47 protein-coding genes, 7 tRNA genes and 1 pseudogene (2 of these 55 running past the window's edge) are annotated in these 57135 nt (G+C 72.2%); 16 read left to right on the top strand and 39 right to left on the bottom strand.

From position 1 onward, the window contains the following. Together ACSJJR_RS04015 and ACSJJR_RS04010 are read right to left on the bottom strand one after the other, a co-directional pair. Positions 1-431, bottom strand: partial view of an NAD(P)/FAD-dependent oxidoreductase gene (locus ACSJJR_RS04015; RefSeq protein WP_435942194.1) — the 5' end (the start) only. It extends 1093 nt beyond the left edge of the window; only the first 431 of its 1524 coding nucleotides appear in the window; the start codon lies at positions 429-431; the stop codon falls past the left edge of the window. A 95-nt stretch (positions 432-526) separates the two neighbouring features. Then, on the bottom strand, positions 527-1672 hold the full coding sequence (locus ACSJJR_RS04010) for an ROK family protein (protein WP_435942193.1): 1146 nt from the start codon (positions 1670-1672) through the stop codon (positions 527-529). Between the two features lie 186 nt (positions 1673-1858). Between ACSJJR_RS04010 and ACSJJR_RS04005 the strand changes: the two genes are divergently transcribed. From ACSJJR_RS04005 to ACSJJR_RS03990, 4 genes and pseudogenes are all read left to right on the top strand, one after another. Further along, on the top strand, positions 1859-4039 hold the full coding sequence (locus ACSJJR_RS04005; RefSeq protein ID WP_435942192.1) for an alpha-galactosidase: 2181 nt from the start codon (positions 1859-1861) through the stop codon (positions 4037-4039). Positions 4040-4159: 120 nt separating this feature from the next. After that, a pseudogene (locus tag ACSJJR_RS04000) lies at positions 4160-5071 on the top strand (carbohydrate ABC transporter permease). Positions 5072-5083: 12 nt separating this feature from the next. Continuing rightward, positions 5084-6034: a carbohydrate ABC transporter permease gene (locus ACSJJR_RS03995; RefSeq protein ID WP_435942191.1), complete on the top strand. Its 951-nt coding sequence runs from the start codon at positions 5084-5086 to the stop codon at positions 6032-6034. Positions 6035-6042: 8 nt separating this feature from the next. Further along, positions 6043-7437: an ABC transporter substrate-binding protein gene (locus ACSJJR_RS03990; RefSeq protein ID WP_435942190.1), complete on the top strand. Its 1395-nt coding sequence runs from the start codon at positions 6043-6045 to the stop codon at positions 7435-7437. 68 nt (positions 7438-7505) lie between these two features. On the opposite strand, the gene ACSJJR_RS03985 is transcribed toward ACSJJR_RS03990, so the two are convergent. After that, positions 7506-9287, bottom strand: a complete 1782-nt coding sequence (locus tag ACSJJR_RS03985) for a formate--tetrahydrofolate ligase (RefSeq protein WP_435942189.1) — start codon at positions 9285-9287, stop codon at positions 7506-7508. A 227-nt stretch (positions 9288-9514) separates the two neighbouring features. Between ACSJJR_RS03985 and ACSJJR_RS03980 the strand changes: the two genes are divergently transcribed. Beyond that, positions 9515-11395: a phosphoenolpyruvate carboxykinase (GTP) gene (locus tag ACSJJR_RS03980; protein WP_435942188.1), complete on the top strand. Its 1881-nt coding sequence runs from the start codon at positions 9515-9517 to the stop codon at positions 11393-11395. A gap of 24 nt (positions 11396-11419) precedes the next feature. On the opposite strand, the gene ACSJJR_RS03975 is transcribed toward ACSJJR_RS03980, so the two are convergent. The 6 genes from ACSJJR_RS03975 to pgsA form a co-directional block, all read right to left on the bottom strand. After that, the gene (locus tag ACSJJR_RS03975) at positions 11420-11929 is read right to left on the bottom strand and encodes a regulatory protein RecX (protein WP_435942187.1); all 510 of its coding nucleotides are present in this window, start codon (positions 11927-11929) and stop codon (positions 11420-11422) included. Continuing rightward, positions 11929-13095 (bottom strand): recombinase RecA, encoded by a 1167-nt coding sequence (gene recA, locus ACSJJR_RS03970; protein ID WP_435942186.1) that lies wholly within the window; start codon positions 13093-13095, stop codon positions 11929-11931. Before recA ends, ACSJJR_RS03975 begins: the two co-directional genes overlap by 1 nt. Before the next feature lie 251 nt (positions 13096-13346). Beyond that, positions 13347-13571: a DUF3046 domain-containing protein gene (locus tag ACSJJR_RS03965; RefSeq protein WP_435942185.1), complete on the bottom strand. Its 225-nt coding sequence runs from the start codon at positions 13569-13571 to the stop codon at positions 13347-13349. Positions 13572-13633: 62 nt separating this feature from the next. Further along, positions 13634-14050, bottom strand: a complete 417-nt coding sequence (locus ACSJJR_RS03960; RefSeq protein ID WP_435942184.1) for a helix-turn-helix domain-containing protein — start codon at positions 14048-14050, stop codon at positions 13634-13636. Positions 14051-14163: 113 nt separating this feature from the next. Further along, entirely contained in the window at positions 14164-14673 is a 510-nt protein-coding gene (locus tag ACSJJR_RS03955) for a CinA family protein (RefSeq protein ID WP_435942260.1), read from the bottom strand. A 5-nt stretch (positions 14674-14678) separates the two neighbouring features. Continuing rightward, positions 14679-15287: a CDP-diacylglycerol--glycerol-3-phosphate 3-phosphatidyltransferase gene (gene pgsA / locus ACSJJR_RS03950; RefSeq protein ID WP_435942183.1), complete on the bottom strand. Its 609-nt coding sequence runs from the start codon at positions 15285-15287 to the stop codon at positions 14679-14681. 148 nt (positions 15288-15435) lie between these two features. On the opposite strand from pgsA, the gene ACSJJR_RS03945 reads away from it, so the two are divergent. Continuing rightward, positions 15436-16677: a CapA family protein gene (locus ACSJJR_RS03945; protein WP_435942182.1), complete on the top strand. Its 1242-nt coding sequence runs from the start codon at positions 15436-15438 to the stop codon at positions 16675-16677. A 38-nt stretch (positions 16678-16715) separates the two neighbouring features. Here ACSJJR_RS03945 and ACSJJR_RS03940 read toward each other — a convergent pair whose 3' ends face one another. From ACSJJR_RS03940 to gltX, 8 genes are all read right to left on the bottom strand, one after another. Continuing rightward, a complete protein-coding gene (locus ACSJJR_RS03940) occupies positions 16716-19523 on the bottom strand; it encodes a DNA translocase FtsK (RefSeq protein ID WP_435942181.1) in 2808 nt (935 codons plus the stop codon). Between the two features lie 87 nt (positions 19524-19610). After that, positions 19611-20528 (bottom strand): PfkB family carbohydrate kinase, encoded by a 918-nt coding sequence (locus ACSJJR_RS03935; protein ID WP_435942180.1) that lies wholly within the window; start codon positions 20526-20528, stop codon positions 19611-19613. Positions 20529-20535: 7 nt separating this feature from the next. Continuing rightward, entirely contained in the window at positions 20536-22170 is a 1635-nt protein-coding gene (locus ACSJJR_RS03930; RefSeq protein ID WP_435942259.1) for a ribonuclease J, read from the bottom strand. A 161-nt stretch (positions 22171-22331) separates the two neighbouring features. Beyond that, a tRNA-Glu gene (locus ACSJJR_RS03925) sits at positions 22332-22407 on the bottom strand. 55 nt (positions 22408-22462) lie between these two features. Beyond that, positions 22463-22535: transfer RNA gene (locus ACSJJR_RS03920), tRNA-Glu, on the bottom strand. A 33-nt stretch (positions 22536-22568) separates the two neighbouring features. Next, positions 22569-22641: transfer RNA gene (locus ACSJJR_RS03915), tRNA-Glu, on the bottom strand. A 71-nt stretch (positions 22642-22712) separates the two neighbouring features. Further along, positions 22713-22784 (bottom strand) — tRNA-Gln (locus ACSJJR_RS03910). Positions 22785-22986: 202 nt separating this feature from the next. Further along, positions 22987-24561 (bottom strand): glutamate--tRNA ligase, encoded by a 1575-nt coding sequence (gene gltX / locus ACSJJR_RS03905; protein ID WP_435942179.1) that lies wholly within the window; start codon positions 24559-24561, stop codon positions 22987-22989. Positions 24562-24649: 88 nt separating this feature from the next. Between gltX and ACSJJR_RS03900 the strand changes: the two genes are divergently transcribed. Further along, the gene (locus ACSJJR_RS03900; protein WP_435942178.1) at positions 24650-25858 is read left to right on the top strand and encodes a MalY/PatB family protein; all 1209 of its coding nucleotides are present in this window, start codon (positions 24650-24652) and stop codon (positions 25856-25858) included. A gap of 34 nt (positions 25859-25892) precedes the next feature. Here ACSJJR_RS03900 and ACSJJR_RS03895 read toward each other — a convergent pair whose 3' ends face one another. From ACSJJR_RS03895 to ACSJJR_RS03875, 5 genes are all read right to left on the bottom strand, one after another. Further along, positions 25893-26726, bottom strand: a complete 834-nt coding sequence (locus ACSJJR_RS03895) for a fumarylacetoacetate hydrolase family protein (protein ID WP_435942177.1) — start codon at positions 26724-26726, stop codon at positions 25893-25895. Between the two features lie 46 nt (positions 26727-26772). Beyond that, positions 26773-28308 carry an alanine/glycine:cation symporter family protein gene (locus tag ACSJJR_RS03890; RefSeq protein ID WP_435942176.1) on the bottom strand — a complete coding sequence of 512 codons (1536 nt, stop codon included), beginning with the start codon at positions 28306-28308 and terminating at the stop codon, positions 26773-26775. Positions 28309-28420: 112 nt separating this feature from the next. Continuing rightward, positions 28421-29920 (bottom strand): alanine/glycine:cation symporter family protein, encoded by a 1500-nt coding sequence (locus tag ACSJJR_RS03885; protein WP_435942175.1) that lies wholly within the window; start codon positions 29918-29920, stop codon positions 28421-28423. Positions 29921-29923: 3 nt separating this feature from the next. Beyond that, entirely contained in the window at positions 29924-31414 is a 1491-nt protein-coding gene (locus ACSJJR_RS03880) for an alanine/glycine:cation symporter family protein (RefSeq protein WP_435942174.1), read from the bottom strand. 5 nt (positions 31415-31419) lie between these two features. Beyond that, entirely contained in the window at positions 31420-32913 is a 1494-nt protein-coding gene (locus ACSJJR_RS03875; protein WP_435942173.1) for an alanine/glycine:cation symporter family protein, read from the bottom strand. 124 nt (positions 32914-33037) lie between these two features. Here ACSJJR_RS03875 and ACSJJR_RS03870 point away from each other — a divergent pair, with 124 nt between their 5' ends. Next, positions 33038-35740 (top strand): DEAD/DEAH box helicase, encoded by a 2703-nt coding sequence (locus ACSJJR_RS03870; RefSeq protein ID WP_435942172.1) that lies wholly within the window; start codon positions 33038-33040, stop codon positions 35738-35740. 35 nt (positions 35741-35775) lie between these two features. Here ACSJJR_RS03870 and ACSJJR_RS03865 read toward each other — a convergent pair whose 3' ends face one another. Further along, positions 35776-36702, bottom strand: a complete 927-nt coding sequence (locus ACSJJR_RS03865; RefSeq protein ID WP_435942171.1) for an ATP-grasp domain-containing protein — start codon at positions 36700-36702, stop codon at positions 35776-35778. Between the two features lie 205 nt (positions 36703-36907). Here ACSJJR_RS03865 and ACSJJR_RS03860 point away from each other — a divergent pair. From ACSJJR_RS03860 to rdgB, 7 genes are all read left to right on the top strand, one after another. Further along, a tRNA-Lys gene (locus tag ACSJJR_RS03860) sits at positions 36908-36984 on the top strand. Between the two features lie 36 nt (positions 36985-37020). Next, a tRNA-Lys gene (locus ACSJJR_RS03855) sits at positions 37021-37097 on the top strand. A gap of 353 nt (positions 37098-37450) precedes the next feature. Further along, complete coding sequence (locus tag ACSJJR_RS03850) at positions 37451-37612, top strand: hypothetical protein (protein WP_435942267.1); 162 nt, start codon at positions 37451-37453, stop codon at positions 37610-37612. A gap of 224 nt (positions 37613-37836) precedes the next feature. Then, complete coding sequence (locus ACSJJR_RS03845) at positions 37837-38313, top strand: peroxiredoxin (protein ID WP_435942170.1); 477 nt, start codon at positions 37837-37839, stop codon at positions 38311-38313. A 53-nt stretch (positions 38314-38366) separates the two neighbouring features. Beyond that, positions 38367-38451 (top strand) — tRNA-Leu (locus tag ACSJJR_RS03840). A gap of 56 nt (positions 38452-38507) precedes the next feature. After that, on the top strand, positions 38508-39299 hold the full coding sequence (rph, locus tag ACSJJR_RS03835) for a ribonuclease PH (protein WP_435942169.1): 792 nt from the start codon (positions 38508-38510) through the stop codon (positions 39297-39299). After that, a complete protein-coding gene (gene rdgB, locus ACSJJR_RS03830; protein WP_435942168.1) occupies positions 39296-39976 on the top strand; it encodes an RdgB/HAM1 family non-canonical purine NTP pyrophosphatase in 681 nt (226 codons plus the stop codon). Before rph ends, rdgB begins: the two co-directional genes overlap by 4 nt. 83 nt (positions 39977-40059) lie before the next feature. Here the strand turns inward: rdgB and ACSJJR_RS03825 are convergent, their stop codons facing one another. Genes ACSJJR_RS03825 through clpS form a run of 5 tightly spaced genes read right to left on the bottom strand, consistent with a single transcriptional unit; the run spans position 40060 to position 43307 of the window. Beyond that, positions 40060-40596 (bottom strand): DUF3054 domain-containing protein, encoded by a 537-nt coding sequence (locus tag ACSJJR_RS03825; protein WP_435942167.1) that lies wholly within the window; start codon positions 40594-40596, stop codon positions 40060-40062. Positions 40597-40598: 2 nt separating this feature from the next. Then, on the bottom strand, positions 40599-41429 hold the full coding sequence (locus ACSJJR_RS03820) for an MBL fold metallo-hydrolase (protein WP_435942166.1): 831 nt from the start codon (positions 41427-41429) through the stop codon (positions 40599-40601). A 42-nt stretch (positions 41430-41471) separates the two neighbouring features. Further along, complete coding sequence (gene murI / locus ACSJJR_RS03815; RefSeq protein WP_435942258.1) at positions 41472-42272, bottom strand: glutamate racemase; 801 nt, start codon at positions 42270-42272, stop codon at positions 41472-41474. Between the two features lie 31 nt (positions 42273-42303). Beyond that, positions 42304-42999, bottom strand: a complete 696-nt coding sequence (locus ACSJJR_RS03810; protein ID WP_435942165.1) for a DUF2017 family protein — start codon at positions 42997-42999, stop codon at positions 42304-42306. Further along, positions 42996-43307, bottom strand: a complete 312-nt coding sequence (gene clpS / locus ACSJJR_RS03805; RefSeq protein WP_435942164.1) for an ATP-dependent Clp protease adapter ClpS — start codon at positions 43305-43307, stop codon at positions 42996-42998. The genes ACSJJR_RS03810 and clpS overlap by 4 nt, the downstream gene beginning before the upstream one ends. A 38-nt stretch (positions 43308-43345) precedes the next feature. Here clpS and ACSJJR_RS03800 point away from each other — a divergent pair, with 38 nt between their 5' ends. Next, positions 43346-44755 (top strand): nicotinate phosphoribosyltransferase, encoded by a 1410-nt coding sequence (locus tag ACSJJR_RS03800; RefSeq protein WP_435942163.1) that lies wholly within the window; start codon positions 43346-43348, stop codon positions 44753-44755. Positions 44756-44887: 132 nt separating this feature from the next. On the opposite strand, the gene ACSJJR_RS03795 is transcribed toward ACSJJR_RS03800, so the two are convergent. From ACSJJR_RS03795 to ACSJJR_RS03745, 11 genes are all read right to left on the bottom strand, one after another. After that, complete coding sequence (locus ACSJJR_RS03795) at positions 44888-46705, bottom strand: DEAD/DEAH box helicase (RefSeq protein WP_435942162.1); 1818 nt, start codon at positions 46703-46705, stop codon at positions 44888-44890. After that, positions 46702-47073 (bottom strand): DUF3039 domain-containing protein, encoded by a 372-nt coding sequence (locus ACSJJR_RS03790; protein WP_435942161.1) that lies wholly within the window; start codon positions 47071-47073, stop codon positions 46702-46704. Before ACSJJR_RS03790 ends, ACSJJR_RS03795 begins: the two co-directional genes overlap by 4 nt. A 170-nt stretch (positions 47074-47243) precedes the next feature. Continuing rightward, positions 47244-47981 carry a glucosamine-6-phosphate deaminase gene (gene nagB / locus ACSJJR_RS03785; protein WP_435942257.1) on the bottom strand — a complete coding sequence of 246 codons (738 nt, stop codon included), beginning with the start codon at positions 47979-47981 and terminating at the stop codon, positions 47244-47246. 113 nt (positions 47982-48094) lie between these two features. Then, positions 48095-49807 (bottom strand): transporter, encoded by a 1713-nt coding sequence (locus tag ACSJJR_RS03780; RefSeq protein ID WP_435942160.1) that lies wholly within the window; start codon positions 49805-49807, stop codon positions 48095-48097. Next, positions 49783-50598: an ABC transporter ATP-binding protein gene (locus ACSJJR_RS03775; protein WP_435942159.1), complete on the bottom strand. Its 816-nt coding sequence runs from the start codon at positions 50596-50598 to the stop codon at positions 49783-49785. The genes ACSJJR_RS03780 and ACSJJR_RS03775 overlap by 25 nt, the downstream gene beginning before the upstream one ends. Positions 50599-50846: 248 nt before the next feature. Next, entirely contained in the window at positions 50847-51128 is a 282-nt protein-coding gene (locus ACSJJR_RS03770; protein WP_249369047.1) for an HU family DNA-binding protein, read from the bottom strand. A 181-nt stretch (positions 51129-51309) separates the two neighbouring features. After that, a complete protein-coding gene (locus ACSJJR_RS03765) occupies positions 51310-51999 on the bottom strand; it encodes an N-acetylmannosamine-6-phosphate 2-epimerase (protein ID WP_435942158.1) in 690 nt (229 codons plus the stop codon). Between the two features lie 107 nt (positions 52000-52106). After that, positions 52107-53135 carry an ROK family protein gene (locus ACSJJR_RS03760; protein ID WP_435942157.1) on the bottom strand — a complete coding sequence of 343 codons (1029 nt, stop codon included), beginning with the start codon at positions 53133-53135 and terminating at the stop codon, positions 52107-52109. Position 53136: 1 nt separating this feature from the next. Next, on the bottom strand, positions 53137-54054 hold the full coding sequence (locus tag ACSJJR_RS03755; protein ID WP_435942156.1) for a dihydrodipicolinate synthase family protein: 918 nt from the start codon (positions 54052-54054) through the stop codon (positions 53137-53139). A gap of 241 nt (positions 54055-54295) precedes the next feature. Further along, a complete protein-coding gene (locus tag ACSJJR_RS03750; RefSeq protein ID WP_435942155.1) occupies positions 54296-55120 on the bottom strand; it encodes an ATP-binding cassette domain-containing protein in 825 nt (274 codons plus the stop codon). After that, a protein-coding gene (locus ACSJJR_RS03745; protein ID WP_435942154.1) for a dipeptide/oligopeptide/nickel ABC transporter permease/ATP-binding protein crosses the window boundary here: on the bottom strand, positions 55120-57135 show its 3' portion. The gene runs 126 nt beyond the window's last position; only the last 2016 of its 2142 coding nucleotides appear in the window; the start codon falls outside the window, past its right edge; it ends in the stop codon at positions 55120-55122. The genes ACSJJR_RS03750 and ACSJJR_RS03745 overlap by 1 nt, the downstream gene beginning before the upstream one ends.

The following is a 57135-nucleotide window of genomic DNA, read 5'->3' as shown; positions in this document are numbered from 1 at the left end:
ACCTGCTCGCGGGTGGACTGCGGGGTGGGCGGGCGCACGGTGACGGTCCTGGCGGCGTGGTCGATGGCGGTGACGGCGCCGGTGATGATGGTGACGCCGTCGAGGTTGCGGCGGTGGGGGGCGATGATGTGGCGCGGCTGGATGGAGCCGGCGGCGACCTCCGGCAGGAAGGGCTGGTAGGTCATGTAGGCGCGCGAGTCGATGACGGCGATCTCGACCTGGTCGAGGTTGAGCTGGGCGCGCAGGGAGCGGGCGACGCAGAAGCCGACGTACCCGCCACCGGCGATGACGACGCGGGGCGGGCGGTGGGTGCCCTGCTCCGTGGTGACGCCGGGCACGTCACGGCGGGCCGGACGGGCGGACAGGGCGAGTGCGGCGCCGACGGCCAGGAGGCCGGCGGCCGACAGGGCGATGGTGGTACGGCGGCTCATGCGCATAATCTAAGGGCACCCTTAGTTCCAGGCCATCACGGGACCGGCCTGCACGGCATGGTCCCGGTCACAGTGGGCTCCGGTGCGCCGACCGCTCACCGGTCGCCGGCCACGCGCGTCCACGCCTCCAGCGCCAGGGCTCCCGCTCCGCGCGCCCACTCGTCGAACTCGAAGGCGCGGGTGAGGACCGGCACCGGCTCCGCGGCCCAGTGCCGCAGGGCAGCGACCTGCGCGTCGAAGTCCTCGCGGTAGGCCTCCACCACCCCGACCCCCTCGCCGGAGACGACGACGAGCTCCGGATCGACGTAGGCGATGAAGGTCCCCACGATCGTCGCCGCGGCCAGCGCCGCACGCCTGAGGACGCCATCGACGCCGTCGTCCTGGCGTGCCCGCGGGCTCAGGAGCATGTCGAGGCTGAGGTCCTGCGCCCGGCAGCCCAGGTGCCCGGCGGCCGCCGCGAGGATGCCCGAGGTCGAGGCCAGGGCGCGGGCGCAGCCCGGGTGCCCGATCTCGCACGGTGGCCCGGAGGGGTCCACCGGCAGGTGCCCGACGCTTCCCGCCGCCCCCCTGGCCCCGGAGAGGATCTCGCCGCCCACCACCGTCCCGCAGCCGATCCCGGCGCCCAGGGTGACCAGGCCGAAGGGGTCGCGTCCACGCCCGGCACCGAACCAGGCCTCGGCGTAGGCGAAGGCGCGCACGTCGTTGGCCACGGTGCACGGCAGCCCGGTGGCCTCGTGGACCATGTCGGCCAGAGGCGCATCGCGCCACCCCAGGAAGCTGGCCACGACGACGGTCCTCCTGCCGACGACGGCCGCGCCCAGGGAGATCCCAACAGCGTCTGGGCGCCGGCCGCTGCGCTCAGCCAGCCGCGTCACCACCGAGGCGATGAGGGCGCTCACGCGCACGGCGTCGGTGTGGGCCAGGGGCCTGGTCTCACTGGCGAGGACCTGGCCGCGGGGGTCGGTGAGGACGGCGTAGAGGGTGTCGTCGGTGAGCTTGACGCCCACCACGGTGACGCTGCGCGCGACGACGGCCAGACGGCGCACGGGCCTGCCCGGGCCTGCGCTCTCCTGCGGGGGCTGCTCCTCGACGAGGCCCGCCTCGATGAGGGGACGCACGGTGCGCGTCGTCGTCGCCGCCGACAGCCCCAGGCGCCGGGCGAGCTCTGCTCGGCTCATGGGCCCGGCCGAGACCAGCTGGAGCAGGGCCCTGGCGCCGAGGCTGCGTCCCGCGTCCAGCACCACCCGGTCCCCGCTCCCACCGTCACACCCTGCCCGTCGAGCCACTGGGCTCACGGGACGGGGCGCCACCGTGTGCCGCCCACGTCGCCGGACACTGTAGGACAAAGCCTTGCGCATCCGGGAACCACCAATTATTTTCATCCCACAAGGAATCGACTGAGGTTCCCACCCCTTGGAAGGACAAAGATGACCCTCCACCTGCGCCGTGCCGGTACCTCCCTGGTCCTCGACCTGCTCAACGACCGTTTCCCGGTGGTGCGCCACTGGGGCCCGGACCTGGGCGAGGTCAGTGGCGAGGACCTGGCCCAGGCAGGCCTTGCCGCAGCCACCAGCCTGGGCACCAACACCGCCTGGATCACCAACGACCTGCCGCTGCTGCCCCTGGCCCACCTGGGCTGGAGCGCGCGCCCCGCCGTGGCGCTCTCGCGCGCCGACGGCACCGCCTTCTCCCCCCACCCCACCGTCTTCACCCACGAGCACTCCACCGAGGACACACCCGCAGGCACCGCCCAGGTCCTGCGCTCGAGCGGCACCGACCCGGTCCACGCGCTGACCCTGGGCACCGAGCTGCGCCTGGAGGCCTCGGGTCTCGTGCGCGTGCGCGCCTGGGTGCGCGACGAGCGCCCCGAGTCCGACGACGGGCGGGGCGGCGACCTCGTCGTCGGCGAGCTCACCCCGGTGATGCCCGTGCCCGACAGCGCCGACGAGCTGCTGGACACCACCGGCCACCACGTCCAGGAGCGCAGGCTCGTGCGCACCCCCTTCACCCCGGGCACCCGCCTGCGCGAGTCCTGGGAGGGGCGCCCCGGGCACGACGCCGTCACCTGGCTGGCCGCGGGCCCCGCCGGCTTCGGCTGGCGCAGCGGGCGCGTCCACGGCGTCCACGTGGCCTGGTCCGGAAACGTCCGGCACCTGGCGATGTACACGGCCTCGGGTCGCAGGCTCCTGGGAGCCGGGGAGCTGCTCCTGCCCGGTGAGGTCTCGCTGGCCCCTGGGCAGACCTACACCTCGCCGTGGACCGTCTTCTCCTGGGGCGAGGGCCTGGACGCCCTGGCCCACCGCAGCCACGCCTGGCTGCGTTCGCTTCCCGCCCACCCCCAGCGCCCCCGTCCCGTGCTGCTCAACACGTGGGAGGCCGTGTACTTCGACCACGACCTGGCCACCCTCAAGGCCCTGGCCGATGCCGCGGCCGAGGTCGGCATCGAGCGCTACGTCCTGGACGACGGCTGGTTCGGCTCGCGCCGCGACGACACCTGCGGCCTGGGCGACTGGCAGGTCTCCCCCGAGGCCTGGCCCGACGGCCTGGAGCCCCTGGTGGAGCACGTCCACGCCCTGGGCATGGAGTTCGGCCTGTGGTTCGAGCCGGAGATGGTCAACCTCGACTCCGAGCTGGCCCGCGCCCATCCCGACTGGATCCTGTCCGACGGCGCCGGCGGCGCGCCCGAGCACCGCCACCAGCGGGTCCTCGACCTCACGGCACCGGGCGCCTGGGACTACCTGTTCGAGGCCCTGTCCACCCTCGTCGAGCGCCTGGGCATCGCCTACATCAAGTGGGACCACAACTCCCCCCTCCTGGCCGCCGGGCACGAGGTGGCGGAGCCCACGGCGGGCCGCCACGGGGCGGCCGCCGTCCACGACCAGACCCTGGCCCTGTACCGGCTCCTCGACGCGCTCCACGAGCGCTTCCCCGCCCTGGAGATCGAGTCCTGCGCCGGCGGCGGCGGACGCATCGACCTGGGCATCATGGAGCGCACGCAACGGGTGTGGGCCTCGGACTGCATCGACGCCCACGACCGCCACAACATCCAGCGCGGCACCACGCTGCTGCTGCCCCCCGAGCTCGTAGGGACCCACGTCGGCTCCGGGCGAGCCCACACGACCCTGCGCGACCTCGACCTCGACTTCCGTGCCGGCACAGCCCTGTGGGGCCACATGGGGGTGGAGTGGGACCTCACCGAGGCCGATGCGCCCACCCGCGAGCGCCTGGCCTCCATCATCGCCCTGCACAAGGAGCTGCGCGGCCTGCTGCACTCGGGCCTGACGGTCCACGCCGACCTGCCCGACGACGACGTGCTGCGCATCGAGGGCGTGGTGGCCCCCGACGGCTCCGAGGCCGTGTACGAGATCGCCTGCCTGGGCCAGCTCCTGGCCTGGCCCACGGCCCCACGCCCGCTGCCCGGCCTGGACCCCTCACGCCGCTACCACGTGCGCCTGGCCGCACCGGCCTACCCCGAGCTCAGTCTCACGGCGGGCTGGATGGCCCAGGGCGTCACCCTGCCCGGCTCCTACCTCACCACGACGGGCCTGGCGCTGCCGGTGCTGCACCCCGACCACCTCATCCTGCTGCGCGCGAGCGCCATCGACTGAGCGGCCGGGCGGGCGCCCCCACCCGGCGCGCCCGCCCGGAGCGTCTCCTGCCCCGTTCCTGGCCCCTGAGGGCCGCCTGCCTCACACCGTTTCCCACATCACCGTCGATATGGAGACCCGATGTCCACCTCGTCCCCGGTCGCACGACCACCGCGCCGCCAGCGCAAGCCGCGCTCTGATGTCAAGCTCGGCCTCACCTTCATCCTCCCGGCAACCATCGGCCTCGTCGCCTTCTACATCTGACCCCTCATCCGGGGCATCTGGCTGTCCTTCACCGAGTACAACCTCCTCACCCCCGAGCAGCTCACCGGCCTGGACAACTACACGCGCATGGTGCACGACGACACCTTCTGGAACGCCATCGTCGTCACCGTCCAGTACGTCGTCATCAACATCGGCCTGCAGACGCTCCTGGCACTCGTCATCGCCGTCCTCATGCAGCGCCTGACCCAGTCCACCTTCGTGCGCTCGATCGTGCTGACGCCCTACCTCGTGTCCAACGTGGTCGCCGCCATGCTGTGGCTGTGGATCCTGGACAACACGCTGGGCATCACCAACCAGGTCCTCGAGGCCCTGACCGGCTCGACCGTGGACTTCTTCTCCTCCACCCTGGCCATCCCCACCATCGCGGTCATCAACGTGTGGCGGCACGTGGGCTACACGGCCCTGCTCATCTTCGCGGGCCTGCAGTCGATCCCCGGCACGGTCTACGAGGCGGGCAAGATGGACGGAGCCAGCGAGTGGCGGATGTTCTGGCGCATCACGGTGCCCCTGCTGCGCCCCATCCTGGCGCTGGTGCTCATCATGACGATGATCGGCTCCTTCCAGGTCTTCGACACCGTCTCGGTCGCCACGCAGGGCGGCCCCGTCAACACCAGCCGCGTGCTGCAGTACTACATCTACGACATGGCCTTCGGCCGCTTCCAGTTCGGCTACGCCTCCGCCATGGCGGTGGGCCTGCTGGTCGTCCTGGCGGCCATCACGATCCTGCAGTACCGCATGACCCGTGCGGGCGAGACGGACCTGGACTGAGGAGGACCACCCATGACAACGACACCCGAGTCCCTGTCCGCCACGCCATCGCGCCAGGGCGCCACCACCCGCGCCCAGTGCCCCGCCCACAGGATCAGCGTGGGCAGGGCCCTGGCCTGGACGGCGATGGTCCTCATCATGCTGTTCACGCTCCTGCCCTTCTACTGGGTCCTGCGCACGGCCTTGTCCTCCAACGCCGGCATCACGGCGGACCCCACGAGCCTGCTGCCGGTTGACACCAACCTGCGCGGCTTCTCCCGGGTCTTCGGGATGCAGTCCACCGAGGAGGCGCTGGCCGACGGCGGCAGTGGCGCGGCCATCAACTTCTGGCTCTACCTGCGCAACTCCGTCATCGTCTCCACTCTGGTGACCGTCGGGCAGGTCTTCTTCTCGGCGATGGCCGCCTACTCCTTCTCCCGGCTGCGCTGGCGGGGGCGCGACACGGTCTTCGCCGTCTTCCTGGGCGCCCTCATGGTCCCCTCGATCTTCACGCTCCTGCCCAACTTCGTGCTCATCAAGCAGCTCCACCTCATCGACACCCTCCTGGGCGTGGCCCTGCCGACGATGTTCATGACGCCCTTCGCGGTGTTCTTCCTCAAGCAGTTCTTCATGAACATCCCCCGCGAGCTGGAGGAGGCCGCGCTGCTCGACGGCGCCTCGAAGGTCCGGGTGTTCTTCACCCTCATCCTGCCCATGGCCAAGGCACCGATCTCGACGCTGGCGATCCTCACCTACATCACGGCCTGGAACGACTACTTCTGGCCGCTTCTCGTGTCCTACACGGACTCCTCGCGCGTGCTGACGGTGGCCCTGGCGGTCTTCCGCTCCCAGGCGCCGCAGACCGGTCCGGACTGGTCCGGGCTCATGGCCGCCACCCTGGTGGCCGCGCTCCCGATGCTGCTGCTGTTCATGGCCTTCGCCCGGCGCATCGTCAACTCCATCGGCTTTACCGGAATCAAGTGAGGCACCAGATGACGACTCAACCGACCCGCCTTCTCAGCTCCTCGCTGTCGCGGCGCAGCCTCCTGTGCGCCATGGCCTCGGGCGCTGGCGCCCTGGCCCTGTCCTCCTGCTCCCAGGGCTCCCGGGCCCCGGGCTCGGGCACCGTGGAGTACTGGCTGTGGGACGCCAGCCAGCTGCCCGCCTACGAGGCCTGCGCCGAGGTCTTCAAGGCCAGGACCGGCATCACGGTCAACATCACCCAGATCGCCTGGGGCGACTACTGGACCAAGCTGACGGCGGGCTTCATCGCCGGGACCGGTCCGGACGTCTTCACCGACCACATCTCCAAGTTCGCCCAGTTCGTGGACCTGGACGTCCTCGTCCCGCTCGACGAGCAGGCCGCCTGGGCGGGCGTGGACGAGTCCGCCTTCCAGGCGGGGCTCATCGACCTGTGGAAGGGCGAGGACGGGCACCAGTACGGCTGCCCCAAGGACTGGGACACGGTCGCGGCCTTCTACAACAAGGACATGCTCTCCCAGGCAGGCCTGACCGACGAGGACATGGCCGACTGGTCCTGGAACCCCACCGACGGCGGCACCTTCGAGCGGATCCTCGCCAGGCTCACCGTGGACAAGAACGGCGTGCGCGGCGACGAGCCCGGCTTCGACAAGAGCCGGGTCGCCGTCTACGGCCTGGGCATCCAGGACGCCGGCGCCGGGGACGGCCAGACCCAGTGGAGCCCCTTCACCGGCTCCGCGGGCGACTGGTACTACACGAACAAGGAGACCTGGGGCAACCACTACCGCTACGACGAGAAGCTCTTCCAGGAGACCATGGACTGGTACTTCGGCCTGGTGGACAAGGGCTACATGCCGCCGCGCGGGGCCTTCTCCTCCACCACCAGCACCGACGTGCAGCTGGGCAGCGGCAGGATCGCCATGTGCTTCAACGGCTCGTGGATGTTCAGCACCTACGCCAAGCTCGACATCGAGGTGGGGGTCGCAGCCAACCCCGTGGGCCCCAACGGCAGGTCCATGTCCCTGTTCAACGGCCTGGGGGACTCGATCTGCAAGCAGTCGGCCAACATCGAGCAGGCCTCGCAGTGGGTCGCGTTCCTGGGCACCGCCGAGGCACAGGACATCGTGGCCTCCTACGGGATCGTCTTCCCGGCCATCGCCTCGTCCAGTGACAAGGCCGTCAAGGTCTTCGAGGAGACCGGGCTGACCACCGCGCCCTTCACCCAGCACGTCAAGGACCGATCGACCTTCTTCTTCCCGCTGACCTACTTCGGCGCGGACGTGACGGCCATCATGAAGCCCGCGACGGACGACCTGTGGGCCAACCGGGCTCCTGCCTCGACGCTGACGGCTTACAACGATCAGGTCAATCTCCTGTTCGAGACCTCCACGCACGCGACGGGCTGAGACCGCCCAGCCCACAGCGCCCTGGGGACGGTGGCCGGCCGGTGCCGGCCACCGTCCCCAGGGCGCGCTCAGCGCAGGTTGAGGACCTGCCCGGTCGTGGTATCGACATCGACGCGCTCGGCGGCCGGGTGGCTGGGCAGAGCGGGCATGGTGGACAGGGCGCCGCAGACCGCTAAGACGTAGCCGGCTCCGGCGGCCAGGCGCACCTCACTCACCGGCAGGCGCCACCCGGTGGGCACGCCGGTGAGCGCAGGGTCGTGGGACAGGGACAGGGGCGTCTTGGCCACCACCACCGCCAGCTCCGCGTAGCCGTCGTGCTCGCAGTCATCGAGGAAACGGGCGGCAACCGGGGCGTAGTCAACACCGTCGGCCCCGTACATGGCAGCCACCCGGCCGATCTTGGTACGCAGGCTGTCTCCGGGCCCGTACAGGGGCCTGCCGGCGCCCCCGGGGCCGCCGTCGCGGGCGGCCCGGCAGGCGCGGGCCACCTCGTCGGCCAGCTCGGCGCAGCCTGCCCCGCCCTCGGTCACCGGCCTGACCACGGTCACGCGGGCGCCGGCCTCGCGGGCCAGACGCTCGACCTCGGCGAGCTCGGAGTCGTGGTCCGTGGGGAAGACGTTGATGGCGACGACGGGCTCCATGCCGAAGCCACGCACGATCTGCAGGTGCTTGAGCATGTTGCCGGCCCCGGCGCGCACCTGCTCGGGGTTCTCCTGGAGCATGGCCTCGGGCAGGTCCCTGCCGGGCGCGATCCGGTAGGCCCCCGAGTGGGCCTTGAGGGCCCTGACGGTGACGACGAGGACGGCGGCCTCGGGGCGCATGCCGGAGACCCGGCACTTGAGGTCGAAGAAGCGCTCGAGGCCCATGTCGGCACCGAAGCCAGCCTCGGTGAGGACGTAGCCGGGCTCCTGGCCGGGGAGCGCGGCCATGCCGCGGGCGGCCACGAGGTCGGCAATGACCGAGGAGCAGCCGGTGGCGATGTTGCCGAAGGGCCCGGTGTGGATGAGGGCCGGGGTCCCCTCGCCGGTGCGCAGGAGGTTGGGGGCCAGGGCGTCGCGCAGGATGGCCGTCATGGCACCGGCGGCACCCAGGTCCTCGGCGGTGACCCACCGTCCCGCCTCGTCGCGGGCCACGACGACGCTCCCCAGACGCTCGCGCAGGTCCGCCAGGGACGTCGCCAGGGACATGATGACCATGACCTCGCTGGCGGGGGTGATGTCGAAGGAGGCCTGGCGGGTGACGCCGTCGGCCGCGGAGCCGAGGCCGATGACGACGTGCCGCAGGGCACGGTCGTTGACGTCCAGGACCCTCGGCCAGGTGATGGTGCGCTCGACGATGCCCAGGGCGTTGCCGTGATGGAGGTGGTTGTCGATCATCGCGGCCAGGAGGTTGTGCGCCGCGGTGATGGCGTGGAAGTCGCCAGTGAGGTGGAGGTTCATGCGATCGGCGGGCTCGATGCGCGCCCTGCCGGAGCCGCCGGCTCCGCCCTTGATGCCGAAGGTGGGGCCCATGGCGGACTGGCACAGGGTGAGCAGGCTGCGGTGCCCGCGGTGGGCGAGGCCCTGGGCCAGGCCGATGGCGACGGTGGACTTGCCCTCACCGAAGGAGGTCGGGGTCATGGCGGTGACGACGACGTAGTGCGGCGGGCTGCCGGGGGCCTCGCCGTCGGGCTTCAGGACGGACAGGTCGATCTTGGCCACCTCCCGGCCGTAGGGGATGAGGTGGGAGCCGTCGATGCCTGCGCGTGCCGCGAGCCCGGTCACCGTCACGGGCGTGCCAGCGGCGGCGGCGGTGCCGGCGGCACGAGCGGAGACGCTGGTGGTCCGGGTCACGCCATCGACCTCGGTCATCGGAGCAGGGTAACCAGCAGAGGCCTGCACGCACTCGGGTTCGGCGACACCGCTCACGCCGCGGGGCGGCGCCCCCACCGCTCCACGGGAGAGCACCCGCCCCACATGCTCACAGCCAATTCTCAGAGTTTCGTACACCCTAATATTTGTTTAGGCTCCGTCCCGGGCCCTTCAGACCTCGGTCGGCAACGCCCTCCACTGCAGGCCCCTTGACGATTGGAGATCCTGTGACTCACTCCTCCTCGGCCCTGTCACGGGCCGGACTGACCAACCCCCACGTCCACGAGTTCGTCGCCGAGTGGTCGCGAGTGCTGGCCCCCGACCACATCGAGGTGATCGGCTCCGACGACGACGCGCGCCTGCTCTCCGAGGCCCTGGCGGACGGCGAGATCATCGAGGCCGGCCACGACCTCTACCTGGCCCACAGCCACCCCAAGGACACCGCCCGCTCCGAGGAGCGCACGGTCGTGGCCACCCACGACCCCGCCGACAAGGGCGTCTACAACAACTGGCGCCACGCCGAGGAGGTCCGCCCCCAGCAGGTGCAGCGCATGAGCGGCGCCATGACCGGCAAGACGATGTACGTCGTGCCCTACCTCATGGCCCCTCCCGGCTCCCCGCTGCGACGCTGGGCCGTGGGCGTGGAGCTGACGGACAACCGCGTCGTCGTGCTCCAGATGCTGCGCATGGCCCGGGTGGGCGCGCAGTACCTCAACGACCTGGAGGACCCCGCCTTCTTCGTGCGCGCTGTCCACGCCACCGGCGACCTGGACGCCCTGGGCCAGGGCACCGAGGACGACCAGCGCCTGTTCGCCACCATCGCCGACCGCCGCGAGATCCTGCACTTCGGCTCCGCCTACGGCGGCAACGCCCTGCTGGGCAAGATCGCCCACGGGCTGCGCCAGGGCTCCTACGACGGCTGGTCCTCCGGGCGCTTCATGGGAGAGCAGTTCATGCTCATCGGGATCCGTGACAAGGAGACCGGGCGCGTCTACCACGTGTGCGGCGGCATGCCCTCCGCCTCCGGCAAGACGAACCTGGCCATGATGCTGCCGCCCGCCGCCCTCGGCGAGCGCTACGAGGTCGACTTCTACGGCGACGACATCGTGTGGCTGCGCGTTGACGACAACGACGGGCGCGTCTACGGCATGAACCCCGAGTACGGCACCTTCGGCGTCGCCAAGGACACAAGCTGGGAGTCCAACCCCAACGCCATGCACGCCGTCGCCGAGGGCACGGGGACGCTCTTCGTCAACGTCGCCCACCACGAGCGCACCCACGAGCTGTGGTGGGAGGGCAAGACCCCCGACTACCCCGAGGACGTCGAGGGCTGGCGGGACTGGCGCGACGAGCCCATCTGCGAGCGCCCGGCGGAGCACCAGCGCTCCGGAGAGGACGCCGACCTGTGGAGCCAGAAGAACTCGCGCTTCACGGCCCGCCTGTCCGTAGTGCCCAATATCGCCGAGGACTACGAGCGCCCCGAGGGCGTGCCCATCGACGCCATCATCTTCGGCGGCCGCTGCCGCGACCGCGAGCCCCTCATCCGCGCCATCACCAACGTGGCCGAGGGCGTCTACGACGGTCTGACGCTGGGCGCGGAGGCGACCTTCGCGGCCGAGGGCACCGAGGGGCGCCTGCGCTACGACCCCATGTCCATGCGCCCCTTCATGTCCTTCCCCGAGGGCGCCTACGCCCGCCACTGGCTCACCGTCCTGGGCCAGGCCGAGCACCAGCCCGTCTTCGCCCACGTCAACTGGTTCCAGCGTGATCCCGAGGACGGCCACTTCCTGTGGCCCGGATACGGGGAGAACCTGCGGGCGCTGCTGTGGCTCATCGACCTCAAGGAGGGCCGCGCCCAGGGCCGCCAGACGCCTGTCGGCATCGTGCCGCTGCCCGAGGAGCTCAACCTTGAGGGCTTCGAGGGCTCGCGCGAGGACCTGGACCGGCTGCTCGAGATCGACCTGGACCGCTGGTCGCAGGAGGTCTCCCTGCGCGAGGAGCACCTGAGCCAGTTCGAGGGTCTTCCCGAGGAGATCTGGCAGGCGCACCGCCGGGTGAGCGCCGCGGTGGCCGAGGCCCGGGAGGCGGCCGCGGGGTCACAGGACTGACCTGCGGGCCGGGCGGGCCCCGGCTCAGGCGGTCGCGTCGTCGGCCTCCTGGGCCAGGGCCCGCTCAAGCGCGTGAGCGCAGACCTCCACCGGGTAGCCCTTGCGCGCCAGGTGCGCCAGCACCCGGCGCCGGCGCACCTCGGGGGCCAGGGCGCGGGTGAGCGCCAGCCTCCTGACCGCGAGCGACAGCGCGGCGGCCCGCTCGTCGTCGGCGTCGATCTGCTCGAGCGCCGCGGCCAGGTCCTGCTCGCCGACGCCCTTGCGGCGCAGCTCCTGGGCGATGGCCCGGCGGGCGGCCCCCTTCTCGGCAAAGCGCGTGCGCGCCAGGGTGGCGGCGTAAGCGGCGTCGTCCACGACCCCAGCGGCCTCGAGACGGTCGAGCACCTCCTCAGCCACGCGAGGCTCCGTCCCCTTGCGGGCGAGGATCTGGGACAGAACGGCACGTGGCGCGGCCGAGCGGTCGAGGCGGCGCAGGACGAGGTCGCGCGCCTCCTCAACCTGCTGCTGGTGCTCGTCAGGGGTGAGCCAGGGCATCAGAAGCCGCCAGCGTCCTCACCGAAGGCGTCCGCCTCCTCGACCGCCTTCTTGCGCTTGCGCGCTGAGGAGGCGCTGCCTGCGGCAGCCGCCTGGCGCGCGGGGGCGGGCTCAGCGGCCTGGGCAGCGGCCTGCGCCTCCTCCTTGGCCTTGCGGCCGGCCTCCCCGATGCCCAGGACACCCAGGATCTTGTTCTCGATCTCGTCCGCCAGTTCCGGGTTGTCGCGCAGGAAGGTGCGGGCGTTCTCCTTGCCCTGGCCCAGCTGGTCCGTACCGTAGGTGAACCAGGCGCCGGACTTGCGGATGACACCGTTCTCGACGCCGAGGTCGATGAGCCCGCCCTCACGGGAGATGCCCTGGCCGTAGATGATGTCGAACTCGGCCTGCTTGAAGGGCGGGGCCATCTTGTTCTTGACGACCTTGGCGCGGGTCCGGTTGCCCACGGGCTGGTCCCCGTCCTTGAGGGTCTGGATGCGACGCACGTCGATGCGCACGGAGGCGTAGAACTTCAGGGCCTTGCCACCGGTGGTGGTCTCCGGGCTGCCGAAGAACACGCCGATCTTCTCGCGCAGCTGGTTGATGAAGATGGCCGTGGTGCCCGTGGCCGACAGGGCCCCGGTGATCTTGCGCAGGGCCTGGCTCATAAGCCGCGCCTGGAGACCGACGTGGGAGTCGCCCATCTCGCCCTCGATCTCCGCCTTGGGCACGAGCGCCGCCACCGAGTCGATGACGATGATGTCCAGCCCGCCCGAGCGGATGAGCATGTCCGCGATCTCGAGGGCCTGCTCACCCGTGTCCGGCTGGGAGACGAGGAGGTTGTCGGTGTCCACTCCCAGGGCCTTGGCGTAGACCGGGTCGAGGGCGTGCTCGGCGTCGATGAAGGCGGCGTTGCCACCGGCCCGCTGGGCGCTGGCCACCGCGTGCAGGGCAACCGTCGTCTTGCCGGAGGACTCAGGCCCGTAGATCTCGACGACGCGGCCACGGGGCAGCCCGCCGATGCCGAGAGCGACGTCCAGCGCGGTGGAGCCGGTGGGGATGACGGCCACCGGCGGGCGGGAGTCGTCACCCAGCCGCATGACGGAGCCCTTGCCGAAGGACTTGTCGATCTGGGCGAGGGCGGTGGCCAGGGCCTTGGAACGGTCCTGGGGCTGGTTGGCTGCGGGCATTGCTCTACCTCGGTCTCGTGCGGCTCCTCGCCGCGGCGGTCAGGGCTGGTCCTTCGGGGTGGGTTCCCCTCTCCGGGGCCCACGAGCGACGCTATGGCGGACCACTGACACGTATCCCGCCCCGAGCCGCCGATGGTGGACAGCCCCGGCCGGGAGGTCGCCTGGGGACGACAGTAGTCGTACAGGTGTTCGAGATGCCAGTTGGGCTCCGGCGTGTCACTGCCCCGCAGCGGGTAGAGACGGCCTCCGGCTCACCCCCGGCGCCGCCCGTCCTCCCGGTAGACCCAGCGGTCCGCCTGCGAGGCGTCGGTCTCGTCGCACAGCGCGTCCCACACCCGCCGCGGGCTGGTGCCCGCGTCCAGGGCCTCCTGGGCGGTGGTCCCCAGACCCGTGAGCACGAGGTCCTTGACCAGTGAGCGGCCGTAGGCGGAGCCGTAGACGCTCTCGACGGCGCGCCAGAGCTCGGAGTGCTTCATGGCGTCACTGTCCCACACCCGGCGCGCGCCGCGTGAGCGCGGCCGAGGACGGCACGGCAGGCTCAGCGCAGGAACAGGCGCTGCTGACGCACCAGCTCGTCGGGGACGGTGTCCGGCACGCTCACACCCTCGGACAGGGCGATGCGGTCCGAGACCTCACGCAGCACCGCGGACAGCGGGGCGTCGAGCGCCTGGCAGATCGAGGCCAGCAGCTCGGAGGAGGCCTCCTTCTGCCCGCGCTCGACCTCGGAGAGGTAGCCGAGGGAGACCCGGGCCTGGGAGGAGACCTCACGCAGGGTACGTCCCTGGTGCTGGCGCACCGAGCGCAACACCTCGCCGATCTCACGGCGCAGCAGGACGTTGTCGGTCTTGACGGGTTCCACGGGGGCACCGTATCCCGCCGCCGGCACCGGGCGCATCGCGGTCCTGCCTGCGGGACGGCCAGGGCGAGCGGTACGGGGGTGAGTCGTCTTGTTCATCACTGGGTGCAACCGTTCGGTCAGTGGTTTCATTCCTGCCCGGGCACAACCGGAGCCCCGGGGCGTCGCGGTGATCCTCGCCCGCCTGTCTGGGAGAAGTCTTGGAGACGGCCTCAGTGGAGCCTGGGAGGCTCAAGTAGGTCGAGGGCGAGGCTGACGACGGCCCTGGCCGCCCCCCGGCGCACCCGGCTGCGGTCCCCGCCCAGCCTCAGAGCGCGCCCGGCCTCGTCCCACGGCGTGACGACCGCGACGTGCACGGTCCCCGCCTCATGGCCGTCCGCAGGTCCCGGACCCGCCACGCCCGTCGTCGCCAGGCCGACCTGCGCCCCCAGCACGCGCGCCACGCCCCGGGCCATCTGGAGGGCGACCTGCGCGTCCACGGGCCCGGTGCGCGCCAACAGCCCGGCATCGACCCCCAGCAGCTCGGCCTTGGCCCGCGTGGCGTAGGCCACGACACCCCCCACGAGCACCGTGGAGGCCCCGCTCACGCCGACGAGCGTGGAGCACACCATCCCACCGGTGAGGGACTCGGCGACGGCCAGCGTGAGGCCACGCTCGCGGGCGGCCTCGAGCAGGCGCTCCGCCCGCGCCTCCAGGCAGCCGGCGCCGTCCGCACGCGCCAGGGGCGTCACGGCGCGGTCCGTGACAGGACGACGGCCTGGCGCACGTAGTCCAGGCCGGAGACCACGGTGACCACCAGCGCGGCACCGACCACGCCGTAGGACAGGGCGTCCAGCACCTGGGCGGCGCCGGCAGGCAGGAAGGCCCCCCAGGGCAGCAGCAGCCCGATGAGGGCGGTGATCTGCAGGACCGTCTTGAGCTTGCCGCCCCTCGAGGCGGCCATGACCGCCCGGCGCAGCATGACGAAGCGCAGGAGGGTGATGCCGAGCTCGCGCACGAGGATGACGAGGGTGACCCACCACCACAGGCGGCCGTCAACGGACAGCAGGACGAAGGCGGACAGGGTCAGCGCCTTGTCCGCGATGGGGTCGGTGATCTTGCCGAAGCTCGTCACGAGGTTGAGCGAGCGCGCCAGGTGGCCGTCGAGCTGGTCGGTGAGGGAGGCGATGGCGAAGACCGCCGTCGCCGTGAGCCTCATGGCGTCACCTGGCTGCAGCACGAGCCAGACGAAGACCGGCACGAGCAGCAGGCGCAGCACCGTCAGCGCGTTGGCGATGTTGAGCAGCGGAGCCCCGGCGCCGGGCCCGCCCGGGGCGGAAGTGTCTGTATCGCTCATCACGCCCAGCCTATAGCCTGTGAGGGTGAGCACCCGTGTACCACGTCCCCCCGTTCCTCCACGCGCCCCGGCACCCGTGGGGGCGCACGGCCGGGGGCCGCGGCGCCACGGAGCCTCGCCACGGCGGTCGTGGTGGCCAGGAGTCCTCGTGCTGCTCCTCGTGCTCGGCGTGGCGGGTGCGGGCACCCTCGTGCTGGGCGGGCGCCTGGCCACTCCCCCGCGCTCCGCCCCGCCCGCTGCCACGTCCCGGGCCCCGGCCCCCACCGCCTCCCCGACGCCGAGCCCCACCCCGTCCGCGCCGCCGGACGTCCACCTCACCATCGGCTACGCCGGTGACGTCCTGACCCACATGCCCGTCATCGAGGACACGGCTGGTGAGGGCGGGGACATCGCCCCCCTCATCGCCGGCGCCACCGCCTGGACCTCGGGCGTGGACCTGGCCCTGTGCGGGATGGAGGTCCCCGTCTCACCTGTGGGCGTCGCCTCCGGCTACCCGGTCTTCGCCTCCGCCCCCGCAGTCGTCACCGCCCTGGCCGCCTCCGGCTTCGACGGCTGCGCGACCGCCTCGAACCACGCCTGGGACCAGGGCTTTGAGGGGGTGCTCGCCACCGCCGACCAGCTCGAGGCCCACGGCATGGGCTACGCGGGCACCAACCGCAGCGAGGCGGAGGCGGCCACCGGCTACCAGCTCTACACGCTGGAGCGCGAGGGTGTGCGCGTCACCGTCGCCCAGCTGTCCACCACCTACGGCCTCAACGGCTTCGTGGCTCAGCCCTCCTGGGCCGTGGACCTCAACGACGTCTCCGCCGTCGCGGCCCGGGCCCGTGCGGCCCGCCAGGCGGGCGCCGACATCGTCGTGCTGCACACCCAGATCGGTGAGGAGTACCTGCTCGAGCCCGTGGACGCCCAGCGGGAGTACGCCGCCGCCGTCGCCGCCACCGGGGAGGTGGACCTGCTGCTGGGGGCGCACCCGCACGTGCCCCAGACCAACGAGCTGCTGCCGGGCGGACCTGGAGGCCGGGGCATGTGGGTGTCCTACTCTGCGGGCAACTTCCTGTCGAACCAGTCCGAGGCCCAGGGCACCGTCATGGCGGGGATCGGGCTGTTCGTGTGGGCCGACGTCGTCGTGAGCACCGCCGCCGACGCCAGCCGGCAGGTACGCGTCGAGGCACTGCACTGGCACCCCTTCACCGTGGACAACGACGGCGGGCACCGCATCATCGACCTGGCGGCCGCCCAGCGCGGTGAGGTCCCTGAGGGCTGCACGCTCTCCACGTGGGAGATCGAGCGCCGCTGGCAGGCGGTGATGGCCACGGTCAACAACGCCACCTACAGCGAGCAGGCCCCCTCCCCCACCGGCCCCGATCCGGTGGCCCTGCCTCGTTCGTAGCCCGGAGCCGGGCCGTCCTCAGGCCCCGGGCGGGCCGCTCACCACGAGGGGCCGCGGTTGGTCAGGCTCCAGGCGTCCTCGGAGTCCTCCTCGGCGCTGTCGTCCTCCCAGGACGGGGACTCCTGGAGCCCACGGTCGGCCGCGAGGGGGTCGCCCGCGTAACGGTCGGTGGCAGCGGGACCACGCAGTCCCGAGGGCACGCGCGCGGCGGTCGCGGCGCTGGCGCCCGGGTCCTCGACCTCGGGGGCCGTCCCCTCGCCCTTGATCCAGGCCAGGGTCTGCTCGAGCTGCTCGGGCTGGACGAGGACGTCGCGGGCCTTGGACCCCTCGGAGGGCCCGACGACCTCCCGGGACTCGAGCAGGTCCATGAGCCGGCCGGCCTTGGCGAAGCCCACGCGCAGCTTGCGCTGGAGCATGGACGTGGAGCCGAACTGGCTCGTGATGATGAGCTCGGCGGCCTGCAGGAGCAGGTCCATGTCGTCGCCGATCTCCTCGTCGATCTGCTTCCGGACCTCGGGGACGATGACGTCCTCGCGGTAGTCCGGCTCCAGCTGGCGCTTGACGTGGTCCACCACGGCGCGGATCTCCGACTCCGTCACCCACGAGCCCTGGATGCGCACCGGGCTGGAGGCGCCCGGCCCCAGGTAGAGGGCGTCACCCTGCCCGGTGAGGGTCTCCGCCCCGTTCTGGTCCAGGATGACGCGCGAGTCGAGCTGGGAGGCTGTGGCGAAGGCCAGACGCGAGGGCACGTTGGACTTGATGAGGCCCGTGACCACCTGGGCCACCGGCCGCTGGGTGGCGAGCACGAGGTGGATGCCGGCGGCACGGGCCAGCTGGGTGATGCGCTGGATGGAGGCCTCGACGTCCTTGGGGGCCGTCATCATGAGGTCGGCGAGCTCGTCGACGACGACGAGGAGGTAGGGGTAGGGGCTGATGACGCGGGCCGAGCCCTCGAGGGGCTGGACCTCGCCGGCGCGCACCGCCTTGTTGAAGTCGTCGATGTGCTTGTAGCCGAATGAGGCGAGGTCGTCGTAGCGGGCGTCCATCTCACGCACCACCCAGTCCAGGGCCTCTGCGGCCTTCTTCGGGCTCGTGATGATGGGGGTGATGAGGTGCGGGATCCCCTCGTAGACGGTCAGCTCGACCCGCTTGGGGTCAACCAGGACCATTCGGACCTCCTCGGGGGTGGCCCTCATCATGATCGAGGTGATCATCGAGTTGACGAAGGAGGACTTGCCTGAGCCGGTCTGCCCGGCGACGAGCAGGTGGGGGGTCTTGGCGAGGTTGGTCACGACGTAGTCGCCCTCGACGTTCTTGCCCAGGCCGACGACGAGCGGGTGGGACTGCCTCCTGGCGACCCCCGAGCGCAGGACGTCGCCGAGCTTGACCATCTCGCGGTCGGAGTTGGGGATCTCGACGCCGATGGCGCTCTTGCCCGGGATGGGGGTGAGCAGACGGATCTCGTCGCTGCCCACCGCGTAGGCGATGTTCTTCTCCTGGCTCGTCACGCGCGAGACGTTGACGCCGCGGCCCAGGTGGACCTCGTAGCGGGTCACCTGGGGCCCGCGCGTGTAGCCGGTGACGGTGGCGTCCACGCCGAACTCGGTGAAGACGCCCTGGAGGCACTCGACGATGGCGTCGTTGGCCTCGGTGCGCGTGGCGTGGCCGGGTCCGGGCTCGAGCAGGGCGTCAGCCGGCAGGGTGTAGGCACCTCCACCGGGCAGCGTCATCGGGCTCAGAGCGATCTCGTCGGCCAGGTCACGGGTGTCGTCGCCACGGACCTGGGGGGTCTGCTCGGTGACGGCCTCCGGCTCGCTGGGCGGCACGGGGCGCGCGCCACCGGGCCGGGCCACGCGCACGGCGGGAGGCTCCTCGGCCTCCAGGCCGGGCAGGGCGCTGTCGGTACGGATGACGGTGGTGGCGGCGTCGCGGCAGACCTCCTCCTGCCCGCCCACGGACGGGTCGGCAGCGGGGCCCTGCAGCGGCTCGGCCGCGGCGCGCGGGCGACGGGTGCGCCTCCTGGCGCCCCTGGCGGGGGCTGGCGGCTGCTCGTCGTCACGGGTGCCCGGCAGGAGGGCCGTGCCGGAGTCGATGGCGCTGACGAAGGGCTCGTCGGCCTCGTAGGAGTCCAGGCGCGAGGTGGGCGCCTGCGTGGCGCCCTCGCGCCCGGCGCGTGCGGCACGGCGCTCACGCAGGCGGTCGATGAGGCGCAGGGCGAGGGAGTCGTCGCTCGGGTCGTCGTCCAGGCGCTCCTCGCCGCGGCGCTCACGCATGAGGTCGCGCACCTCGGCGACGGTCAGTCCCGACAGCACGATGAGGGAGAAGACGATGAGGAGGATGAACAGGATGACGGCGCCCACCGCGCTGAAGAGCACGGTGAGGGGGTAGCCGACCGCCCAGCCGAGCAGGCCGCCCGCCTGCTCGATGGGGCCCAGGCCCTCGGTGACGGCGGGGTTGCCCGCGGCGACCTGGATGATGCCGGTCAGGCCGGCCAGGACCCCGAGGCAGCCGACGGCGACCCGCGCGTGGACGGTGGCCATGCGGTGCACACGCAGCATGGTGACGCCCAGGGCGGCGAGCAGCAGCGGCACAACGACGCCGAGCACGCCGACGGGCCCGGCGGCGACGTGGTGCAGGACGCCACCTGCGGCGCCGGAGACGCCGAACCACTCGCGCAGGGCGGTGACGACGGCGAGGGCGAGCAGGAGGAAGGCCCAGGCCGTGCGGCTAAAGCGCGCGCCGGGCAGGGACCGGGCCTGCGCCGGGGCCTGCTCGGTCTGAGTGGTGCGGCTGCGACGGCCGGAGCCGCGCGCGGGAGACGGGGTCGAGGAGCGACGAGTGGCCATGATGCTGCGACGCTAGCGGCTCGCCCTGGGCGCGGGGGGCCGCCACGCCGCCCCGGCAGGTGTGCTGTGTGCCGTGCCCCGGCGGGCTCAGGCCCCGGCGAGCAGGGCGTCGATCTCCTGGCGGCGGGGGGCCCGGGCCGGCCCGAGCCGGCAGACGGCCTCGGCGGCGGCGGCATTGGCCCGTCGGGCGGCCGAGACGACGTCCAGGCCGTCCATGAGGCCGGTGACGAGGACCCCGGTGTGCGTGTCCCCCGCCCCAGTGGTGTCCACAACGTCACGGACAAAGCCGGGCACCTCCAGGTGCTCGCCCGTGGGCAGCCACAGCTCGCAGCCGTGCACGCCGGTGCGCCGCACGATGAGCGCGTCGGGTGCGGCCTCGCGCAGCCGGTCGGGGCTGCCGAGCCGGGCGATGATCTCGGTGATCTCGAGCATGTTGCCGGTCAGCAGGGTGGTGCGCGCGAGCAGGGGCAGGAGGATGGCGTCGTCGATCTCGGCCTGGGCGGGGCCGAGGTCGAGGATGAGCCCGACCCCCTGCGGCATGGTGAGCAGCCAGTCGGACAGGGGCTTGGCGGAGCGGCTGTGGGCGAGGTCGTAGCCGGTACAGTAGACCCAGTCGCCCTCGATGAGGTCCAGGCGCTCGAGGTCCTCGACCTGGGGCTCGGCCTCGATGCCCTCGGTGGTGATGAAGGTGCGTCGGCCCGAGGGCTCGATGAGCGTCGTGCAGGTCCCGATGTCCCCGACGAGCTCGTCGACGACGAGCTCGACGCCGTCGCTGAGCATCGCCCGGCGCACCTGGGCCGAGTTGGGCCCAGTCCCCAGGGTCGCGGCGAGGGCCGTCGGCACGCCCTGGCGCGCGACGGCGGAGACCACCGTGTAGCCGCCGCCGACCACCGGCCCGGAGGAGACCGCGGTGACGGCACCGCCGGGCAGGGGCACGCGCTCGACGCGCAGCGGCAGGTCCACGAGGACCGAGCCGGTCGAGATGAAGCAGGGTGGGCGCAGCACGGGCGACTCAGGCCTCAATGACGACGGGCACGATCATCGGGCGGCGCTTGAGGCGTCGGCCGACGAAGCGGCCCAGGGTACGCCGCATCACCTGCTGGAGGGAGTGGGCGTCCTGGTTGCCCTTGTTGAGGGCCTCCTGGAGGGCGCCGGTGACGTCCGGCAGGATCTCGTCGAAGACGGCGTCGTCCTCGGCGACGCCGCGGGCCTGGATGTCCGGGCCCGCGAGGATGGTCCCGGTCTTGGTCTCGACGACGGCGTAGACGCTGACGAAGCCCTCGGAGGCGAGGATGCGGCGGTCCTTGAGCTCGGACTCGTCGATCTCCCCGACGCTGGAGCCATCGACGTAGACGTAGCCGCAGGGCACCTGCCCGGCGATGCGCGCGGTGCCGTCCACCAGGTCCACGGCGACGCCGTCCTCGCAGAGCATGACGTTCTGGGGCGGGATGCCGGTCTTGACGGCCAGGGCCCCGTTGGCGACGAGGTGACGGATCTCGCCGTGGATCGGCATGACGTTGCGCGGGCCGACGATGTTGTAGACGTGCAGCAGCTCCTCGGAGGAGGCGTGGCCCGAGACGTGGACCTTGGCGTTGCCCTGGTGGACCACGCGCGCGCCCAGGCGCATGAGCTGGTTGATGACCCGGTAGACCGAGTTCTCGTTGCCGGGGATGAGCGAGGAGGCGAAGATGACCGTGTCGCCCGGCTCGACGGTGATGGTGCGGTGCTCGCCGTGGGCCATGCGCGACAGGGCGGCCATTGGCTCGCCCTGGGAGCCGGTGACCATGAGCACACGCTGGTCCTCGGGCAGGCTGGTCAGGTCGCGCGCGTCGATGAGCACGCCGTCGGGGACCTTGAGGTAGCCGCGCTCAGCGGCGATGCCCATGTTGCGCACCATGGAGCGCCCCACGAGGGCGACGCGGCGGCCGTGGTCGGCAGCGGCGTCGAGCACCTGCTGGACGCGGTGCACGTGGCTGGCGAAGGAGGCGACGATGATCTGCTGGCTGGACTCGGCGAAGACGTTGTCGAGCACCGCACCGATCTGGTTCTCGTGGCCGATCATGCCCGGGACCTCGGCGTTGGTGGAGTCCACGCAGAACAGGTCCACGCCCTCGTCGGCGAAGCGGGCGAAGGAGCGCAGGTCCGTGATGCGCCCGTCGATGGGCAGGGAGTCGATCTTGAAGTCGCCGGTGGCCAGGACGTTGCCGGCATCGGTGCGGATGAACACCGCCATGGCGTCAGGGATGGAGTGGTTGACCGCCACGAACTCCATGTCGAAGGGGCCGTAGGAGACCTCCTCGTGCTCGGTGACGACGTCGAGGACGGGCCGGATACGGTGCTCCTTGAGCTTGGCCTCGACGAAGGCGAGGGTGAGCTCGCTGCCGACCAGCGGGATGTCCTCACGCAGGCGCAGGAGGTAGGGCACGCCGCCGATGTGGTCCTCGTGACCGTGGGTCAGGACGAGGGCGACGACGTCGTCCAGGCGGTCCTCGATGGAGGAGAAGTCGGGGAGGATGAGATCGACACCGGGCTGGTCCTCCTCGGGGAACAGGACACCGCAGTCGACGACGAGGAGCTTGCCGTCGAGCTCGAAGACGGTCATGTTGCGGCCGACCTCGCCGAGCCCGCCGAGAGGGGTGATGCGCATCGCGCCGTCGGGGAGCGGGCCGGGGGCCTTGAGCGTGGGGAAGTTCGTCACGGGAGCGAGCATAGCCAGTCGCCCAGGCGGGCTCCGCACGGGGACGGCCACCACCGCGGCACGACGACAACGACGGGAGCCCGGCCGCCGAGGCGGCTGGGCTCCCTCACTGGTACCCCGTACCGGATTTGAACCGGTGCTGCCGCCGTGAGAGGGCGGTGTCCTGGGCCGCTAGACGAACGGGGCGCGGCGGAGACTGCTGGTCTCCCGGTACGCGCGAGCCTGGGCTCGCCACGTTCCGTACCCCGTACCGGATTTGAACCGGTGCTGCCGCCGTGAGAGGGCGGTGTCCTGGGCCGCTAGACGAACGGGGCCGTGACTCAGGGGCACTACTGCCTCCTGACTCGTACCCCGTACCGGATTTGAACCGGTGCTGCCGCCGTGAGAGGGCGGTGTCCTGGGCCGCTAGACGAACGGGGCCTCATGCACTTGTGGTGGGCGGCAAGGAGCGGGGCCCGGACGGATGCCGACAGCCATCTCCTCGCTCTCCGCTGGGGTACCAGGACTCGAACCTAGAATGGATGAACCAGAATCACCTGTGTTGCCAATTACACCATACCCCAAAGAAATGGTGCGTCCCCGCGCGTCTTCCGCCCGGAGCAGCGGGAAGTAATCTACACGCCGCCTCTCAGGCCACCAAATCCTCACCGCGTGAGTGCGGCCACAGTGGGTGGCCGCACCACCAGCGCCCGCGCGTGGGCCATGGGCCCGGGCACCACGCCCGGGCCCATGAGCGCCCCGCCACCGCGCGGGCGCCGGGGCGCCTCAGCCCAGACGCTCGCGCAGCGCCCTCAGGCGTGCGAGCGAGGAGGCCGCCCCGAGGATCTCCATCGACTCGAACAGCGGTGGGGAGACCTGCCGGCCCGTCACGGCCACGCGCAGGGGGCCGAAGGCGAGACGGGGCTTGATGCCCAGGCCCTCGACGATGGCCTCGCGCAGGACCTCCTCGATCCGGGCGGTGACCCACTCCTGACCGTCAAGTCCCTCCAGCGCCGCCAGGGCGGCGTCGAGGACGGCGGGCGCGGAGTCCTTGAGCCTGGACACGGCGGCGGCCTCCGGCACGAGGACGGCGTCGTCGGTGAACAGGAAGCCCAGCATCTCGCGGGCCTCGCCGAGCAGCTGCACACGGGTCTGGATGAGGGGGGCGGCGGCCGAGAGCACCTGCTGCTCGCGCTCGGTGAGGCCCGCGAAGGAGGGGGCGCTCACCAGCGGGTGGGAGACCCACTGCGGGTCGGCGGGGTCGGGGAAGACGTCCGCGAGGTAGGGCACGAGCCGGTCCCGGAAGTCCTCGGGCTCGAGCAGCCGCACGTGCTCGGCGTTGATGGCCTCGCACTTCCTGGGGTCGAAGCGCGCAGGGTTCGGGTTGACGTCGGCCACGTCGAAGGAGGCGACGAGCTCGGCGGGACTGAAGACGTCCTGGTCCTTGGACAGCGACCAGCCCAGCAGCGCCAGGTAGTTGAGCAGGCCCTCGGGGACCATGCCCCGGTGGCGGTGGATGAGGAGGTTGGACTCCGGGTCCCTCTTGGACAGCTTCTTGTTGCCCTCGCCCATGACGTAGGGCAGGTGGCCGAAGCGGGGCACGACCTGGGCCCGTCCGATCGCCATGAGGGCGCGGTAGAGCACCACCTGGCGAGGGGTCGAGGACAGCAGGTCCTCGCCACGCAGGACGTGGGTGATGCCCATGGCGGCGTCGTCCACAGGGTTGACCAGCGTGTACAGGGGGTCGCCGTTGGCACGCACGACGACGTAGTCGGGCACGGAGCCCGCCTTGAAGGTGATGGGGCCGCGCACGAGGTCGTCGAAGGTGATGTCCTCGTCGGGCATGCGCAGGCGCAGGACGGGCTCCCTCCCCTGGGCGCGGAAGGCCGCCTTCTGCTCCTCGGTGAGGTCGCGGTCGAAGCCGTCGTAGCCGAGCTTGGGGTCCCGCCCGCGGGCGCGGTGGCGCTCCTCCACCTCCTGCGGGGTGGAGAAGGACTCGTAGAGGTAGCCGGCCTCAAGCAGCTCGGCGGCGACCTGCGAGTACAGCCCCATGCGCTGGGACTGGCGGTAGGGCTCGTGGGGGCCGCCCTTGCCGACTCCCTCGTCCCAGTCCAGGCCGAGCCAGGACAGGGAGTCGAGGATCGCGTGGAAGGACTCCTCAGAGTCGCGGGCGGCGTCGGTGTCCTCAATGCGGAAGACGAAGGTGCCGCCGGTGTGGCGCGCGTAGGCCCAGTTGAACAGGCAGGTGCGCACCATGCCGACGTGCGGGGTGCCCGTCGGGGAGGGGCAGAAGCGCACACGGACGGGCGAGGAGCCCAGGGAAGGAACAGTGGGTGTCTCAGGGACGTGGGTGGCAGTCATGATGCTCCAGCCTAGCCCCGGGGCCCCGCCCGCCAGGCCCGCAGCGGCGGCCCGCCCCGGTGGCGCGGGCCTGCCTAGACTCGTGCCCGTGACACCCGAGCACCTGCCCCCTGCCACCGGCGGCCTCGAGGCCTCCTGGGACGCCCTCACCGCCGAGGACCTGCGCCGGCGCGGCTCGCTGAAGTGGGCGCTGGAGCCGGGGGTCATCGGAGCCTGGGTCGCTGAGATGGACCTGGGCACCGCACCCGCCGTCACGGCGGCCCTCGAGCGCGCGGTGCGTGACAGCGCCTTCGGCTACACCTCCCCCGCCCTGAGGCAGGCGCTGTGCGAGGCCACGGCCCGCTACCAGCGCCAGGCCCACGGGTGGCAGGTGGAGGCCGAGCAGGTCAGCGCGCTGCCCGACGTGCTGTCGGCCCTGCGGGCCGTCATCTCCCACCACACCCCTGCGGGCAGCGCCGTCATCGTGCCGACCCCCGCCTACATGCCCTTCCTCACGATCCCGGCCGAGCTGGGCCGCGAGCTCGTCCAGGTGCCCGCCCTGCGCACGCCGGTGGGCGCGGGTGGCCACGTGGGCTGGGCCCTCGACCTGGACGGCATCGAGACGGCGATGGTGGCCGGCGCGGGCCTGCTCGTGCTGTGCCACCCGTGGAACCCGGTGGGACGGGTGCTCACGCCCGAGGAGCTCGACGCCGTCGCCGCGCTGTCTGCCCGCCACGGGGTGAGGGTGTTCTCCGACGAGATCCACGGGCCCCTCGTCCTGGACCCGGCGCTGTCCCACACACCCTACGCCAGCCGCCCGGGTACCGACCCGGACCTGACCTTCACGGCGACAGCCGCCTCGAAGGGCTGGAACATCCCGGGGCTCAAGTGCGCCCAGCTCATCGCCTCCGGCGGGGCCCGGCGCCAGTGGGACTCCTCGGCCCTGTCCCGCACCCTGTCCCACGAGGGCGCCGGGCTGGGTGCCATGGCAACGGTCGCCGCCTACGACGACGGCCGGCAGTGGATCGAGGCGGTGCGGCGTTACGTGCGCACGACGGCCCAGGAGGTCGAGCCGGTGCTGGCCGCTGCCGGGGTCGGTGTCACGTGCCCACAGGGCACCTACCTGTCCTGGCTGGACCTGAGCGCAACGCCGGCAGCCGAGGACCCCGCCGGCTTCCTGCTGGGCCAGGCACGTGTGGCTGTCAACGACGGCGCCGCCTTCGGCCGCGGCTTCGAGTCCTTCGTCCGCCTCAACCTGGCAGCCCCACGGCCGCTGGCCCTCGAGACCGCCTCACGGATCGCCCGGGCGCTGGCCTGACGGCGGGGCCCCACCCGTCCCGTGGCCGACGCCGTCAGCGGCGCACGACGGGGTTGGAGAAGGCGCCGATGCCCTCGACCTCGACCTCGACGCGCTGACCGGCGCGGATCTCGCCGACGCCGGCGGGGGTGCCGGTGAGCAGGACGTCGCCCGGCAGGAGGGTGAAGACCTGCGAGACATAGGAGATGAGGTGGGCGACGTCGTGCACCATGTCCCGAGTGCTGCCCTCCTGGACCACCCGGCCGTCCACGCGGGTGCGGATGAGGGCGTCGGCCGGGTTGAAGGCGCCGTCGCCGACGGCCCGACCGGGCTCGGGGACCTCGATCCAGGGGCCGAGGGGGCAGGAGGTGTCGAAGCCCTTGGCCCGCGTCCACGTGGCGTCGCCGCGCTGGGCGTCCCGGGCGGAGACGTCGTTGGCGACGGTGTAGCCCAGCACCACCCGGGGGGCGTCCTGGGGGCTGATGTCCTTGGCCAGGGACTTGATGACGACGGCGAGCTCGGCCTCGTAGTGGACCTCCTGCGTCCAGGAGGGCAGGACGATGGGGGCGTCGGGGCCGATGACCGAGGTGTTGGGCTTGAGGAAGACGATGGGCTCGTCGGGCGCCTCACTACCCATCTCGGCCGCGTGGGCCGCGTAGTTCTTGCCGATGCCGATGACCTTCGAGCGGGGGATGACCGGTGAGACGAGGCGGGCCTCGGCCAGGGCCACGACCTCACCGGTGGCCTCGGGAACCTGGTAGAGGGGGTCTCCCTTGAGGACGATGAGGTGGCCCGGGGACTCGCCCGACGGCGACGGCTCGCCGTCGGGCAGCCCCTCGACAATGCCGTAACGGAGCTCGTCACCGGTGGAGAAGCGCGCGATCTTCATGGCCCGAGCCTAGCGGCAGGGCACGTGAGCGGCCCGCGCGCCCCGCTCAGCGGCCCGAGTGCTCGGCGTCGGCGGTCCACACGTCGCCGGGGAGCTCACCGGGCAGGTGCGGGTTGCCCGTCGCGACGAAGCGGATGTGGTCGATCTCGCCGGCCTTGAGCGCCCGGTTCTGGGCCTCCCAGTCGCGCAGCGCCCCGAAGGCCCACTTGCCCAGGGCGAGGATGGCGACGATGTTGATCACCGCCATGACCCCCATGGCGACGTCGGACAGGTTGATGACGAACTCCAGCGAGGAGACCGCGCCGATGGCGGTGGCGATGAGGATGACGGTGCGCAGGCCGAGGTGCGGCTTCGCCTTGCCGTCCTTGGAGGGGCGCAGGAAGTCCATGTTGATCTCGGCGTAGGTGTAGTTGCCCAGCAGAGAGGAGTAGGCGAAGACGAAGATCACCACGGTCATGAGGTACCTCGTCCAGCCTCCCAGGGACGTGGCCACCGAGGCGCTCGTGAGCGTGGCCGCAGTGTCCGCGGAGGCGGTGGCGGGGTCGTAGACGCCCGAGAGCAGCACGATGAGCGCGGTGGCCGTGCACACGACAATGGTGTCAACGAAGACGCCCATCGACTGCACGAAGCCCTGTTTGACCGGGTGGGAGGTGGTGGCGGTCGCGGCCGCGTTGGGCACCGAGCCCTCACCTGCCTCGTTGGAGAACAGCCCGCGCTTGATGCCGTTGATGGCGGCGGCGTACAGGCCACCGGACAGGCCCGCGAAGGCCTGGTTGAGCCCGAAGGCGCCCTGCACGATCTCGGTCAGGGCGAGCGGGATCACGTTGATGTTGAGCACGAGGATGACCAGGGCCATGCCGGCGTAGACGAGCGCCATGACCGGGGCGATGACCTCGGCGATGCGGGCGACGGGCTTGATGCCGCGGAAGACGATGGGCCCGGTGAGGGCCACGAGGAGGGCGGCACTGACCCACGGCGACAGGTGGAAGGTGTCCTGCAGGCTCGAGGAGATGGCGTAGGACTGGGCGGCCTCGTAGGCGAAGCCGAACACGACGGTGATGATGACGGCGAAGACGGCGCCCCAGGCGCGTGAGCCCAGGCCGCGCTCGATGTAGTAGGCGGGACCGCCGCGGAAGGTGCCGTCGGGATGACGGACCTTGAACATCTGGGCGAGGGTGGACTCGATGAACCCGGTGGCCATGCCCACCATGGCGACCAGCCACATCCAGAACACCGCGCCGGGGCCACCCAGGGTGATGGCGATGGCCACGCCGATGATGTTGCCGGTGCCGATGCGCGAGGCGAGCCCGATGGCGAAGGCCTGGAAGGAGCTGATGCCCTCGTCATGGTGCCTGGCGCTCGAGCGCGAGGTGAAGACCGTGCGGACCATGGCGCCGAACAGGCGCACCTGGACGAATCGGGTCCGGACGGTGAAGTAGAGGCCAACGGCGATGAGGAGCCAGGCGAGGAAGGATCCGTAGAGGTAGCCCGAGGCCCATGAGAGCCAGGCTGCCGCGGCGTCGATGACGCCGGGGGCGTCGGTGTCGGAGGCCACTGCGGCCACGAGGACGGGAAGGGTCATGGCAGCAGGCTAGGTTCGTCTGATGTCGTGCCCGTTTCGTGGCGGGGCCACCGTGCCTGGCCCCGCCACCGGCCGCTGGCACGCGCCCGGCTCGTGGCCCGGGCCCGCGCGCTCAGACCCTGGCGCGCTCAGGGGCCTCGGCCCACACGTCGCCGGGCAGCTCGCCGGGCAGGTGAGGGTTGCCGGTGGCGACGAAGCGGATCTGCGTCGTCGTGCCCTCGGCGAGGGCGCGGCGCTGGGACTCCCAGTCGCGCAGGGCCCCCACGGCCCACCTCGCCAGCAGGGCCAGGGCAACGAGGTTGATAAGCGCCCCCAGCCCCAGGAGGACGTCGGCCAGGGCCCACACGGTGGTCAGCGCGGTGCCGCCACCGATGAAGGCGCAGGCGACCGCGCCCAGGCGAAGAGCCGTCGTCGCCCACGGGGCCCGGGTGAGGTAGTCGAGGCTGACCTCGGCATAGGAGAAGGCCCCCAGGATGGTGGAGTAGGCCAGCACGAGGATGAGCCCGGTCATGGGCCAGCTCGTCCACCCTCCCAGCACCGAGGCGATGGCCGTCTGGGTCAGGGTCCCGGACACGTCCGCGCCGTCCGCCCCGGTGACGCCCGCCTGGTAGACGGCCGGGTCCCCGGCCCCCGCCACGAGGATGGCCAGGGCGGTGGCCGTGCAGATGAGCACCGTGTCCACAAGGACCCCCAGGGACTGCATGAAGCCCTGCTGCACGGGGTGGGCGACGGTGGCCGAGCCGGCGGCGCAGGCCGCCCCGCCCAGGCCCGCCTCGTTGGAGAACAGGCCACGGCGCACGCCGTTGAGGACAGCGGCGCTCACGGCTCCGGCCACCCCGGCCAGGCCGGGGCGCAGGCCGAGTGCCCCCGAGACGATCTGCCCGAGCGCGGTGAGCGTCTGGGCCGGGTGGGTGAGGATGATGACGGCGACGAGCACGAGGTAGACGCCGGCCATGAGCGGGGCCATGAGCTCGGTGACCCGGGCGATGGAGCGCAGTCCCCCCAGGAGCACCGGGGCGACGAGGACGGCCACGAGCGCACCCCACACCCAGGGGCTCACGCCGGAGCCGAGGCCGGAGGAGACCGAGGCGCTGATGGCGGCGGTCATGGCGTTGGCCTGGACCATGGGCATGGCCAGGCCGTTGGCGACCATGAACAGGACGGCGAAGACGCCGCCGACGGCGGGCAGCCCCAGCCCACGGGCGATGTAGTAGGCGGGCCCGCCCCTGAAGGAGCCGTCGCCGCGGCGCACCTTGAACAGCTGGCCCAGGGTCGCCTCGGTGAAGGCGGTGGCGGTGCCCACCAGGGCGACGACCCACATCCACAGGACGGCGCCCGGCCCGCCCAGGACGAGGGCGAGGGCGACACCGACGATGTTGCCGGTGCCCACCCGGCAGGCCAGGCCGACGGCGAAGGCCTGGAAGGAGGAGATGCCGCCGTGCGCCCTGGAGCGCGAGCCGACCACGGAGCGCAGGACTGCACCGAGGTGGCGCAGCTGGACGGCGCCGGTGCGGATGGTCAGCAGCAGGCCGGCTCCGATGAGGAGCCACACGAGGACGGTGCCGAACAGCCAGTTCGACAGTGCCGACAGCACGTCGTTGACCGCAGCCACGTCTCAGTCCTCCCAGACGCCCGCGACGGTGTCACCGGGCAGGAGGGGGTTGCCGTGCCCGCTGAAGACCGGCAGGTCGGTGCCCGCGGCCCTCTGGGTCTCCCAGTCCCTCAGGGCACCGATGACCCAGCGCGACAGCAGGAGGATGACGACGAGGTTGATCAGGCCCAGGAACCCGAGGGCGATGTCCGTCAGCGCCCACACGACCGGCAGGTCGAGGACGGTGCCGGCGAAGGCGGCCGCGGTGAGCAGCAGGCCCAGGGCCTGCTCGGCGCGGCGCTCACCACCCAGGAAGTTGACGTTGACCTGGGAGTAGGAGTAGCAGCCCAGGACGGTGGAGAACACGAGGATGAAGATGAGCACGACCATGGGCCAGGTGGTCCAGGCCCCCAGGTGCTCGACGACGGCCTGCTGGGTGAGGACGGCGCCTACCAGCCCCTCGTTGCCGGGCTGGTAGGTGTCGGTGGCGAGCAGGATGAGGAAGCCGGTGGCGGAGCACACGAGGATGGTGTCCACGAAGACCCCGAAGGACTGGACGAGGCCCTGCTGGACGGGGTGGGCGACGGTGGCGGTTCCGGCGGCGTTGGGGACGGTGCCCAGGCCGGCCTCGTTGGAGAACAGGCCACGGCGCACGCCGTTGAGGACAGCGGCGACGATACCGCCGGCGACGCCGAAGAGCGCCGAGTCGAGGCCGAAGGCGCCCCTGACGATCTGGACGAGGACGGTGGGCAGCTCGGTGACGTTCATGGCCATGACGACGAGCGTGACGAGCACGTAGACCAGCGCCATGAGCGGGGCGACGACCTCGGTGACGCGGGCCACGCCCTTGAGCCCGCCCAGCACGATGGGCAGGACGAGCAGGACGAGGGCGACGCCGACCATCCACGGGGACACGGAGGCGACGGTGGCGTGCACGACGCCGGCCAGCGCGTTGGTCTGGACCATGACGACCGTGACGCCGACGCTGACGATGCAGATGGCCGCGAAGACGGCGCCCCAGGCCCTGGAGCCCAGGCCGTTCTTGATGTAGAAGGCGGGGCCGCCGTGGAAGGTGAAGTCGCGCCCGCGCTCCTTGAACACCTGGGCGAGGGTGGACTCGGCGAAGGAGGTGGCCATGCCCACCAGGGCCACGACCCACATCCAGAACAGGGCGCCAGGGCCTCCGGCGACGACGGCGAGGGCGACGCCCGCGACGTTGCCGATGCCGACGCGGGCTGCCAGGCCGACCGCGAAGGCCTGGAAGGAGGAGATGCCGCCCTCGGCCCCGGAGCGTGAGGAGGTCAGCGAGCGGACCATCACACCGAAGTGGCGCACCTGGACGGCGCGCGTGCGCGCGGTGAAGTAGAGGCCGACGGCAACGAGCAGGACCGCCAGGACGTAGGTGTAGAAGCGGTCGGAGAAGGTGGACAGGCTGGTCGCGAGGTCGGTGGGCGCCAGCGCGGGCACGAGCGCGGTGGTGGCGTGGGTGACGGCCGAGGCGGCTGCGGTGGACATGGGGATCAGGACTCCTGGGTGGTGGTCGTTGAGGAAGTGGGCGCCCAGACGTCACCGGGGACGTCCGCGGGCAGGTTGGGGTTGCCGGTGCCGACGAAGACGGGCTCGGCGGCACCGGCACGGCGTTGGGACTCGTAGTCGCGCAGGGTGCCGGTGCCCCAGCGGGACAGCCGCACGAGCGCGACCAGGTTGGTGACGGTCATGACCGCCATGGCGATGTCGACGGCGTTCCACACGACGTCGAGGCTCAGGACCGCGCCGGCGGTGGCGGACAGGACGCAGATGACGCGCACCATCCAGGAGGCCCAGCGCCTGCCGCCGGTGATGTAGTCCATGTTGACGTCGGAGTAGACGTAGGCGGCGATGATCGAGGAGTAGGCCAGGACGAAGATGAGTGTGGCCATGGGCAGCACGGTCCACCCGCCCAGGCTGTGGGCGACGGCCAGGGTGGTGAGGGTCGAGGGGTCAACGCCCTCGGCGCCCCAGGTGCCCGGGCCCGCGATGAGGATGACGAAGGCCGTGGCGGTGCACACGATGATGGTGTCCACGAGGACGCCGAGGGACTGGACGAGGCCCTGCTGGACGGGGTGGGCGACGGTGGCGGTGGCGGCGGCGTTGGGGGCGGTGCCCTGACCGGCCTCGTTGGAGAACAGGCCGCGCTTGGTGCCGTTGATGACGGCGGCGAGCACACCACCGCCCAGGCCACCCACGAGGGGCTCGGGGGCCAGGGCCGAGGACAGGATCCAGCCAACGACCTCACCGAGCTGGTGGAGGTTGCGCAGGCAGATGACAGCGACGAGGACGACGTAGACGAGGGACATGGCCGGCGCCAGCCACTCGGTGACACGGGCCACGGAGCGGACGCCGCCGAAGACGACCACCGAGGTGAGCACGAGGACGAGGGCGGCGACCACGAGCTGTGCGGCGCTGAGCCCGCCGAAGCCCGGCAGGGCGGAGCCGGAGGCGCCGAAGGCGGCCACAAGGGTGCCCGCGACCGCGTTGGACTGCACCGAGGTGATGATGAAGCCGCAGGTGACGACGGAGATGACGGAGAAGACCACGGCCATGGGCCGCGAGCGCATGCCGCGGGCCATGTAGAAGGCGGGCCCGCCCCTAAAGGAGCCGTCAGCGGCACGGACCTTGAAGACCTGGGCGAGGGTCGCCTCGAAGAAGGCGGTGGCCATGCCCACCAGGGCCACGACCCACATCCACAAGACGGCGCCCGGCCCTCCCATGAGCAGGGCGGCGGCCACACCGAAGACGTTGCCGATGCCCACGCGGGCGGCCAGGGAGATGGCGAAGGCCTGGAAGGAGGAGATGCCGCCCTCGGCGCCGGCGCGAGAGCCGGCCACGGCACGCAGCATGCCGGGCAGGTGGCGCACCTGGACGGCGCGGGTGATGACGGTGAGGAACAGGCCCGTGGCGATGAGGACCCACATGGTCACGTGGGAGGTGATCCAGTCGGCGACGACGAGTAGCTCGTGGGCGAGCGCGTCCATGGAGGTGTGCCTTCGGCAGGGAGCGGGGTGTCCGGCGCATGTTCTCACACCCGGGCGCCTGGCCTGCGTGCCGTCCGCATACTCGTCCGGGGCCGGGTGCGAGCCCGTGTGGGAGCATGGCCGCATGGCCTCTCCCGCAGCGCACGTCCCGGCTCTCAACGCGCTCCTCGACTCGCTCATCCCGGCCAATGACCCCGAGCACGTCCCGGAGCCCGAGGAGGTCTACCTCGCCTTCACCGAGTGGGCCGAGTCAACGGGCCGCCCGCTCTACCCGCACCAGGACGAGGCCCTGTCACAGGTCCTCGAGGGCCGTCACGTCATCGCGGCCACGCCGACCGGCTCTGGCAAGTCGATGATCGCGCTGGCGGCGCACACGGCCTCGCTGGCGCGCGGCGCGCGCTCGTACTACACGGCGCCGCTCAAGGCGCTGGTGAGCGAGAAGTTCTTCGAGCTCGTGCGCCTGTTCGGGGCGCGCAACGTCGGCATGGTCACCGGCGACACCTCGGTCAACGCCGCCGCGCCGATCATCTGCTGCACGGCGGAGATCCTGGCGAACCAGGCACTGCGTGAGGGCACGGAGCTCGACGTCGACACCGTGGTGATGGACGAGTTCCACTACTACGCGGACCCGCAGCGGGGCTGGGCCTGGCAGGTGCCTCTGCTGGAGCTGCCCCAGGCCCAGATGGTGCTGCTGTCGGCGACGCTGGGTGACGTGTCCTTCTTCGTGCGGGACATGGAGCAGCGCACCGGCAGGCCCGTCGCCGTCCTCGACGACGCCCAGCGGCCCGTCCCCCTGGAGATGGAGTACGTCGTCGAGCCCATCGGTGAGCTCCTGCAGCGGCTCGTGCAGCAGGGCCGGGCGCCGGTGTACGTCGTCCACTTCTCCCAGAAGGAGGCGATCGAGCGGGCGACGGCGCTGCTGGGCGTGGACCTGGTGCCCAAGGAGCGCAAGGCGGCGGTGGCCGCGGCCCTGGGGGCCTTCCGCTTCGGCCCTGGCTTTGGCGCGACGCTCTCGCGGCTGCTGCGCTCGGGCATCGGCGTGCACCACGCCGGCATGCTGCCGCGCTACCGGCGCCTGGTCGAGCGCCTGGCGCGTGAGGGCCTGCTCAGCGTCATCTGCGGCACGGACACGCTGGGCGTGGGCATCAACGTGCCCATCCGCTCCGTCGTGCTCACGAGCCTGGTGAAGTTCGACGGGTCCAAGGAGCGCCACCTCACGGCACGTGAGTTCCACCAGATCGCGGGCAGGGCGGGGCGGGCGGGCTTCGACACGCGCGGCTACGTGAGCGTGCAGGCGCCCGAGCACGTCATCGACAACGCCAAGGCCCTGGCCAAGGCGGGCGACGACGAGCGCAAGCGCCGCAAGATCGTGCGCAAGAAGGCCCCCGAGGGGCGGGTCAACTGGACGGACAAGACCTTCGAGCGGCTGCGCGACAGCGCTCCCGAGACGCTCACGAGCCAGTTCCAGGTGACGACGACGATGGTGCTCAGTCTCATGGAGCGTCCCGGGGACCCGGTGGCCCACATGGCCCGGCTGCTGGGACGGGTGCAGTGCACGGCGTCTCAGCGGCACGCCCACGTGCGCCAGGCGGTGGCGATCTACCTGTCTCTGCGCACCGCCGGCGTGCTCGAGCACGTCTCCAGCACCCGGGCCGCCGAGGACGGTCGGCCGCGCCTGCGCCTGGCGGTGGACCTGCCCGACGACTTCGCGCTGCACCAGCCTCTGGCACCCTTCGCCCTGGCCGCCATGGACCTGCTGGGCGTGGACTCGCCCACGCACACGCTCGACGTCGTCAGTGTCGTCGAGGCGACCCTGGATGACCCGCGCCCGCTGCTGTACGCCCAGCAGCGCCAGGCCCGGGGCGAGGCGGTGGCGGCGATGAAGGCCGAGGGCCTGGACTACGACGAGCGGATGCAGGCCCTGGAGGAGGTCACCTGGCCCCGGCCCCTGGCTGAGCTGCTGGCGCCCGCGCTGGAGATGTACCGCCGGGCCAACCCGTGGGTCACCCAGTACGAGCTGAGCCCCAAGAGCGTCGTGCGCGACATGGTGGAGAACGCCATGACCTTCTCGGACCTCGTCTCGCGCTACGAGCTGGGACGCAGCGAGGGCGTGGTCCTGCGCTACCTCACCGACGCCTACCGGGCCCTGCGCCAGGTGGTGCCCGAGGAGCACCGCACCGAGGAGGTCGTCGCCGTCATCGAGTGGCTCGGCGCCCTCGTGCGGGCGGTGGACTCCTCCCTGCTGGACGAGTGGGAGGCCCTGGGTGCGGCCGAGGCCGGCAGGGCCGCCGAGGGGGCCGCCCTGCTCGAGGGCGAGCGGGCCGGGGCTGAGGGCTCCAGCGGGGTGGAGCGGGCCTTTGGGGCGGACGCGGACGGGAAGGTGGCCCTCACCCGCAACCTGCACGCCTTCCGGGTGGCGGTGCGCCGTGAGATGTTCCGCAGGGTCGAGCTCATGGCCCGCGACGACGTCGAGGCCCTGGGCCGCCTGGACGGGGCCTCCGGCTGGGACGCGCAGCGCTGGGACGAGACGCTGGCCCGCTACTGGGAGGAGTACGACTGGATCGGCACGCACACCGCGGCGCGCTCCGTGGCCCTGGCCCCCCTGGACGAGGCCCCGGACCAGCAGACGCTGGCCCTCGCCGGGGTCTCCGAGCGGCTCATTGAGGCCCTGGGCCGCAGTGGGCGCAGGGTGTGGCTGGCGACCCAGGTCATCGAGGACCCCGAGGGTGACCACGACTGGCGCCTGTGCGCCCTCGTGGACCTGGCGGCCAGCGACGAGGCCGAGCAGGTGGTGCTGCGCCTGCTGTCAGTGGGCCCGCGGGGCTGAGCCCGGTGCCGGGGCGGGCACGGCGTCGTGCGCCGTCACCAGAAGACGCGCTGGGCGATGGCGTCGGCGAAGTTCGTCATCGCCTGCGGCGAGGAGGTGAGGTAGAGGCCGGCGTCGATAAGGGAGACCTCCATGAGGTAGAAGCCGCCCTCGCCGTCGGAGACGACGTCCACGCGGTTGAACAGGAGCTGGATGTCACGCCCGGCGGTCTCCTTGACGACGCCGTGGATCGCCTTGCGCACGCGCTCACCCCACAGCCACTCCTGCTCACTGGGCTCACGGGCGCGCACGATCTCCTCGTGCGCCTCCTCCTCGTCGGTGGAGCGGAAGGAGGGGTGCAGCATGGGGGCCTTCTCCACGGCGTGGGACAGGACGCCGTTGAAGTAGACGAGGGAGAGCTCGCCCTTGCGGTCAACCTCCTCGAGGTAGCGCTGGACCATGACGGTGCGCCCGCGGTGCAGGTGGTGCACGGCGTCGTTGATGGCGTCCGCGCGCGAGCCCGCGTCCATGGCCGTGTAGCGCCCCGTGCCGCGCCCCCCGGAGGAGACGGCGGGCTTGACGACGAAGTCGCCGTGGGCCGGGAAGCGGGTGTGGACCTGGTGCTTGGACAGCTGCTGCTCGGGCTCGAGCCAGGTCGTGGGGATCATGGGCACGCCGTAGGCGGCCATGCGCTGGAGGTAGTGCTTGTCCGAGTTCCAGCCGACCACCGAGGCGTGGTTGAGCAGTCGCGGCACCGACTGGGTCCACTCGAGGAAGGAGGCGTAGTTGCGGCGCTTGGCGTAGTCGCGCACGGAGCGCAGGACGACGACGCCGGCCTCGTCCCAGTCGACGCCGGGGTCGTTCCACACGGCGATGCGCGGCTCGATCCCCCGCTCGCGCAGGGCGTCGGGCAGCCCCTGGTCGTCGGTGTCCAGGTGGGGGTAGTCGGCACTGGTCGCAAGGGTCACGATCGGTTGGGTCACCGGGCCACCGTACCGCGCCCCGGGTGCGCGTGAGCCCTTGTCGGCCCCCTTGCGGACGGCCGGGGCGCACACGGCGCCACCGCACCCCCGCCCCCATGAGACTTCTCGCACACTTGGCCGGTTTGGGGTCCTCGCGATTGGACTCAGCGCCACCGGCGCCGTAGAGTCATCCTCCGTCGCCAGGCGCTTGCGTCTGGGAGGACATGCCTCCTTAGCTCAGTTGGTTAGAGCACCTGACTCTTAATCAGGGTGTCCAGGGTTCGAGTCCCTGAGGGGGTACCACGGGTTCAGCCCCTCGGGGTGCGGCCCGCAACCAACGCCTCCTTAGCTCAGTTGGTTAGAGCACCTGACTCTTAATCAGGGTGTCCAGGGTTCGAGTCCCTGAGGGGGTACCACGCAAGGACCGTGGGTCGAGATGGCCGGGAACGGCCCTGACCCGCACCACGACGCCACAGGGGACCGGCTCCTCCCTCTCCTTGGCCGCTGCCACGATCCACTGTGGCCGGCCTGCGTCCACGGGCACGTCACCTGCCGCAATAGACGCAGGCACCGTGAGCGTTGGTCCTTGCACCGGCTGGCGGGCCGTGCCACAGCGCGCCGCCTGGCCGACCACCGCCGCCCACAGGCGTGCCACCGACGCAGCGCCACCGGGCCGCCCCCACAGCCTGCCGGGCCGCAGGACGCACCTGCGCACGCACCCGGCACACGAAGGGCCCCTCGGGGCCACGAGGAAGAAGGAATGATGACCATGAGCACGATGTACGACATCCCCCGCCAGGCCGCCGAGCGCGAGCTGGACGCGGCCCAGGCCGAGCTGTCCTCCCTGGACGCCACCGCCTCCCCCTCCCGCCTGGAGCGGGCCCTGGAGCGCGTGGAGGCGGCACGCAGCGCCCTCGCCCTGGCCGCCTGAGCCCCGGTACACGGTCCTGGCCCCGGATCTTGCCGGGCACAGGAGCCCGTCACCGGGCGCACACCACACGCAGCCTGCGGACCCCCGCTCCCCCACTAAGCGGGGGCCCGCAGCCGTCACGGGGCCCGCGGCCCGCGCGGCCCCACGCGCGCCACGGCGGCGTGCGCCGGGACCGTGCCGATAGGGTCGTGCGCACCGCACCACCCCATCTCAAGGAGACCGACATGCCCGCCCTCGCCGTCGGCGACACCGCCCCCGACTTCACCCTCACCGACGCCCACGGCACCGAGGTCCGCCTCGCGGCCCTGCGCGAGGCGGCCGAGCGGGGCGTCGTCGTCTACTTCTACCCGCGCGCCTCGACCCCCGGCTGCACGAAGGAGGCCTGCGACTTCCGCGACTCCCTGGGCGCGTGGCGCGAGGCCGGCTACGAGGTCGTCGGTATCTCCCCCGACCCGCAGGCGGCCCTGGCCCGCTTCGCCCAGAAGGAGTCGCTGCCCTTCCCGCTGCTGTCGGACCCCGACCACGCCGTCATGGAGGCCTGGGGCGCCTGGGGTGAGAAGAAGAGCTACGGACGCCTGCTCACGGGGACCATCCGCTCCACCGTCGTCGTCGGCCGCGACGGCTTGGTGACGCTGGCCCGGTACAACGTCAAGGCCACGGGGCACGTGGGGCGCCTGCGCGCCGAGCTGGGGCTCGGCTGAGGCTCGGACCGGACCGGCACCGTCCCTGCCCGGGCGGTAGGGTGGGGCGCCGAGCGCGAGTGGCGGAAGTGGTAGACGCCCCAGATTTAGGTTCTGGTGCCTTCGGGCGTGAGGGTTCGAGTCCCTTCTCGCGCACCAGGCCGGCTGCCCGGCCCCGCCACAGGGCGCCGCCGGGAGCCCGGTACCCTGAGCCGGTGACCACCACCGTCTTCACCCGCAAGGACGGGCGCGCGACCGACGAGCTGCGCCCCGTCACCATCACCCGTCACTGGCAGGAGCACGGCGAGGGCAGCGTCCTGGTCGAGTTCGGCCGCACCCGCGTGCTGTGCGTCGCCTCCTTCACCGAGGGCGTTCCGCGCTGGCGCAAGGGCAGCGGCGAGGGCTGGGTGACCGCCGAGTACGCCATGCTGCCGCGCGCCGGCAGCGAGCGCAGCGGCCGCGAGTCCGTGCGCGGCAAGGTGGGCGGCCGCACCCACGAGATCTCCCGGCTCATCGGCCGGGGACTGCGCGGCGTCATCGACGTGGCCGCCCTGGGCGAGAACACCATCGCCCTGGACTGCGACGTGCTCCAGGCCGACGGCGGCACCCGCACCGCTGCCGTCACCGGCGCCTACGTGGCCCTGGCCGACGCCGTCGCCTGGGGCACCGGGCGCGGCCTCATCACCGCGCGCGCCGGCAGGCCGGTGCTCAGCGACACCCTGTCAGCCATCAGCGTCGGCGTCATCGACTCCGTGCCCTGCCTCGACCTGCCCTACGAGGAGGACGTGCGCGCCGACACGGACATGAACGTCCTGCAGACCGGCGACGGGCGCTTCATCGAGGTCCAGGGCACCGCCGAGCACGCGCCCTTCACCCGAGACGAGCTGGGGGCACTGCTCGACCTGGCGGCCAAGGGCAACGCGCAGCTGGCGCAGCTGCAGCGCCGTGCCCTCGCCGGGCCGCACGGCGCGCCCTTCACGGTGCGCTCCGGCAAGGCGGCGCAGTGAGCGCCGCGCAGCGTGTCGCGGTGCCCGAGGGCGCCCGCCTGGTCCTGGCCACCCACAACGCGGGCAAGCTCCGCGAGCTGCGCGAGCTCCTCACTCCCCTTGTCCCCGGCCTCGAGCCGGAGCAGGTGGTCTCGGCCGCCGAGCTCAAGGTGTCCGAGCCGGTCGAGGACGGTCTGACCTTCGCGGCCAACGCCGAGCTCAAGGCGCGCGCGCTGGCCCGGGCCACGGGGCTCGCCGCGGTCGCCGACGACTCAGGTCTGTGCGTTGACGTGCTCGGCGGCGCCCCCGGGATCTTCTCCGCGCGCTGGTGCGGCCGTCACGGCGACGACGCGGCGAACCTCAGGCTGCTGCTCGACCAGCTCAGCGACGTGCCCGACCTTCACCGCACGGCCCACTTCACCTGCGCGGCCGTCCTCGTGGTGCCCGCGGCCGGTGCTGGTACGGACGAGACGGTGACGGTCGTGGAGCGCTCGATGCACGGCCGGCTCCTGCACGCCCCCGTCGGCGAGGGCGGCTTCGGCTACGACCCGGTCTTCGTGCCGGCCGAGGAGGACGCCGCAGGCGGGTCCGGGCGCACGAGCGCGCAGATGGGCGCGCAGGAGAAGAACGCCATCTCCCACCGGGGCAAGGCCCTCAGGGACCTGGCTCCCGTCCTGGCTGACCTGCTGTCACACTGAGGCCGGTTCCCGGGCGGCGGGACGGTCCGTGACGTCGGCTGTCCCTTTCCCGTTGGTGCCCGGGGCCAGCAGCCGTCACCGCCTCACGCGGGCGTGTCCTGCGGTTCTCGGAGCCCGTGCGCCACCTGGGCGTCGCGGGCAGCCTGGGCATCGAGCCGGCGCTGGACCGGCTTCGGGACCAGCGACTCCTGGGCCTTGACGTAGCCGTAGACCCAGCGCCAGCCGCCCTGGGCGACGAGCAGGGCGACGGCCAGCACCAGCCACGTGCCCGCCACGTCCCCACCGGTGGCCAGGCGCGTGACGAGCCACACGAGCCAGGTGGTGCCCACGACCGTCAGCCCGTCGCGGTCCGCGGCCTCCAGGTGGTCCTCAGGCCGGGCGAGGCCCCATGCCACGAGCCATGCCAGGGCCGTCGAGATGACGCCGTGCACGAGCATCGGCGGCAACAGAGACAGATCGTGCACGGAGGCGCACACGAAGGCCGCCACGAGCAGCACGCTCACGAGGTCCGCCGGAGGCACCAGCCACCAGCGGGTGCGGCGCCCGCGCGTCCACGGACGGTCCGGGCCGTCAGGCACCGCGGGCGTGAAGGAGACGCGACGCGGCTCCGGGCTAGCCATCCTCAGATCTCCCAGGTCGCGCCCGCCGTCGCCGCCTCCAGCGGCCCCTCGTAGGCGAGAGCGGCGTTGCGCAGAGGGATGCGGTGCTCCGTCCACGGCTGGATGTGGGTGAGGACGAGCTGGCCCACGGGACGCCGGGGCGCCTTGCCGGCCGTCCCCGCCGCGAGCTGGCCGGCCCGCTTGCCCGTCAGGTGCATGCCCCGCACCGTGTCACGGCCCTCGACGAAGGCCGCCTCGGCGAGCAGGAGGTCCACGCCGTCGGCCATCTCGCAGATCGACTCGCACAGGTCCGTGTCCCCGGTGAAGGCCAGTGAGACCTGACGGCGCCGGCCGTCGGGGCCCACCTGCTCACTGGGACCCTCGATCCGGTAGCCGTAGGCCTCCACGGGGTGCAGCGCGGCGTAGGGCGTGATCGTCATGGGACCCACCTGGAAGGACTCGCCCGGCACGGCGGTGCGGAAGTCGAACTCGGTCGCGTAGGTCTCCGTCTCGGGGGTGCCGTCCACGCCGTTGAGCCGGTGGAGCAGCTCACCGGGCCCCACGGTCAGGACGGGCCCGAGGGCGCCGGTGGGGCGCCAGCGGCGGTAGACGTGCATCCCGACCATGTCCACCATGTGGTCGGCGTGGCAGTGGGAGATGACCAGGGCGTCGAGGTCGGCAGGGTCGAGGTAGCGCAGCATCTGCCCCATGGCGCCGGGGCCGAGGTCGAGGACCACCGAGTAGATGAGCTCCTCGCCCGCCTCGTCGGCACCGGTGGCCTGCACGAGGTAGGACGAGGCCGCGGAGGCAGGGCCGGACATGCTGCCGGTGCATCCGATGACGGTGAGCTTCATAGGTGGTCCTTGCTGAGGAGGCCGGGAACGGGCGGGGTGGGGTCAGCCGGCTGCGGGCACGCAGGCACGCGTCACGCAGCCGACCTCGGGGCCGAGGAAACGACGGGCGAGGACGGCGAAGGCGTCCGGGTCGCCCGTCGCCCGGAACCGGTGGACGGGGGCGGGCGCCTGGGTGTCACGCAGGAGGTCGCAGCCGGCGAGCTCACGGTAGACGTCCTTGGCGGTCTCCTCGGAGGAGGTCACCAGGGTGACGTCCTGCCCCATGACGTAGGAGATGGCGCCCGTGAGCAGAGGGTAGTGCGTGCAGCCCAGGATGAGGGTGTCGATCTCGGCGGCGCGCAGCGGGGCGAGGTAGCCGCGGGCGACCTCCATGACCTCCGGTCCGGTGGTCGTGCCGCGCTCGGCCAGCTCGACGAAGCGCGGGCAGGCGGCTGACAGCAGCTCGACACCCGGCACGGAGGACAGGGCGTCGTCATAGGCGCGCGAGTCCACCGTGCCCTGGGTGGCGATGAGCCCGACGCGGCCGTTGCGGGTCACGCGGGCGGCGGCCCGGGCGGCCGGGTGGATGACCTCGACGACTGGCACGCCGCGCCCGCGGGTGTAGCGGGCGCGCGCGTCGTGCAGGACGGCGGCGGAGGCGGTGTTGCAGGCGATGACGAGCATCTTGACGCCGGCGTCAACGAGCTCGTCCATGACGCTGAGGGCCAGGCCCCTGACCTCCTCGATGGGGCGCGGCCCGTAGGGGGCGTGCGCGGTGTCCCCGATGTAGAGGATCTCCTCATGCGGCAGCTGGTCGATGATGGCGCGCGCCACCGTCAGGCCGCCGACGCCTGAGTCGAACATCCCGATGGGCGCGTTTTCCACGCTCCCGAGACTAGGCGGGGCCCTGACCCGCCAATAGCACGGTCAGCAGTGATTCCTGCCACCAGGTGAGCACCCCGTAGGCCGTTGCCAGGGCGCGCCGGACCTGGGTCTCCTCATCCTCCTGGCCGGACGGCTGCTGCCGGGCGAGCTCGTGGACGCCCTCGGCGTCGTCGGCGTCCTCGACACCGAGCACGTGGGCCAGGACGAGGCGCAGGTCGTTGAGGGCGGCCAGCCACCTGCCCTCACCGCCCCGGCGCACGAGGACTGCCCCACCGTCCCCGGTGGGCTCCAGGACCTCGCCGAGGACCTCGGTCAGCCGGCTGTGCTTGAGGGCACGCAACCGCTGGCGGTTCAAGGCCGAGACCTCGACGGCGACCTCCGGGTCCTCGCTCGCCTCCGGCAGCAGGACCTCCAGCACGGTCACGACGCCAGCGGGCAGCGGGGCCGGTGGGGCCGCGCCCTCGTCGGGCGCCCGGCCGTCGGGGGCGTGCGCCAGGGCCTCGAAGTCGAGGGAGGCCAGGACGGCGTCGTCCGGGGTGCGGTCGCTGCCCGGCGGGGAGGACGCCGCGGGCGTGGCCGTGGCCTCGAGGGGGCCCTCGGCGGCCAGGACGAGGCTGACCTGCTCGACCAGGCCGGCCAGGTACTCGCGCTCCCAGACCTCCAGCCGGCTCTGCCAGCCGGTCTCGACCGGCTCGAAGGACCTCATTGCCCGGTCCCGTCGGGGCCGGCCGGCTCGATGGTGGCGCGCAGCCCGTAGGAGTGCATGGCGGCGACGTCCACCTCCATGCGCTCGCGCGGACCAGTGGACACGACGGCGCGCCCGGTGGTGTGCACCTGCATCATGCGACGCTCGGCGAGAGCGGTGGGCAGGCGGAAGTAGGTACGCAGGACCCACACGACGTAGTCCATCGTGTTGACGGGGTCGTCGTGGACGACGGTGTGCCACTGGTGCAGGGGCGAGGTGCGAGCGTCCTGCCGCGTGCCGGGTAAGACGGTGGGCGCGGTGGGACACATGGACCCCAGCGTAACGGCGCAGGGACTAGGTTGGTGTCATGACTACTCAGCCCGCGCAGGCGCCCGCTCCCCGCACTGCTCCCCTGGCCTCCCCCACGACGTCGCTGTTGACGGACATGTACGAGCTCACCATGCTCCAGGCAGCGCTGCGCTCGGGCACGGCTGGCCGGCACAGCGTCTTCGAGCTCTTCGGGCGCTCCCTGCCGCCCTCGCGGCGCTTCGGTGTGGTGGCCGGGACCGGGCGGCTGCTCGACGCCATCGAGCGCTTCACCTTCACGGCTCAGCAGATCGACTTCCTGCACGCCCAGCAGGTGGTGGACGACGACACCCTCGACTTCCTGCGCGGCTTCCGTTTCACGGGCACGATCCGCGGCTACGCCGAGGGAGAGTGCTACTTCTCCGGCTCCCCGCTGCTGACGGTGGAGGGGACCTTCGCCCAGGCCTGCGTCCTGGAGACGCTGGCGCTGTCGATCTACAACTACGACTGCGCGGTGGCCTCGGCCGCCTCCCGGATGACGATCGCCGCCCACGGGCGCCCCTGCGCGGACTTCGGGGCGCGCCGTGCCCACGAGCGGGCGGCGGTCTCCGCGGCGCGCGCGGCGGTCGTCGGGGGCTTCACAGCGACGAGCAACCTGGAGGCCGGCCTGCGCTACGGCATCCCGACCGTGGGGACCTCGGCGCACTCCTTCACGCTGCTGCACGACACCGAGGAGGAGGCCTTCGCCGCCCAGGTCGCGGCGCTGGGCCCGGGCACCACCATCCTCGTGGACACCTACGACATCGCCCAGGGCATCGAGCGGGCGGTCAAGGCGGCGCGCGCGGCCGGCGCCGAGCTGGGCGCGGTGCGCCTGGACTCGGGCGACCTGGTGGCGGAGGCCTTCAAGGCCCGCGCCCAGCTCGACTCGCTGGGGGCCACCTCGACGCGGATCACGGTGACCAACGACCTGGACGAGTACGCGATCGCGGCGCTGGGCGCCGCCCCCGTGGACTCCTACGGCGTCGGCACCAAGCTCGTCACGGGCTCGGGGCGGCCGACGGCGGCCCTGGTGTACAAGCTGGTGGAGAGGGCTGACGGCGACGGCGTCATGCAGGAGGTCGCCAAGTTCTCCCAGGGCGGCAAGGCCACGGTCGGCGGCCGCAAGTGGGCCGGACGCGTGGTGGACGCCTCGGGGCGGGCCTGCGAGGAGCTCGTCATCTCCGCGCGCGAGGGCGACCAGGCGCTGGCCGCTCTGGAGGCCGCGGGGGCCCGTCCTCTCCAGGTGGACCTCGTCGTCAACGGCACCATCCAGGAGGAGCACCGCGGCCCTGGGGGGCTGGCGGCTGCGGCTGAGCGCCACCAGACCTCGCGGGCGGAGCTGCCCTACGAGGCGTGGCGTCTGAGTGAGGGTGAGCCGGCGGTGCCCACGCGCCACCTCGACCTCGACGGCCGCCAGGCCCTGCGCGGCTGAGGCGCTCCGCTCCGCCCGCCTCCACCTCCTCGGTTTGCGCGCGAGGTCCCTGGGCTGTTGCCGTACGCTCGCGCGCAAACCGAGGAGGTGGAGATGAGCACCGCGGAGGTGGGGGCCGGGCAGGACAGGGCGTCAGCACTTGCCGACGAACCAGCGACGCAGCGTCTGCACCCGCTTCTCGATCTCCTCGGTGGAGGCCTGGGCAACCTCGGGGCCTCCGCACACGCGGCGCAGGTCGTTGTGGACGACGCCGTGGGGCTGGCCCGAGCGGCGCGCCCAGGCGGCCACGAGCTGGGACAGCTCCTTGCGGGCTGCCTGCCGCCTGCGGGCGTCGTCGATGCCCGAGTTGGCCCGGCGCTGGGCGGCGGCGGCCGTCTTGCGCCGGTGCGCCTGGATCTGCTTGTCCTGGCGCTGGCGCAGCAGGGCAGTGACCTGCTCGGGCTCGAGCAGGCCGGGCAGCCCGAGGTAGTCCTGCTCCTCGACGCTGCCGACCACGGCGCCGGTGCCGAACTCCCCGCCGTCGAAGAGGACCCGGTCGAACTCGGCGGTGGACTCCATGGCCTCGAAGGAGCTGAGGAGGTCGTCCGAGGCCTTGTCCTCCTTGTTGGCCTCGGCGACCAGACGGTCCTCGGGGTAGCCGAGCAGGTCGTCCTCGCTCGTGCGGGCCCGGCCCAGGACGTGGTCCCGGGCCACCTCCATCTCGTTGGCCAGGCCCAGCAGGGGCGTGACGGAGGGAAGGAAGACGCTGGCGGTCTCCCCCTTGGCGCGTGAGCGCACAAAGCGGCCCACCGCCTGGGCGAAGAACAGCGGGGTCGAGGTGGAGGTGGCGTAGACACCGACGGCCAGGCGGGGCACGTCCACGCCCTCGGAGACCATGCGCACGGCGACGAGCCAGCGGTCACGGGAGGCGGAGAAGGCCTCGATGCGGCTGGAGGCGCCGGAGTCGTCCGACAGGACGACGGTGGGGGCCTGGCCGGTGATGGCCCGCAGCTGCGCGGCGTAGGCGCGGGCGCGGGCCTGGTCGGTGGCGATGACGAGGCCGCCGGCGTCGGGCACCTGGCGGCGCACCTCGCTCAGGCGCTGGTCGGCGGCGGCGAGCACCGCCGGGACCCACTGGCCGGAGGGGTCGAGGGCGGTGCGCCAGGCCTGGGCCTCGAGGTCCTTGGTCAGCGGCTCTCCCAGGCGGGCGGCGACCTCGTCACCGGCCCGGGTGCGCCAGCGCATCTGCCCGGAGTAGGTCATGAACATCACGGGCCGCACGACGCCGTCGCGCAGGGCCTCGGCGTAGCCGTAGGAGTAGTCGGCGTGGGAGCGCCTGATGCCGCCGGGCTCCTCGTCATAGCGGACGAAGGGGATCGCGGACTCGTCGGAGCGGAAGGGGGTGCCGGTCAGGGCCAGGCGGCGGCGGGCGGGGGTGAAGGCCTCGCGCACGGCGTCACCCCAGCTCTTGGCGTCGCCCCCGTGGTGGATCTCGTCGAGGACGACGAGGGTACGGCGGGCGTCGGTGCGGGCGCGGTGGAGGTTGGCGTTGGCCGCCACCTGGGCGTAGGTCAGGGCGACGCCGTCGAAGCGGGAACCGAGCACCCCCTGCGAGTTGGTGAAGGAGGGGTCGAGGTGGATGCCGACGCGGGCGGCGGCCTCGGCCCACTGGTACTTCAGGTGCTCGGTGGGGGCGACGACGGTGACCTGGTGGACGTCGCCGCGGCTGAGCAGCTCGGTGGCGACGCGCAGGGCGAAAGTCGTCTTGCCGGCGCCGGGGGTGGCGACGGCGAGGAAGTCCTCGGGCATGGAGGACAGGTAGGCCTCCAGGGCCTCGGCCTGCCAGGCGCGCAGGGACCCGGCCGTGCCCCAGGCGGCACGCCGCGGGTAGGCCGGCGAGAGGTTCTCGGCGGCGAAGATCGAGGGCTGGGTGGGGTGACCTGCTGCCTGGGAGCCGCGCGCGGGGCTCACTGACCGCCCCGGCCGAAGGGGAAGCGGGGGCGACGAGGTCCCGTGCCGCCGGAGCGGCCGTCCTTCATGCTCTCGTAGATCTGCTTGCAGGTAGGGCACACGGGGTAGCGCGACGGGTCGTGGCCGGGGGTCCACACCTTGCCGCACAGGGCGACGACGGGCCGCCCGGTGGCCGCGGCGGCGGCGATGCGGTCCTTGCGCACGTAGTGGGCGAAGCGGTCGGCGTCGCCGTCGTCGGTGGAGCGCAGCTCCTCGCGCTCGAGGACGGCGGTGCCGGTGGAGGGCTCCGAGAGCGGGCTGCCGGGCCCGGTGGGGCCGCCGGGGGCGTCCGTGCTGAGCACGGGGGGCGTCGTGAGGGGCTCGCTCATGGGCGCCAGTGTAGGACGGGGAGGGGCCCCTGCCCCCGGGTGGGTCCTGTGGTCCTTGTCCTGGGGACACGGCGCCGGCGCCCGGTGGGCCGACGGCGAGGGGCCGCCCGCTCGGAGCAGGCGGCCCCTGTGCGCTGCGCGGGCGCCTCCCCCGGGCGGGAGGCGCCGGCTCAGCGCTTGCTCAGCAGGCTGGCGGCCGCGGGGTCCACGAGGACGAGCGCGTCGGCGTGGTTCTGCATGACGGTGGCGGGCCACTGGGCGCTGACCTCGCCCTCGACGAGCTGGCGCACGGCCTCGGCCTTGTTCTCACCGGTGGCGATGAGGACGAGCTTGCGGGCCCTCATGATGGTGCCCAGGCCCTGGGTGATGCAGTGCGTGGGCACAGCGTCGATGTCGCCGTCGAAGAAGCGGGCGTTGTCGCGGCGCGTCTGCTCGGTGAGGACGTCCACGTGGGTGACGGAGTCGAGGGGGCCGCCGGGCTCGTTGAAGCCGATGTGGCCGTCGGCGCCGATGCCGAGGATCTGCAGGTCGCAGTAGCCGGCGGCGGCCATCTTGGCCTCGTACTCGTCGCAGGCGGCCTGGAGGTCCGGGTTGAGAGCGTCGGGGCCGTTGAGGGCGCCGGGGCTCATGTCAACGCGCGAGCGCAGGTTGCGCTCCATGAAGGTGGCGTAGCGCTCGGGGTGTCCCTCGGGCAGGCCGACGTACTCGTCGAGCATGAAGCCGGTGACGTCCTTGAAGGAGATGCGTCCGGCCTCGCAGCGGCGCGTGAGCTCGTCGTAGAGCGGCAGCGGGCTGGAGCCGGTGGCGGTCCCCAGGACGGCGTCGGGCTTGGTGGTGAGCAGCTCCTCGATGGCGTCGGCGGCCCGCTCAGCGATCTGCTCGGCGGTGTCCAGGACGATGAGCTCCATCTTGTTCCCCCTCGGGGTTCGGGTCCACGGCGGCGTGCGCCGGTGCGCCTCGGTGCGCGGGTCAAGCATACCCACTCCAAGCGTCTGACGTCTGACGTCTTGGGGTCTTCCGGTCAACGGATCTCCTCGTGACCGGGCCAGGAGCGGATCGTGGCCAGCACCCGCGACCCCCGCTCGTCCAGGTACCGGCCTCCCAGGACGACACCGCCCCAGGTGGCGCCCGCACCCCACAGCAGTCCGCCCACGAGCACGAGCCAGCCCCACGCCCACCGCCCGCTCACCGCGGTCACGACGAGGCCCACGCCCACGGGGGCGCTCATGACGGCGATGAGCCCCAGGCCGACGGCCTGCACCAGGCCGGCGATGAAGGAGGTCCCAGAGGTGCGCGAGCGCAGCGGGCTCTCCCCCGGCGCGTTGGCCTCGTAGGGCAGGAGCACGCTCGTCACGCTCGACCAGGCGTAGGCACAGCCCATCACGGCGGCGCTGAGCCCCAGCACGGCCGGCAGCATGTCCCACCGCCCGCTGGCCCCGGCAGCGGCTGCGGCCAGGACCACCACCACGGGCAGCTGCCACAGGGCCGCCGCGACCACGCGCCCCAGCCGGTCGTCGCGCCCGCTCAGCCCGGCGGACACGTGCTGCCACAGGGCGGTGGAGTCGAAGGCGAGGTCGTCGTGCAGGCCCCAGCCGCACATGAGCGCGGCGATGACGGCCCCTGCGAGCACCAGCGGGGGCGCGCTGCCCCAGGACAGCATCCCTCCGAGCAAGAGCGTCCCGCCCTCCTGCCCCAGGACGGCCATCCTGCTGCCGGCGAGGGCGACGGTGAGGACGACCGGTACGAGGACCATCGCAACCATCTGGGACAGGTAGCGCGGGTCGCTGCGCCAGTAGCGCAGGGACCGGGCGGCGACGGCGGCCGCGGGCGAGGGCAGGAACCGCGACAGGCGGGCGTGCCAGGCCAGCACCCGCACCGCCGCGCCACCCCGATGTCCCGCGGCCTCGTAGGAGCGGCTGCGGGCCCGGGCCCGGGCGGGTCCTGTCATCACGCGCCTGGTCACCCGGTCCCAGACGGGCACGAGGGCCAAGGGCACGAGCCAGGCGCCCAGGGCCAGGGCCACGGCTAGCAGGACGCGCCCCTGGGCGAGGTAGCCGGGCGCCGCAGCAGGCCAGCCGAAGGGGCTCAGGCCCGCGACCTGCGCGCCCGTGCGCGCCGCTGCCAGCACAGCCCGGCTCCCGCCCGCGCCGAGGTTGCCCAGCACGGAGGGCAGCATGGCGACGGTGAGCACCACGAGCATGCCGGCGACACCCGCCAGCTCGCGCCCACGACGGGACTGGGACACGCCGAGTCCGATGACGACGACGCGGCTGAGAAGGACGCAGGTGGCGAGCAGGGCGGGGGCGAGCGTGAGGGACAGCAGGGCGGCGCCCGCCTGGCCGGCACACGCCCACACGAGCACCGGCAGCAGCGTCCCCAGTCCGGTGAGGACGCCGGTGACGCCGCCGGCCGCGGCCACGGCCAGGCCCCGCGACAGCGCGGGTGAGGGCGCGACCCAGGCGGCCATGGCACGGGGGTCGAGCGTGGTGTCCGCTCCGGTGAGCACGAGCGGGATGAGGGTCCAGGCCAGGACCGTCAGCGCCCCGACGGCGGCGAGCACCTGGGCGATGACGTCGGCGGGCGCCTGCCCCAGCCCGACGGCTCCGACGAGGAGCATGCCCAGGAGCCCGATCCCGTAGAGGGTGCCGATGACGGTGCCGACCAGCGCCCACACGTTGCGTGAGAGCGCGTTGAGCGTCAGCCGCCACCTCAGACGGAGGAGGGTCGCAGCCACGCCAGCTCCTCCCGGGTGGACGGGGCCCCGACGAGCTGGGCGAAGCGGGTGTCGAGGTCCGCACCCGCGGCGACCTCGTCGGTGGTGCCCGCGGCCAGCACCCGGCCGTTGCTGATGACGGCCACGTGGGAGCACCAGCGCTGGACGGTGGCCATGACGTGGCTGGAGATGACGACGGTCCCCCCGGCCCCGGCGAAGTCCGTCAGCAGCGCCTGGATGGTCTGGGCCGACAGCGGGTCGACGGCCTCGAAGGGCTCATCGAGCACGAGCACGGCAGGCGAGTGGACGAGGGCGCAGGCGAGGTGGACCTTCTTGCGCATGCCCGCGGAGTAGTCGGTGACGAGAGTGGTTCCCGCGTCCCACAGGCCCAGGACGTGAAGGAGCTGGCTGGCGCGCTCGACGACGGTGGCGCGGTCGAGGCCTCGCAGGAGACCGGCGTAGGTGACCAGGTCGAGGCCGCTGAGTCGGTCGAAGGTGCGCAGCCCGTCGGGCAGCACACCGAGCTGGGCCTTGGCGCGGGCGGGCTGCTCCCAGACGTCGATGCCGTGGACGAGGACGCGGCCGCCGTCGGGCACCAGCAGCCCCGTGGCCATGGACAAGGTGGTCGTCTTGCCGGCGCCGTTGGGACCGACGACGCCGTAGACGGATCCGGTGGGGACCGCCAGCGTCAGGTTGTTGACGGCGATCTTCTGGCCGAAGGCCTTGCTCAGGTCCTGGCACAGCAGGGCCGGTGGGCGGCTGTCGGGCGCCGACGGGGGCGGGAAGGGCGAGGTGGGGTCGGTGACGGCCATGGCCCCACCCTAGGAAGGCGAGGTGGCCCGCGCCTCGTCCGCCAGGAGGATCGGAGGTGCTCCTGGCGAAGGAGCCTGGCCGGAGGTGCCTGCCCCGCCGGCCGGCGCGCGGGCAGCACCAGCACGCGGGCAGCACCAGCACGCCGGCAGCACCAGCACGGACGCCGTGAGGGCGCCCCACACTCTGTGGGACGACCTCACGGCAACCGGTGGTCGCGGCGGCTGGCGCCGCCCCGCTCACCCAGCCGTCACTTGGCGACGGCCTTCTTCAGGGCAGAGCCGACGGTGAGCTTGACGCCGTAGCCAGCCGGGATCTGGATCTCCTCGCCCGTGCGGGGGTTGCGGCCGGTGCGCGCAGCGCGCTCGACGCGCTCGACGCCCATGAGGCCCGTGATCTTGACGGCCTCGCCCTTGGCGACGTTCTCGACGAGGACCTCCTGGAAGGCGCCGAGGAAGGCGTCGGCCTGGACCTTGGTGAGGTCGGCCTTCTCGGCGATGGCGGCGATGAGCTCAGTGCGGTTGACGGACATGGATCTGCCTCTCAGTCGTGGGTGGGCACCGGGTCGGTTCGGCGCCGCTGACGGTAACGCTATGCATAAGTGGCCTGTTTTGTCAGATATCGCGGCGTTCTGAGCGGTACGGCGCCGCCCTGGGGCGTCCACGCCTCACCGCCCGTCACACCAGTCACACCCACCACGCGGGCAACGGCCCTCAGGCCTTCCTCACGGCGTCAACGAACCAGGAGGTGATGGTCGTCGGGTGCGTGATGGCGGTGCCGACGACCACGGCGAAGGCTCCGTGCTGCATGGCGAGCGTGGCCTGGGCCGGGGTGTGGACACGACCCTCGACGACGAGCGGCACCTGGGCGATGGCGGCGACCTGGTCGATGAGCTCGACGTCGGGGCCGTCCGTCTTGGGCCGCTCGCCGGTGTAGCCGGCCAGGGTGGTGCCGAGGATGTCCGCGCCGGCGTCCTGGGCCATCTTGGCGTCGTCGAGGCTGCCGCAGTCGGCCATGACGAGGACGCCCGGGCGGGCCCGCTTGAGGCCCTCGACGGTCTGGGCGAAGGTGAGGCCGTCGGGGCGGGGGCGGCGGGTGGCGTCGATGGCGACGATCTCGACGCCGGTGGCGGCCACGGCGATGGCGTGCGTGAGGGTCGGGGTGATGAAGACGCCGTCGTGGCCGTCCTTCCACAGGCCGATGACCGGCACGTCCACGTGCTGGGTGATGAGCGCGAGGTCCGCCAGGCCCTGGGCGCGGATGCCGACGGCGCCTCCGGCCACACAGGCCTGGGCGACCTCGTCCATGGTGCGCGGGTCGCGCATGGGCTCGCCGGGGTAGGCCTGGGCGGAGGCGATGAGGCCGCCGCGCAGCCTCTCGAGAACGGGGTTGAGGGTGCTCATGGGTGCTTCCTTCATGGTCAGTGGGTTCGCTGTGCTGGCAGGTGGGCCGCGGCGCCCCGGACGCGCTCCGGCGCCGCGGCCAGTGGCTGCGGCGCCGGAGCGTCGGGTCAGAAGGCGCGGGCCAGGCGCAGGTGCGCCTCGTGCGCGGCCCCGATGATGGGTGCTGTGGTGCCGAGGGTGGCCGGCAGGAGCACCGTGTCTCGGGAGACGAGGTCCACGAGCTCGGAGGCGACGGTCTCGCGCAGGGGACCCCACCACAGCCCGCCGGAGCGGGCCAGGCCCCCCGAGATGATGATCTTGTCCGGGTCGAGGACGGTGACCACCTGGGCGATGGCCTTGCCCAGGGCGACGGCCGCCTCCCGGTAGACCCGCTGGGCGGTGGTGTCTCCGGCGTCGGCCAGCCGCTCCACGGCGAGGGCGGTGGTGACCTCGGTGGCGCCGGTGGCCTCCCGGTAGCGCCGGGCGATCTGGGGCCCGGCCCCGATCGCCTCGAGGTGTCCTGGGCGCCCGCAGGTGCAGGTCTCCTGCCCGGCGAGGCCACAGGGCATGTGCCCCATCTCGCCGGCGACGTAGTGGGCGCCGTGGTGGACCGAGCCGCCGAGGATGACGGCGCCTCCCACCCCGGTGCCGACGGCGACGACGAGGGCTGTGCGCGCGCCGGCGCCGGCGCCGATCCAGGCCTCGCCTGCGGCGTAGGCGTTGACGTCGTTGTCCACGTGGACGAGCGGCGTGCCGCCGTCGGGGGTGGTGACTGCCGCCGCGTCGAGCCGGCGGCTGACGCCCGTGACGATGTCGGTGCCGGGCCAGTCGGTGATGGCGTCGGTGGCGGAGGTGACCACTCCCCTGTCGGCGTCGATGACGCCGGCGGAGCCGATGCCCACGGCGAGAGGGCGCACCGGCTCACCGGGGCGGGTGTGGGTCCCCGCCGCCACGACGCGGGTGACGAGCCCGGCGATAGCGTCGAGCATGCGCTCAGGGCCGTCGTGGGCCGGCGTCGGCACCTCAAGGACCTCGCTGAGGACGGTGCCGTCGGTGGCGACGAGGGCGGAAGCGATCTTCGTCCCGCCCAGGTCAACGCCGACCAGCACGTCGTCGTCGGGACGGGGCGCCGTTGCGGCGGGGACCGGTGAGGTCATGTCAGACCAGGCCCCGGCTGCGGGCAACGGCGATGACGCCCTCCTTGGTCTCGCCCTCAAGGGCCTTGACCGGGAAGGCCATCTCGTTGGAGGCGATGGTGCCCTGAGCCTCCATGACGGTCTTGAAGGCGCCGATGCCCGTGGCGTCTGCGGAGCGGCCCTGCGGGACGAAGACGATCTCGAAGCCCTCGTTGATACCGTCCTGGATACGGCGGGCCTCGTCCCAGTCCTTCGCCTTGGCCGCGGCCCACAGGTCGGCGTAGGCACGGGGCTCGACGTTGCCGTAGCCGGGCACGAGGCCGTCGGCGCCGCCCAGGAGCATGCCGTCAACGACGCACTCGTGGCCGGTGAGCAGGGCCAGCGGGTGGCCGGCCTTCTCGTTGAGCTGGACAAGGCGGCGGAAGGCGACGTCATTGCCAGAGGAGTCCTTGACACCGGCGAGCACGCCGTCGGCGCCCAGCCGCACCAGCATCTCGGCGGCGAGCTTCTTGCCGTTGAGGCGCACGGGCACGTCGTAGGCCAGGACCGGGACATCGACCGAGGCGGCGATGGCACGGAAGTGGTCCTCGATCTCCGTCATGTCGTTGATGGCGTAGAAAGGGCAGGTGGCGACGATCGCGTCGGCCCCCAGGGCCACGGCGCGCTTGGCCTGCGCGATGACGCGGGCGGTGGTGGTGTCGATGACGCCGACGAGGACCGGGACACGGTCCGCCGTGTGCTTGATGACGCGGGCGGCGACGGCGTCGCGCTGCTCGTCGGTGAGGTAGGCGACCTCGCCGGAGGAGCCGCCGACGAAGAGCCCGTTCATGCCGTTGTCGATGAGGAAGTCGACGACCTTGTCGAGGGACTCGAAGTCGATCTCGCCGTCCTTGAACGGTGTGACGACGGGGGGGATGACGCCGGTAAAGCGGGTGTCCATGGTTACTCTCTTCTTTGACAGTTGATCAGACGTCTGACGTCTAGGTGTAAGTGTGCCAGATGCGGCCCGCCCTCGCTACCCCTGGGACGGGGTCCTGGGCGCGCGACGAGGCCCAGGGCGGGGCGTCTGGGCGGCGGGTCACAGCGGGTGGCACCGGCCCGCCACTCATGGCGTCAGCCGGCCCCACGACACGTGTGCGCGGGGCCGGCTGACGATGGCCGGGAGCCCCTGAGGGCGGGCCTCAGACCTCCAGGAGCGAGGGCACGGCGCCCAGGAGGGTGCGCGTGTACTCCTGCTGGGGGTTGTTGAAGATCTCCTCGGTCGTGTTGAGCTCGAGGATCTCGCCGAAGTACATCACCGCGATGCGGTCCGAGACGTAGCGGACCGTGTTGATGTCGTGGCTGATGAAGACCAGGCCCAGGCCGAGGGCGGCCTTGAGGTCCTGGAGCAGGTTGAGCACCTGGGCGCGCACGGACACGTCCAGCGCGCTGGTGGGCTCGTCCGCCACGATGATGTCCGGGTCCAGCGCGAGGGCGCGCGCGATGGCGACGCGCTGGCGCTGGCCGCCGGAGATCTGGCGGGGCAGGACGTCCATGGCGCTGGGCGGCAGGCCGACGAGGTGGAGAAGGTCCTTGACCTTGGCCTCGCGCTCGGCGGGCGAGCCGATTCCGTGGACGTTGAGCGGGTCGATGAGCGTGTCGTGCACGATCATGCGCGGGTTGAGCGCCGTCGCCGGGTCCTGGAAGACCACGGAGACCGCACGTCCCAGCGCACGGCGGTCCGCGGCGCTGTGCCCCAGGGGACGGCCCTTGAACAGGACCTCACCCTTGGTCAGCTCCTGCAGGCCCACCATGACACGGGCGGTCGTGGACTTGCCGCAGCCGGACTCGCCCACGAGGCCCAGGGTCTCGCCGCGACGCACCGAGATGGACACGTCGTTGACGGCGTGGACCGTGTCCGGCCGGAAGAGCTTGCCGGTGCGGGACTTGTGGATGACGTGCGCGTGGCGCAGCTCGACCACCGGGTCCGTCTCCGGGTTCCACCCGGCGTACTTGTCAGCGGACATCAGTTGGCCTCCTTCGCGAGGATCGCCTCAAGCTCGGGCGTGATGGCGTGGTAGTGCTCGGTCGTGCCGGGCACCAGCTTGAGCACGGGGCGAGTCTCGAGCCCGACCGTCGGGTGGTCCGAGCGGGGAGCGAAGCGGTCTCCCGCGACGAACTCCGAGGGGCTGGGGACCGTGCCACGCACCTGGTGCAGGCGCTTGGAGCCGGCCTCGATGGACAGGACCGCTCCCAGCAGGCCACGGGTGTACTCGTGGACCGGGTTGCTCATGAGCTCGGACGTGCCCGCCTGCTCGACGACCTGTCCGGCGTACATGACCGTGATGCGGTGGGCGACCTTGGCGACCAGGGCCAGGTCGTGGCTGACGAAGACCATGGCGAAGCCGAGCTTCTCACGCAGGTCGTTGAGCAGGTCGATGACCTGCTTCTGGACCGTCACGTCGAGCGCCGTCGTGGGCTCGTCGGCGATGACGAGGCTCGGGTCGCGGGTCAGGGCCATGGCGATGAGCACGCGCTGGCGCTGCCCACCGGACAGCTCGTGCGGGTAGCTCTTGAGAGTGCGCACCGGGTCCAGGCCCACGAGCTCGAGGAGCTCCTCGGCGCTGCGGGTGCCACCGCGGGAGGACAGCTGCTTCATCTGCGCGGAGATGAGCATCGACGGGTTGAGCGAGGACAGGGCGTCCTGGTAGATCATCGCCATCTCGTGACCGCGCAGCGCGTTGTGCTCGTTGGGGGTCATGTCGAGGATGTTCTTGCCCTGGAACAGGATCTCGCCGGTGATGCGGGCGGTCGGGGGCAGCAGGCCCATAACCGCCATCGAGGTGATCGACTTGCCGCAGCCGGACTCGCCCACGAGGCCCATGGTCTCGCCGGGGCGCACGGAGAAGGAGACGTTGTCAACGATGTTGACCTCGCCGTGCTGCTGCGGGAAGGCGATGGACAGGTTCTTGACCTCCAGGACCGGGGTGGCCTCGGGGGTGGTGTAGACCAGGCGGTCGCCGCGGGCGAGCTCGGCGTCGCGCAGCAGGGCCAGGCGCTCGGACAGCGGCACGTCCTCGGCGGCGGGCTCGACCAGGCCGGTGAGGCCGGAGGCCTGGCCGCCGGCGATGGCGTCGGAGGGCATCTCGGCGTTGTCGCGCACGGCGTCGCCGGCCTCGTTCCACGCCTTGTCCGTCTTCATGGCCTCCTCGTCAGCCTGGACGTCCACCTTCTTGCGGATCTTGGGCGACGCCATGGCGTCGGTCAGGCCCTCGGAGAGGATGTTGAGGCACAGGGTGGCGATGAGGATGAGCAGGCCGGGGAAGAAGGTCGGCCACCAGTGGCCGGACAGGACCAGGGCCTTGCCCTCGGAGAGCATGTTGCCCCAGGTGGGCGTGTTGACGGCCTGGATGCCCGTGCCGATGAAGGACAGGGAGGCCTCGAAGACGATGGCGTCGGCGACGAGGACCGTCGCGTAGACCATGATCGGCGCGATGCAGTTGCGCACGACGTGCTTGATGAGGATCCACGGCACCCGCGCGCCCATGACCTTGGAGGCGGCGACGTAGTCCTCACCGAACTGGGCGAGGATGTTGGCGCGCACGACGCGGGTCAGCTGCGGGGTGTAGACGATGGCGGTGGCCGTGATGATGACGGGCACCATCGGCATGTGGGCGCTCAGGGCGAGCACGAGGACGGCCGCCAGCGCGATGCCGGGGAAGGACATGACGACGTCGAGGAAGCGCATGAGCGTCTCGGAGACCCACTTGCGGCTCGTGGCCGCGATGGCTCCCAGGACGGAGGCGACGGCGAGGGCCAGGCCGGTGGCGGACAGACCGACGACGAGGGAGACGCGGGCACCGTAGACGGCGCGCGAGAAGATGTCGCGGCCGGAGGCGTCGGTGCCGAACAGGTGGGACGCCGAGGGCGCGACGGCCGGGTCGACCGAGACGACCTCACCGACTCCCTCGATGTGGGTGACGATCTCCGTGGAGTCCAGGCCGGTCGCACGCGGGGAGTAGGGGGCGATGAGCGGGGCGAA

This window comes from Actinomyces sp. W5033, assembly GCF_051303165.1.
Note: the sequence above shows the minus strand (reverse complement) of the source record. Positions and strands in the feature narration are given on the sequence as shown.

Excerpts from the sequence above, each read along its gene's own strand:
- ACSJJR_RS04005 (WP_435942192.1), top strand. The coding sequence starts at position 1,859 with ATGACCCTCCACCTGCGCCGTGCCGGTACCTCCCTGGTCCTCGACCTG.
- ACSJJR_RS03995 (WP_435942191.1), top strand. The coding sequence starts at position 5,084 with ATGACAACGACACCCGAGTCCCTGTCCGCCACGCCATCGCGCCAGGGC.
- ACSJJR_RS03990 (WP_435942190.1), top strand. The coding sequence starts at position 6,043 with ATGACGACTCAACCGACCCGCCTTCTCAGCTCCTCGCTGTCGCGGCGC.
- ACSJJR_RS03985 (WP_435942189.1), bottom strand. The coding sequence starts at position 9,287 with ATGACCGAGGTCGATGGCGTGACCCGGACCACCAGCGTCTCCGCTCGT.
- ACSJJR_RS03975 (WP_435942187.1), bottom strand. The coding sequence starts at position 11,929 with ATGCCCTGGCTCACCCCTGACGAGCACCAGCAGCAGGTTGAGGAGGCG.
- recA (WP_435942186.1), bottom strand. The coding sequence starts at position 13,095 with ATGCCCGCAGCCAACCAGCCCCAGGACCGTTCCAAGGCCCTGGCCACC.
- ACSJJR_RS03965 (WP_435942185.1), bottom strand. The coding sequence starts at position 13,571 with ATGAAGCACTCCGAGCTCTGGCGCGCCGTCGAGAGCGTCTACGGCTCC.
- ACSJJR_RS03960 (WP_435942184.1), bottom strand. The coding sequence starts at position 14,050 with ATGAACAAGACGACTCACCCCCGTACCGCTCGCCCTGGCCGTCCCGCA.
- pgsA (WP_435942183.1), bottom strand. The coding sequence starts at position 15,287 with ATGAGCGATACAGACACTTCCGCCCCGGGCGGGCCCGGCGCCGGGGCT.
- ACSJJR_RS03940 (WP_435942181.1), bottom strand. The coding sequence starts at position 19,523 with ATGGCCACTCGTCGCTCCTCGACCCCGTCTCCCGCGCGCGGCTCCGGC.
- ACSJJR_RS03930 (WP_435942259.1), bottom strand. The coding sequence starts at position 22,170 with ATGCGCATCACCCCTCTCGGCGGGCTCGGCGAGGTCGGCCGCAACATG.
- gltX (WP_435942179.1), bottom strand. The coding sequence starts at position 24,561 with ATGACTGCCACCCACGTCCCTGAGACACCCACTGTTCCTTCCCTGGGC.
- ACSJJR_RS03895 (WP_435942177.1), bottom strand. The coding sequence starts at position 26,726 with ATGAAGATCGCGCGCTTCTCCACCGGTGACGAGCTCCGTTACGGCATT.
- ACSJJR_RS03890 (WP_435942176.1), bottom strand. The coding sequence starts at position 28,308 with ATGACCCTTCCCGTCCTCGTGGCCGCAGTGGCCTCCGACACCGACGCC.
- ACSJJR_RS03880 (WP_435942174.1), bottom strand. The coding sequence starts at position 31,414 with ATGTCCACCGCAGCCGCCTCGGCCGTCACCCACGCCACCACCGCGCTC.
- ACSJJR_RS03875 (WP_435942173.1), bottom strand. The coding sequence starts at position 32,913 with ATGGACGCGCTCGCCCACGAGCTACTCGTCGTCGCCGACTGGATCACC.
- ACSJJR_RS03870 (WP_435942172.1), top strand. The coding sequence starts at position 33,038 with ATGGCCTCTCCCGCAGCGCACGTCCCGGCTCTCAACGCGCTCCTCGAC.
- ACSJJR_RS03850 (WP_435942267.1), top strand. The coding sequence starts at position 37,451 with ATGAGCACGATGTACGACATCCCCCGCCAGGCCGCCGAGCGCGAGCTG.
- ACSJJR_RS03845 (WP_435942170.1), top strand. The coding sequence starts at position 37,837 with ATGCCCGCCCTCGCCGTCGGCGACACCGCCCCCGACTTCACCCTCACC.
- ACSJJR_RS03825 (WP_435942167.1), bottom strand. The coding sequence starts at position 40,596 with ATGGCTAGCCCGGAGCCGCGTCGCGTCTCCTTCACGCCCGCGGTGCCT.
- ACSJJR_RS03820 (WP_435942166.1), bottom strand. The coding sequence starts at position 41,429 with ATGAAGCTCACCGTCATCGGATGCACCGGCAGCATGTCCGGCCCTGCC.
- murI (WP_435942258.1), bottom strand. The coding sequence starts at position 42,272 with ATGTTCGACTCAGGCGTCGGCGGCCTGACGGTGGCGCGCGCCATCATC.
- ACSJJR_RS03810 (WP_435942165.1), bottom strand. The coding sequence starts at position 42,999 with ATGAGGTCCTTCGAGCCGGTCGAGACCGGCTGGCAGAGCCGGCTGGAG.
- clpS (WP_435942164.1), bottom strand. The coding sequence starts at position 43,307 with ATGTGTCCCACCGCGCCCACCGTCTTACCCGGCACGCGGCAGGACGCT.
- ACSJJR_RS03800 (WP_435942163.1), top strand. The coding sequence starts at position 43,346 with ATGACTACTCAGCCCGCGCAGGCGCCCGCTCCCCGCACTGCTCCCCTG.
- ACSJJR_RS03790 (WP_435942161.1), bottom strand. The coding sequence starts at position 47,073 with ATGAGCGAGCCCCTCACGACGCCCCCCGTGCTCAGCACGGACGCCCCC.
- nagB (WP_435942257.1), bottom strand. The coding sequence starts at position 47,981 with ATGGAGCTCATCGTCCTGGACACCGCCGAGCAGATCGCTGAGCGGGCC.
- ACSJJR_RS03775 (WP_435942159.1), bottom strand. The coding sequence starts at position 50,598 with ATGGCCGTCACCGACCCCACCTCGCCCTTCCCGCCCCCGTCGGCGCCC.
- ACSJJR_RS03770 (WP_249369047.1), bottom strand. The coding sequence starts at position 51,128 with ATGTCCGTCAACCGCACTGAGCTCATCGCCGCCATCGCCGAGAAGGCC.
- ACSJJR_RS03765 (WP_435942158.1), bottom strand. The coding sequence starts at position 51,999 with ATGAGCACCCTCAACCCCGTTCTCGAGAGGCTGCGCGGCGGCCTCATC.
- ACSJJR_RS03760 (WP_435942157.1), bottom strand. The coding sequence starts at position 53,135 with ATGACCTCACCGGTCCCCGCCGCAACGGCGCCCCGTCCCGACGACGAC.
- ACSJJR_RS03755 (WP_435942156.1), bottom strand. The coding sequence starts at position 54,054 with ATGGACACCCGCTTTACCGGCGTCATCCCCCCCGTCGTCACACCGTTC.
- ACSJJR_RS03750 (WP_435942155.1), bottom strand. The coding sequence starts at position 55,120 with ATGTCCGCTGACAAGTACGCCGGGTGGAACCCGGAGACGGACCCGGTG.